The following is a 57,391-nucleotide window of genomic DNA, read 5'->3' on the forward strand; positions in this document are numbered from 1 at the left end:
TGAGTGACTCGTTCTGGCGTTAGGCTTGCGGCTGATCCGCACAGCGGACAATCTATTGGAGCCTTGCAATCGTGAATGGCCGGGACTGCCAACGCGTTTTCAAAGAGAGCCACGAGGCGGCGCGTTTCCTCCGCGATCGCATCGCGCTCCTTTTGAAAAGTTTCGATCTGCTCCGTGAGCTGCCCATCAAGACGATCGATCGTTGGGAACGGCTTGCGTGTGAACAGGTCAAGTGGGAATGCGAGCTTGCGACGGCTCTCCAAAGCTTGCGCAAGCTGGTCGACGCGTTCGACCCGAGAAGAGGCCGCAGTAACCCCTATTGAGGTAAGCAGTGTTTCGACTGCCGTGGCAAGCGCTTGCTCAAATTCGGCCTGTGTCGCCGCGCCCCGCATCGCCCTTACGTCGTTCGCAAGGCCCCCAATATTGCCGAGAGTATCGAGCTCGGCGATCAGGCTGATATCCGGCGGGTCAAGTTCGGAGGAAAGGCTGGCGACTGCCGAACGGAAGTCCTCCAGATCTTGCGTATCGAGAACGGCCCGAAAATAAGCAGCGCGGTCCGTCGGCGATGCGGTAAAGACGTAGCCAAGCGTATGTTGCGCAAGTACGGGCGCCCGCAACGGCGGATGCTGAAGCCGGATGCCTATCTGATCCTCGATGTCGGCTTCCGGGCAGGGCTTAGCATCAAGCTCAAGCCTGCTGGTAGATGCCGCGTTGCCATCATAGTCACTCGTCAACGTGCGCCGGAGCTTCCGAATTTTGCCATCGGCACACGTGAGCTCCGCTCCGACGTAGACAGGTACACTCGGGGATATGTGAGCGTTGCGCAGCGATTGTGAAAATTCGTCCTTTGCGCTGGCAAGGAGGTCGCGCCGCGCGATCTGGCCTGTCAGAAGGAACTCTATGGCCTCGGCAAGGCTCGTTTTGCCTTGGCTGTTGCCGCCCCATATCGCCGCCACGGTATCGGGCAACGTGATCGACTGAGGACTGGTGCCGAAACCCCGAAAGCCCTGAATTTCTATTCTTCTAATCCGCTGCGTCATTGCCAGATTTCTTAATTTTAAAGCGCTCGTCGACGATATGCCGCAACCGGGCCTTGGCGGATTGTTGATCGCCTATCGCCCAAGCATCAAGCAGAGCTCGCGCTAGTCCATCCGACTTTAGATGAGTGCGCAAACGTTCCAAGTTGGACTGCGCGGACTCTTCCTCTGATGCGGCTTGATCATCCAAAATGTCTTCAGACATAATTCCAAAATGATTTGAAGGATTGGTCCGTGCTGCCGGACGCACCCGGAAGCTCTTGCAGCTTACCAGGAACAACTGGAACGGGAAAAGCGGAGCGGGAGAATCGGTACTTTAGCCATAAGCGTACATTACCCAAGCGCGATAGATGTGGCAATCACAACCGTGCGCAGGCGTCGGAGCCGAGGCGCTGAACCGCACCCCGGCTCCCTTACGAAAAAAGGCCCCGCCAGTGGCGGGGCTGGAAAGAACAGAGAACTAATCAGCTACTGACGAGGTACGTGAAGCCGGCGCAAATCTCGGAGCAACACAACATGCCATGCTTTGAGACCCACGCCACTCCCCCGCTGCTCTGTTCGTCAAATTCAACGTTGCAGAAAGGACAAGACCAAGTGGGGTAGCGTTCACCATTGAGGATATCCCACAGTGGCCCTTCGGGATCGAAGGTTACCCTTTTGGACGGCATCAGTACTCCCCGGCAAGCATGAGCGTGAGCACACGCGTCGTGCGTTCAGGGTCGCTAGGATCTTCCGAACCGTTCAGCAGATCCTTGTCGTAGTAGTCGATCTTCCAAAAGAACTTGCGTCCCACCAGGTCGAAGCTCCCGAAGTCGTGTTCGTCATGCGCATCATTGTCCGCTGTAAATTCCGAGAACTTCGCCACTTGAACGAGCGCCTCGGCCTTCACACAGTCGGGCAGTTCGTAAACGCCTGATGTCATCATGACCCTGCCGCCGCGGAATGTGCGGCGGAAGGTGTCGTTGAGTTCGCGAATGCGGTTCTTACTCATGGCCGCACCTCAAATGAGACCGGCGAGTACAAGCGCCGATGTGACGGTGTTGCCGCCACACGCCTCGCAGAACCCCTCGTCTTGGTCGGGTTCCATGTCCGCCGTGTAGTCGCATCCCTCCGTCATGCAGATGGCGGGACACACACTGTCCGTGAGAGCTGCTAATAAAAGAAGATCGTCGAGGCTTTCAAAGCCTTTGAGATCGCAGAGCTTCATTAGCTTTACTGCCTTATTGGAAAGAACAAATGTTGACATATCGTTCTCCTCGCTGTGGGCATCCGAACCATTCGGGTGCTCGGTTGCGAGGAGATGTCGAAAGATCAAACTCTTGAATCATGTTCGCCGGTAACAAGAAATTCGTGGAGACACGGGATTGTGCCGGCGCGGCACATAGCGATCTCGGGATACTTTAGCACCGTCTCCCACCTAGCGTGCTCTCAAGCTATGCGCGACGATGCTGCAACCTATGTCGACAGATAATGTTACGCATTTTGCACGTATTGATTTTCGTCGTGATCAACGCCTTGTTGGGATCAAGAACGAAGATCGCCTTTCGCACATCTACGTCATCGGAAAAACCGGGACTGGGAAATCGACGCTCCTGGAGACGATGGCGCTGCAGGACCTTGAACACGGCCGTGGTCTTGCCCTCATTGATCCACACGGCGATCTCGTGGAGCGCATTAACGCGCATGTGCCAGCGAATCGCCGAGACGATGTTATCTATCTGAATGTGCCCGATCCCACACAGCCCTACGGCTACAACCCGCTTCGCCACGTTAGAGAGGGCTATATTGCGCTTGCCTCGTCGGGGATGTTGGAAGTGTTCAAGAAGATGTGGCCCGATGCCTGGGGCGTGCGCATGGAGCACATCCTCCGCAATGTCCTCATGGCTCTCTTAGAGCAGCCCAACGCCACAATGAATGATGTCCTTCGCGTCCTGTCCGAGCGATCGTTCAGACAAGAGATCGCCCACGCGCTAAAAAATGAGACCGTCCGCACCTTCTTACTGAAAGAATTCGATCGCTTTTCATTTGGCTACCGGGCAGACGGAACTGCCCCTATTCAGAACAAGGTGGGGGCCTTCCTCTCGGATCCGCTGCTCAACCGGCTGCTGACCGCGCCCGAGCACGACCTCCACATTCGCCAAATCATGGACAAGGGCAACGTGCTTTTGGTCAATCTGGCCAAAGGGCAGATCGGCGAAGATAGCGCATCACTTTTGGGAGGATTGCTGGTTACGACCATAGGGCTCGCAGCACTCACGAGAGCCGAACTCCGGCCTTCCGACCGGCACGATTTCTTCGTATACGTGGATGAGTTCCAGACCTTCACGACACTGGCCTTGGCAAACATGTTCGCGGAGTTACGCAAATATCGCGTCGGCTTCACGGTCGCCCACCAATACCTGCACCAGCTCGATCCGGACGTGCGCCACGCGATCTTGGGAAATGCCGGCTCCATCATATCCTTCCGAGTCGGTGCCGAGGACACTCCGTACCTAGTCCGAGAATTCCATCAGAGATTCGAGGAGATGGATCTCTTGCAGCTGCCGAACTACCACATCTACCTCAAGCTCATGATCGACGGCATGCCGTCAAAACCCTTCAGTGCCGTCACGCTTGCGGCGACAGCTTGTTAAGCCAATCGCTCTTCGAGAGCGGCGGTCGCAGATCAAAGAGACAGTCGGAAGTACGACGACATGACATCATCGATATTCTTCCCAGCACCATCCCTTCTGACCGTCTGAATTTCGGGTACAGGGGCGAGCAGAATTGTTCGGTGGATTTGACGAGCACCACATCAGACGTTGACTCACGTCGCACAGGTAATGGTAGTGGCTGTTGGGCGATGGTGGTGGAAGCCTCCATTGACCACCCCGCCATGAGAAGAGTTGCCAACCATTCGTCGGTTCTCTGCCGAGAGGAATCGGAGCCGGACTCGCAACTGGATAGATTCGTGCACCCAGTGGGTAAAACATTGCCGTCTTCTGTTTCGGTGCGGTAGTGGGAGGCCATCCAGAAGGTGGCGGAGAGGGTCTCGACTGTTTGGGAGCATTTATGGGCGGGTTTTGCTGGTGATCCGTGCGGTAGATTGATAAACCAATATCCGAAAATTCCAGAGGCAACCGAGGCGAGAATGAGTACACGTGTTACTGAAACAGGTGGGCCAGTCACCGCTCTGCGGATGGGGACGGGAGAGACATAAGCCGTCTGGCCCGGCTGCGGTGCGCGCCCCACGTTCGGAGTTGCGAACGTGGCCGAAAGCTTTTGCCAGTCCTTGTGCTCGAAAGCTTGCTCTGGAATGTCGACCGGTTTAAGCGCCTCTAACGACTTGCGTGCAATATATGAACTTAGCTTGTTCCGGGTTCCTCTCCCCGACGCAATATCGCGAATTCTCGCTTCGACGTCGCCTATCTTTGCAACGCGGAGTCTTTGATCCGCGACAACATCTGACATTTGCCAATTCAAGTCCCCTTCTTGATGTGTGAAAACGATCATGGAGTTGACCAGACAGTTTCACCTGTTCGTCTTTCGATTAGGTCCTTTACTGGAAAGACATTGTCGTCGGCTTGATCAAAGAGATTCTCTTCGAGACCAGTCCATACGTGGTTCGTCATAGGTGTCACCGAGCCACGAAAGTTCTTGAAATCGAGAATAAATATTCCCAAAGGGCTTACAACGACGCTGTCAATCTCGGGCTTTCTTCGTCCTGAAAAATTACGTTCCTTGATGTTCGTAGTGATGATCCAAGATTCAGGTAAGTGCTGGGCCAGGAAAATTTGAGCCGCACGTTCCGACTCACTTCGCGCTGCATTTATCTCAACTAAATGAGCCAACTTACCCTCCGACGCACCCCGACCACAGAGCAAGGATTGCTGACAAGAAGTGTTGCCCTGCGTGTTATACTACAACTGCGTTATGGAAAAAACAGGATGGGAAGGTCACGCAGACAGCATTAGACAGCGGAACGTTGCTGAACTTGTCGATTGCATTGTCTTTCGCAAAGACCCTGAATTGTCCTACTACTTCATGCTCTTGCACTGAGACGAGCTGGGCATACGTTCCAAAGCTAAGCTTGTAAGGGTGATAGTTGATGACGCGAGCAACAGCGGTACGGAAATGGCATTCCGTCTATTGCGCGATATGCCCGCTCTTGACCAGGAAGATCGTGATGCGCTCCTAGGTCGCATAGTGAGCTCAGGTGATAAATCGGCATGTAGCCTAACGCTGGGTCGCATCCGCCAACTGGGGAGTTGGGAAAGAAGCTTGCAAGATGTTCTTGCAAGCTGATGCGGCTGCGAACTCGTGGGCGTGCAGCCTCTCACGATTGCGGTGATTCGGTTGATGGATGACTCGGTTGCGAGCGGCTTTGCTCATGACCACCGTTGTTGAGTAGGACTGAGCAATGTTGCCGCGCCCAAAGCGGATGATGAGGTGCAAGCAGCTAAAGGCGCTGGCCGGGCCGCGTCATGATCATGTGTCCATAGATAGTCGCCCGTTAAGAAGCTTCCAGGCGACTGATCTGGAACCGTAATTTGGCTGGAATGACGTTCTGAGATTGCAAGGTTTTGGTGTTTTGGGCATCGGAAGCTTGCAATTTCGTTTTCGAGATTCCCTCGACGGGCGAAGCATGATTCCCTGTCCGCATCGGAGGGCACGATGCGGCCGAAGAAGCACAAAACGACGGGAGCGAACGATCTTTTCCGGGCGCGGCTCGACCAGATCATCAATCTGAAGCACGAGCTGGTCCGGCTCACCGGCAAGATCGATTGGGACTGGATCGACGGCGAGATCCCGCCGCTCTACAGCGAGAACGGCCGGCCGGGGATTGAGACCCGCTTCGTGATCGGGCTGTTGTTGCTCAAGCACATTTACGCTCTGTCCGATGAGGGGGTATGCGAACGCTGGGTCCACGACCCGTATTTCCAGTACTTCACTGGCGAAGAGTTCTTCCAGCACGCATTCCCGCACGAGCGCTCGGACCTGAGCCATTGGCGCAAGCGGCTCGGCGACAGACTGGAACTGCTATTGGCCGAGAGCCTGCGGGTGGCGCACGACGTCGGCGCGTTGCGCGGCAAGGACCTTGAGCGGGTCACGGTCGACACCACGGTGCAGCCGAAGGCCATCACCTTTCCGACCGATGCCAAGCTGCTGCATGCGGCGATCCAGGGGCTCAACCGCCTAGCGAGGAAGCACGGAGTGCGGCTGCGGCAATCCTATTCTCGGATCGCCAAGGCCACCGCGATGATGGCGGGACGCTACGCCCATGCCTGGGCCGGATCATCCGCGACATCCGTCGCAAGATCGAAGGTCAGGCCGTGCTGGAGAACGCCTTCGCCCTCCCGCTTGGCCGGGCCTCCCAGATCCGCTCGCAGCAGCAGCGCCAGCGCGGCTGGAAGCTGTATTCCTTCCATGCTCCGGAGGTGGAGTGCATCGGCAAGGGCAAAGCAGCCGCGCCTTACGAGTTCGGTGTCAAAGCCTCCATCGTCACCAACAACCGCCGGGCTCCCGGCGGCCAGTTCGTACTGCACGCCAAGGCGCTGCCCGATAACCCTTACGACGGTCACACCCTGCGGGACGTCATCGACCGAACCGAGACACTTACCGGCTGCGCGATCGAGCGCGCCTTTGTCGACAAGGGATACCGCGGCCATGACGCAAGAACCCGCGCCGCGTCTTCATCTGCCGGCCAAAAGCGCGGCGTCTTCGGCACTATCAAGCGCCAGCTGCGGCGCCGCTCCGCTATCGAGCCCGTGATCGGCCATTTGAAGGCTGACGGACACCTCGGCCGCTGCTACCTCAAAGGCCGCGCCGGCGATGCCGCCAACGTCATCCTCTCCGCGGCCGGCTACAACTTCCGCCGCATCCTCGCCTGGCTAAGGGCTCTTTAGTACCTCTTCCTGGCTGCCCTCTTCTCAGTCACCAGCCACCGCACACCACTCAAATCGGCTTCTTAAGCGACGACTAGATAGCGAAATTGTTCTGCAACTTCCACGACGTCGATAGGGCATCTTTGCTCAGCTCTCGTCGTGAATGAGCGGCCTGGACCACATTTCAGTCGATCGTTCAAATCGGCTTATAACCTGCGAAAAGATCCGTGCTCCACTAATTGTTGGTAGATAGCACTTTCGATTCCATCCGAGGCCCGCAAGAGTTCTGCGAGCCATCGCAGGAGCAGGCCGAAGTTGTAGCCGGCCGCGGCGAGGACGGCGTTGATGCGGTCGCCGACGCGGCGTTTGAGATAGTTGCGGTCCATGCGGTGCTCGGCCTTGACGTTGCCGATGACGGGCTCGACAGCCGCACGACGCCAGGCCACTGACTGGAATCGAAAGGGGCCGCTCCACGCGCGGCCCCTTGCCGGTTTAATCTGAGAAATTTGTACGGAATGAAATCTAGCCCCGGCAAGAGTTAGACTAGAGTTTTCAACGACATTGTTGGATTCCGGGAAACTACGGTGTTTCACCATCGGAATCGGCCACTAAGGCAGGCCCGGTGAGGCCGGTACAGGTCGCACCTTATGCCCGTCAACGCCCCGAAAGGGCCACGCGTCATGAGTGAAAGGCACCAATCTGAAAACGGTATCAAGGTGGGGCAACTTAACGATGCATTAACTATACCTGCGCGATTCTCGCGAATCAGACTTGATTCGGGGGATTTGAGCATGGCGGAGCGGCATCGCGAAGAAGTGCTTAATACGGTTCTCGCGACCTGTCTTGGCAGGCGAGGAGTTGAAGCTGACCCCGAAACAATTATCCGCAAAGGGCGTGCCCGCCCCGACGTCATCGCGGTCTTCAGAGGACTCCGTTGCGCGATTGAAGGTAAAATAGCTGACACTCCCCGCGCAAACGACCTTGTTCTGGCAGACGCTCGCAGCCGCGTTGAGCAAGGGATCGCGCATCTCGCTATCGCCGTCGTTTATCCTGCGAGGCTTCGAACGGTTGCATTTAGCGCTCTGCCGGATGAGTTGAGTGCGGCCGGGCTAGAATTTGCGGTCCTTACCGAAGCTGGAGCGGCCGCTTGGCACAAGGGCGGTATCAACGACATATTGGCTGAACTTCGGCGGGCCTATGATGTCATCGTCCGCGACGATGTTCTCCAGCAAGCAGTAGACACGCTGAATCTCGGCTTGTCGGAAGTCGCAAGCGCACTTTCCAATAACAAGGCTGCGTGCGATCGCCTCATCAAGGTCCTCGGAATCGGGAGCAAGAGCAATGTCGAAGCTTCCGTTTGAGCAGCGTCGCCGCGACACAACGGCAAGGTTGGCCGCGTTGATGCTTGCGAACGCATTCATCTTCCAGGAGCAGCTTTCTGGTTTAGAAGAAAAAGTGCGGCCGATCAGATCCCTTCTAACGAAGAAGGATTTCATTGAGACAACTGCCACCCATTGGCAGATGATCATCGATGAGATCAACTACGTTCCGATTTTCAAGGTGGCGCGTGACATTCTGCTATCACTGCCGTCTCAACGCGAAACGGACTCGTCAATCCGCCACCTTGCTCAAAAGGCCCTAGAAATCGTTTCCAAGAAGGCCGCTCTTCGACACGACTTGATGGGGCGAATCTATCACCTGCTACTTCTTGAAGCCAAGTATCTGGGGACGTATTACACTTCGGTTCCCTCCGCGACACTCTTGCTCAAGTTAACGCTTGATTTGGATCGATGGCCGGAGGTCGATTGGTCCGCTAACAATACATTGAGCAACTTCAAAATTGCGGACTTGGCGTGTGGCACCGGCACGCTTTTGATGGCTGCAAGCCAAGCGCTGACAGACAACTCAATAAAATTTCGCGCAAGTCGCAGTGAGGCAATTGATGAAGCGTCTCTGACTGATTTGCATAAGCTAATAATTGAGGAAATGCTCTACGGGTACGATGTTCTGCCGTCGGCAGTCCACTTGACGGCATCGACCCTTGCATTGCTCGCCCCAGAGACATCCTTTCATAAAATGCACCTTTATTCACTCCCCATGGGAAGGATGAAATCAGGGCAAACGCATTTGGGAAGTATAGATTACGTTTCATCCGATACTATTCAGACACAGCTTGATCTGATGAGTCCTGGAATCGGGGGGGGCGACACAGGTAGGCAGCGAAGATACCTATTCAGTGGCGCCGCTTCCCGAGCTTGACGTCTGTGTAATGAATCCGCCGTTTGTTCGCAGCGTCGGAGGAAACCTTCTATTTGGGTCTGTGCCGGATCAGCGCGGCCGAATGCAGACAGAATTAGCGCGCCGACTCAAAAGCACCAACTTGTCTGCCTCGTCAACCGCGGGTTTGGGCAGCGTTTTTGCGGCCGTTGGTGATAGGCACCTCAAAGAGGGTGGCAGACTTTCCCTCGTGCTGCCGGCGGCGCTCACTGCCGGTATAGCTTGGGGGAAGACGCGCGACCTGATTAATCGAAACTATATTCTTGAAACGGTGATCGTGAGCCACGATCCGGAACGATGGAATTTTTCTGAAAACACGGACTTAAGCGAGGTAATGCTCATCGCACGCAAACGAAAACCAAAGACCGAAACGGACGCGGTGATTGCGGCTCAACCCACTCAATTTATTAACTTGTGGCGTAATCCCAGAACTAGCGCGCACGCGCTGGCCGCCGGGGAGCAAATTTCTCGCGGAGCAGCGGCACCCATTGGCACTCCTGAACACCCTCAGCACGGCGTCTCGGAAATCGTGGTTGGCTCGGAAAAGTACGGGGAAACGATAGAAATCCCGTGGGGTGAGGTGAGGGAGGCGCCTTGGATTGGCGGTGCTTTTGCCCAAACAAACTTAATCCGCACCGCATGGATGATGCGCCAAGGTCGGCTGTACTTCGCTGATCGCAACGACACTGTGCCATTCCCTGTGAGCAAGATTAGCGACATCGGGTTGCTAGGTCCAGATCGGCGCGACATTGCAGACGGATTCACGGTGTCAACCTCGCGCTCGCGCTATCCTGCCCTAATGGGACATGCCGCCGACGAAATTCGTTCGATAAATGTTGACCCCAACAAGTGGCTGTCGCCGAGAGCTACCGCGGCGGCTGGGCGACCATTAAGGGATGTTGCCACGCTTTGGCAACGGGCAGGAACGATCATGATTGCCGAGCGGTCGTGGCTCAATACACAGCGAACGCTAGCGGTGCGAACCTCTCGTCCGGCATTATCCAATGTTTGGTGGCCGCTGAGACTTCGTAAGGAGAATGAGGCTGGTGAAAAAGCGCTGGCACTTTGGCTTAACTCAACACTGGGGCTGCTCGCGTCGCTCGCTCATAGAGTTCCAACAAGGGGAGCGTGGATTCAATTTAAAAAGCCGACCATTGAGAATATGGCCGTCTTAGATGTTTTGGCCTTAGCCCCAAAACAGTTGCGCCAAGTCGCCAGCGCTTACGATTCGATCGCTGCACGTGAGCTAGACACAATTGTTAAAATGGCAACCGATCCAGTCCGCGCCGACATCGATGATTTGTTTTCGAAGATCCTTGGTATTCCATCCGTAGCGTCGCTGCGGAATGAATTAGCCGAAGAGCCGATCATAAAACTGCGGTCTTGCAATGAAGAAGAACCGACCATCGAGTCAGACGACCAGTTCCAATTCGAATTAATGTAATGGTTAGTCTTTCCCACCGGGCGAGCCGCTGGCAAATCCGGCCATGTCCACTATGCCGCTGGAAGCGGAAGTGAGTTCAGAGCATTAGCGGCTTCGCGACTGCCATTGCGGAGGCGCCACCTCTGCGTAAGCGCTTAGCCGGACTTTCAATTACCCATAATCTTTGGCTCGATCGCGGCTCAGTTCGATATCAGTCAGCCGTGATAGTCCGTGCCAGATCGGTATTTCCTGGAGGCGGATCGTTGGCTCGGGCCAAGTATCCTCCGAGCCGCACGATCTTGACGACATAGTGCGAGAGCGTGCCTCGTCGAGAGCGATCGCCACCCCTGTCTTTCAACAAATGATCAAGCAGCCTGATTTCAGGATCTGTCAGCGAACGCGTACCATTCGATCTTCTTTCGCCGCTTCGGCGTTCCCCGCTCTTGAGCATGGATCACGGTCAGAGTGAGTGCGGGATATTTCTTCTGCTTACCGATCGGCGGCAGAATTCGAAGCTTGCGGAAACGAATTTCGAGAAGCGCTTATCCGGATCGCCTTTGTCGTCCTTGACCTTGATCCGATGTAGGCCTTCGACCGTAACCTCGTCCATTTCGTCGGCAATTGTATGATTGCCGTCCCCGGCAAGCCGATCAACACAGGTTCGCACCAAAAAGTGTGTTCCAACCTCCTCGGCCAGGCAAAACAGCTCATAGATATCGCTCTCGCGATCACCAATATGAACGCATCGTCCAGCCTCGGCAGAATGGCTTTTGCACGGGCCAGCCTACGGCTCCGAAATTGCATGATCGTCGGTGCGAGCCGACCTTACTGGTGAGGGCTCCTCCCGAGGTGCAGCAAGATGGATGGTTGGATGGTGACGGTCGCCATCTTCAAGGAAGACAGCGACGACGACGAAGAATTCAGGCACATAACTTACGCGGTTGCGGTCACCGACCCGGCGGAAGCCGTGAAGCTGACCCTGAAAGACTGCGACGCCAAGGCCGCAATGCTAAACTGCCCTCTCGAAGAGGAGCAGTTGCAAAGGCTCGGCGTGGAACCCGGTAAGCTGATCGTTATACACGATGACGAGATCGATCCAATCATCTCGCACCCCCGGCGTCACTAAGCGCTTGCACGTCCGATCTCGTTCTGCCGCGTCCGGTTGATGACATTTATGTCCGGAAGCCGCCATCGAAGTGCGAGTAGTTATTCGAGCCTTGGCTGAAAGTGGCGTTTTGCCTCTCTTTAAGCGGAGCTGCATTACGACTATTTGGCACGCTGGTTGCTGAGACTTACGTGGCTTGGCTGCTATTTTGTGACCCTCATGAAAACAGCCAAGCCGTCCTTCGTACCACAAACTCGCGCGCGTGCGGCTCCCCCGCCGTCCGCGCGCCTTTCTGTGACATCGGGCTAGCGGCGCGCTGTGGAGATCATCTCGTGACCCATCAAGAGGCTTTCGAGAACGCCATAGCGGCGCTCAGACAACGGCCTGAGGGGAAACTCGAAACCGGGCGCCATACTTGCCGCGATTGCGGAGCTTGTAGCGACTAGACCGCCGCCTAGACCGCCTCCGAAACAGAAGTTCTCTTCATAGGCTAGCTCTCACGATTTCGCAAAAGAAGCGTGCAATGGACAAGCTCAAATTCATACCGCTTTCGAGGTCGCAATTCGCTCTGGCGATTCCCAAAAGCTTGTCGCGCTTCGAGAGCCCATTCGCGAGCGCGGAGACCCGACGAGTTCGCGATCACGAGCACAGACGCCATACACATCCGCCTACCTTGCGTGGCCGGGCTTCGAGTTTATCAAGCGCCTATCAGACCAGCGTCCTATGCTGTGTCGATGGGAGGACTGGTGCCCAATGAGCAGCAGAAAGCTTGAAGATCGGTATGACCGTGAGGAAGCCGAGGCGATTGCCGCGGCACTCGGCCTCACGCCTGATGAGCTAGATGAGGTTGAGTATAGCATACACGACATCGCCAACGATGATGGGCTGGTCTTCGACTACGGCGTCGAGATCAAAGAAGGGGCGCCGCAGTACATCCTCGACAAGCTCGCCAGGCTGCCTAGGTACGGTAACTTGATATCTGTCGGCCTAGGGTGGTGCGCTGACGCCCCGGATCAAGAGTAAATGTGGCTAGCCTTGGACATGTGGTTTCTTGGTTCTGGTCCTTCAGCTTGCAGCGGCCCGCACCCGTGGCGAACTTAAAGGAAGAGAGTGGCCGTCCTCGGGGTGGGCGAGAGATGAGTGGAATGGATAGACAATAAGTGGTGAGCGCAGCGTGCGCGGCAGATCTGCGTCACTGATCACCGAGGACTAACGTTTCGGACGACCGGGACGGTCAACTCTTACTGCTCAGCTCTCGCGTCGTTGCTCTCCTTCCCCCTCCCACGAGGTTGTGAGCCTAGCGCAACTCCCGGCTCCTGTGGAAGAGGTTCCCGGTATGCTACGGATTAGTCCAGACTGGCCGCTTCGACAAAGAGGAATGGCTTAGTACTGCGGTTTCGCCTGCGCCTTTGTCGTCTTCCTGCGGTGCCAACCACTCTCGGGCTAGCCTTCATTTTTCCGACGTTCCTCGACGGTGATTGGGCCGGCGAGATCGTCAATTCTTTTACAGAGCAAAACTACGTTGGCTTTGCGATAGGAGCAGCTGGTGTCCGAGCGACGCCTAAGATGAAGGAGCGAAAGGCGTCACGGTCACGACGGATCGGAATGATGATCCCTTGAACCAGTCCGATATCGCGGCATGGCTCGTGACGCGCTCGACGCTTTTTGACTTGTCGTTTCGCATGCTCAAGATTGCAAAATCCCATGCGGTTTGATCTAAGTGTCGGAGCGCACGGACTAACGTACCAGGGTGGGCCGTGCCAAAAGCGTGCCACGCTGAGCGGGTGCGATCAAAAAAAGTAAAGCAAATCAATCGGTTGCGGGCGTAGTTCAATGGTAGAACGGCAGCTTCCCAAGCTGCATACGAGGGTTCGATTCCCTTCGCCCGCTCCAACACTTAGCTGAAGTTCGTAGGACGGTTTTGTCGGTGGTTTTGCAAGTTTTGTTCATTCTTTGGCTTCCAGCTTCTTGATTCTCGCCTTAATCGCCGCGGTACGACCGACGTAGCGGCGGATGATTTTCTCGACTGACTCCTCTTCCCAAGCAAGCGTCTCTGCGATCTCGCGCATGGTGAAGCCGGCGATGTAGAATTTAGTCGCAGCTGTTCCTCGGAGGTCGTTGAAGTGTAAACGGTGCGAGAGGGCCACGACTTGGCGCGGACGGCCTACGCACCGCGCTTGAAGCGTATAGGCATCCAGAACTGCCGCAGGGCCTCAACGGCTACGGGAATGTCGCGCCGGACGTTTTGAGCGACGGGCAGCGTTCCCAGCGTGTGCCGGGCCGGGGGTAGCAAGGGCCGACCGGCGTCGTCGATGCAATGGACCAAGATCGGCCGCAGCATAAGGTGTTCGGTTCCGTTCGGGGAGAGAAGCCGCGACCAGACGAGAAGCCGAAGCTTCATGACGGCGTAGAAGCCCATGCACCAGGGCTGCGGGTCGACTTCGCCGTCCGGTGATCGCACGAACAGCGGCTCGAAGCTCTCCGGTCCCGTCGACAGCGTCTCGCTGATTGCGTTGTGGCGCATCAGCGTGGCGGCGATCGCCGAGAACTCCTCGGTGTCGTGATTGAAGGCGTCGGGATCTACGCCGAGGAGCGGGCACACCCATTCCTCGGACGCCATCGAGACCGGCCCGGCAACGACCGCGGCCACCGCGCCGTCGAGCATGGAGAGCGACGTCGCCCGCGGATGCCGAAGCGTCGGCGACCTGGCGCGCTCGCTGATCCATTGCCCGAGCCGTTCGAACGACATGGCATAGTCCGCCATCGTCGTCTTGGCCCGTTTTCCTCGCCGTTGCTTCGGCTTCGTCATGCCACGGCCCGCTTTTCGGCTTCGCGTGCGGCCTTCCAGTTCCAGGCCAGAAGTTCGTGCAGCTGGTTGGTCTTCGTGGCGCCGCTCACCATGCGATCGAGAACGTCGATGAGATACGCCTCGGGGTCGAGACCATTCAATTTCGCTGTGTTAAGAAGCGAAGCGAGTATCGCCCAAGTCTCGCCCCCGCCTTCGTCACCACTGAACAACGAGTTCTTTTTTCCGATCGCAATGGGCCTGATCGATCGCTCGACCGTGTTGGTGTCCGGCTCGAGCCGCCCGTCATCCAGGAACGCCGTCAGGCCCTGCCAGCGTTCGAGCATGTAGTCGATCGCCTTGATGAGCGTCGAGCGGCGGGAGATCCCGTCCTTCACCGCGATCAGACGGATCCTCAACGCTTCCATCAGCGGCTTCGTCTCGGCCTGTCGCGTCGCGCGGCGTTCCCCGGCGTCGAGACCGCGGATCCTCTCCTCGATCGCGTAGACGGCCGCAATGCGCTCGATGACCTCCGCGGCGAAGGGTGAGTTCGTCGTCTTGTGCACCCTCACGAAGTTGCGGCGCGCGTGAACGAGACAATACGCCAGCTGGATCTGGCCCGACATCTTCGCATCGCCCGCCAGCGAGGCGTAGGCGGCATAGCCGTCGACTTGCAGCACGCCTTCGAAGCCGGCCAACTGCGCCACGATCTCCTTCTTGCCGCGACCACCTGCGAACACGTAGGCGACCGCCGGCGGCGCCGGCCCCTTCCACGCCCGATCGTCCGTCGCGTGCGCCCAGAACTGGCAGATCCTCGTGCGGCCGCGTCCCGGATCGAGCACTGGCATCGGCGTCTCGTCGCAGAACAGCCGCTCGAAGCCGTGCATAGTCTTCAGTTGCAGATCGTAGAGGCCCCTGACCAGCCACGCCGCGCTCCCCATCCAGCGCGCCAGCGTCTGACGGTCGACGACGACACCCTGACCCGCCAGGATCTGCGTCTGGCGGTAGAGCGTCGATTGCCAGGCATATTTGGCCGCGGCGATATGCGCGATCAGCGCCGTCGTCGCCATGCCGCCCTCGACGAGCCGCGCCGGTGCCGGGGCCTGGACAATCGCGCCCTCACAGGAGCGGCAGGCGTATTTTGGACGGATCGTGCGGAGCACACGCAGCCACGCGGGAACCCGATCGAGCGCTTCGCTGCTCTCCTCGCCGATCCGATGCATCTGACCCGTGCAGCACGGGCACCGCGTGGACGCCGGCTCGATCACCCGCTCGATCCGGGGCAGATGCGCCGGCAGTGCGCCGATGTTGCGCCTCGCTTTGCGCCGCTTCGGTCTCGGCGCGTCCGGTTTGTCGTCATTGGCCGGGAGCTGTGAGCCGGCGGTCGGTTCCAGATCAAACGCGATCTGTTCGGCGCAGACGATCGCCGAGCGCTCCGATCGTGCGCCGAAGATCAGGCTCTTCAACGTGGCGATCTCTGCGCGCAGATCATCGTTCTCGCCTTCGAAAGCCAACACCATCTCGGCAAGAGCTGCAGGGTCACAGGGGAGATCTTCGGGGCGAAGCGCCATATCGCAGAGCTACACGAACACACTCACAATCGCCAGCAAAACAAGACGCTTCAGGCAACCTTCGTCGGCCGCTTCGTCACCTTGGGGACCACACGCGACCACTCCGCAAGACCTTCAATCAGCATCGCCAGTTGCGCCCCCGTTACCGGCATCGTACCCTCGTGAACAGGTGGCCAGGCGAAGCCCCCATTCTCCAGCCACTTCGTCGCTAGAACCATTCCCGAGCCGTCAAAAACCAGTAACTTCAAACGATCCGATCGCTTCGATCGGAAGACATAAACGTCACCGCTGTAGGGCTTGCCGCCCAATCCCTCCGCTACCAGCGCGACAAGGCCATGAACGCCTTTACGAAAGTCAATCGGCTGCGTCGCGACGAACACACGGACCATTGGACCGAAAGAGATCATCGCGTCGATCTCACCGCCGCCAGCACGCGCTCCAGCGTCGCAGTGTCGACGCGGACAGGCACGCGCACCGTCGCGCCCGCGATCATCACCTCGATCCGCTCGGCCGGCCCCGTCAGAACATGCGCCTTATCGATCGCGTTCGGCTGCGCCTCGACGGCGGCGTCGAGCCTGACTTGCACGAACTGCGGCGCTTCGCTCGACGCGAGCCGCGCCTGGCGCCGCCACACACTGAGCAGTCCCCGGTTCACCCCGTTGCGTCGAGCCACCTCGGAAATGCTCGTCTCCGGATCGGCGCTCTCGGCCACGATCCGCGCCTTCTCCGCATCGCTCCAACTGCGCCGTCGCCTTTCCCCTGTGATCACCTCGATCCGTTGATAGGAGGCGGCATCATGCCTGTCTTGATGTCTGTCTTGATGCATGGAACGAGCGTCCCTCGCGTTGTCAAATCCACGCGCGAGTCTCGCTCATCCCGTCCACTTAAACGAGGTGGGGTTGTCGTACCGCTATCGTTGAAGTGCAGATCTTGTTGCGACATCCCGGCGTCGATCTTCGCTTTGTTAAACGAGCTCCCGAAACCATCGGCCGTCCAGGGCCGGCGTCGGCTGTTGGTCAAAATTGTTGTTGATCGCTTTGGAATCCGAGCAAGGATTTCTCGGAGCGCGCCGTAAAGAGGAATGATCGCTTCGCGACGGTGGCGGCTTTTGCCTGTGGTCAGAATAATGGCATCGTCGCTGATATGTGACCAAGACAGGCGCAAAAGATCACTCAAGCGCAAACCCGTGTGGCCGGCTAGATCAACGGCAGTCGCGATTTCGTTCGAACACGTAATTTTCAAGCGAGCGATTTCCGCATCAGTCCAGATGATTTCTGATCGATCGTTCTTATAGAGGTGTTCAACGCCTTCGCACGGATTGCCGGCAATCTTGCCCGTTTGTACGGCATGTGCAGCGACACGGGAAAGCACCTGCATGCCGTAGTCGGCCGTTCGTGGCGTATCGGCCCATTTGTTACGCCAGCGGCGAATTACCGGCCTGATCTTTTCAGGCCTATCGAACTGTGAGATCCGCAGTTCGCCGAAGTATTCGGCTATGCGATCAAGCCAGGTGCCCCACTGGTCTCGCGTGGATTGTGCGAGCTTCCTATAATCGTTGCTTCGCTTGTAATCGCTAACAACAAACCGAAAGCGGCTCTTATCGGGCGCGCGATGGTCCTGAACAGCTTCGTTATAGGACGCGATAAACTGGGGAGTACCAGGCTCGCCCTTCAGTCGCGGTCCACCGCGCCAAGCGTACCAATAGGTACGCCCCTTTGCCATAACCTTCGCAATTCCCTTGAGCTCAATTCTCGCCATGCTTCGCCTCGAACTCAGCCAACTCTCGATCAAGCTCATCCACTTCCTCGCGAGGCGAGGTTGAAGAATTAGTAACGAGAACGATCCGGCCATTTTTGTCGATTTCGACTCGGTGAACACCCACACCAGCCGCAATCGTCGCCCGCAGCAAGCGAGTGACGTCTTGTTGCTTGAAGGTGCAGGGGCCACGGCGAGGCATCGATCAGAGCCCCTCTTGCCTATACTTCAATGGAGGCGCGAAGCCGCGACCGCTCTCGAGCGCGGCTGGAGCGCCAGCTGATGCACGTCCTGACGCACAATCAGCGGGTCCGTTGCTTGCCTTGGACCGCGACCCGTCAGCTTTTCGGTTTGCAGTCAGCAAGCGCGACGGCACGAGGGTTGGATGAACGATGTGCTGGCGCGTCATCGTTCCGTGCCCATTCTTGAGTATGCGAAGGTCGAAAGTCATGATGCGCCATTGATCTTTAGAAGCTTGCGCAGTGCTACGCGCAACGTGAGACTGGCGTTGACTGAAAATATCGAAGTTGGACTATCGACAACGCGCTTTATGGCGTCTCTCTCAAATTCGCTGGCGGTCCTTGACTTGAATATGCGCGATTTGCCGGCAAGTGCGGATTTTGGATGAAACTCGCCAGCCGCCCAATCTGGTACGGTTCCAGAACGATCAATCAGTTCGTCCCAAACGGCACCTCGAAAGACAATGATGTCGCTGCCGTCGTCGGTAAGATGACCGTAAACCTGCTGGCTCGCAGCAAAGCCCGAAGCGATAAAATGTCGGTTGATCAATGAGACGTAGAAATCGCCCGGCTCCTTACCGGGATCCTCAGTCGTTGAAAACCAGTTCCATTCTCGTTCGCCATGAGGCGCCTTGTCGACCATGCGCTGGTGTGCGTGCCAAGGATCAATGGAGTCATACAGGAGAGATTCCAGCAGGGTGTTTGCATAGATTAGCTTCCCCGAAACCTGGAGATTGAGGCCACCATGCTCGTGCATTGGGTAGATGAGGGCCGCGCGCTTCAGCATGCGACTGTCGAAAAGGCGCGTGGCAGTCCGCGATTGTGGGACAGCCTGCAGAATACCGAGCTTAAGAAGCTCGCGCTGCGACCGCTCTGAGAGGCCTGTTGCGCGCTGCATATCAGCCGCATTGAAGCGACTGTTGCCGTACCAAACGATTGCCGACTCGGCTCCTTCCATAAGCTTTAGACAAACACATTGACGCTTGCCCGTCAATGACTTTGACGCAATCGCGTCAAAGGAGAGGTAATTAATGACGGCTAGGACTAAAGTCTCGTCCGGGTGAGGTCGGCGCACCCGTGAAATTTCTAAGCCGTCTAGTACCAACGGTTCGAATCTTCCTTGCTCCGCCACTTTGCCCCGAAATTTCGTACCTCGAAACGGAGACAGGCTCGAAAACTCGGCCGTTTTCGTGAATTTTTTTGCCCTGGAGAATGCCGGCCGTACTAAAAACGAGCGTCGAATGGGGCTGGAGAACGCGTTTTTCTCCGAATCCTAGAACGTCGGGAATCGGTACAGTACGGCATTTCGGCGAAAAACCAGGCCCTCATGGGCGGCCGGTTTTGAATCTCTCTCGCTTAACGGATGAGAGCGAAGGACATCCAATTCCATGCCAATCGATTTCGGAATTCGCGGGTTCGATTAGTCTTTGCATTCCGACGGAGGCGGTGCGCCTAGGCACTGATACACGATGACCCGCGAGCCTGCGAAGGCAAGCCGCCGCATCACCGTTGTAATGTCGACGGCCTCCGGCCTAATGAAGCCAAGAACCTTCAGCTACGCGATATCACGATCGTGGAGGAGAGGCGTAAGGGTAATAGAATCCTTGAGATGGAGGTACGCGGCAACCGTGGCGTCGGATATTGCAAGAGCACGCCAAGCGCCGTGTTGCGCTGTGAGCGGCTATTCAGTCGACCGAAGTGCGTACCGCAGGGGAAGGCTCGCGCGAGGAAGAAATGCATTGCCTCCCCAGTATCCGCAGCCGACCGATCCGGTCTTTCCGGGCAACCACATCAAGTTGTTCAATCGGTTGCTCGACCGGAGCAACCTCAAGCTAGACGGGACGGCAAGCCTGGTACCGCGTATAGCCTGCGTCATACCTATATCTGTATGAGGCTTATGGAGGGCGTGGATATCTATCAGATCGCCAAGAACTGCAGCACCAGCGTGGAGATGATCGAGAAGTTCTACGCGGCCCACATCAAGAACACCCTCGATGCTGCAGCTATCAACGTCCGTCGCCCGAAACCCACACGCCAGGTGAAGCCCGTACTCTCAAGCGAACCGGGAATTCTATCAATCCCTCTGCTATAGAAGCCTTAGAGACTAGGGATGCTGAGTTTTAGCGGGCCAAGCTGGGCCCGCACTTAAGAACCCGAAGGGGCTCCTTTTATTACGAGCCGGTAGCGGCTCGCCTTTTGCGTGTAGGCGCTTTTGATGATCTTAGAACTTCGGCTGAAGGCTTCGCCTTCTTACGCGTAGGCGTCATTGTACCTTTGCTTCGATGAGCGTTCCCCGTCGTCGTGATCGGCAGCTCTTTCAAGTGGAAAATGCCTAAAACCTAAGCGACGTCTGTTGCGGGGATTGTGGCTGCTCGTATACGTTGAGCGGCCCATCTGCATGAATCCGACTGGTTGCAGGTCTTAACAACTGACTCGGCCCTTTAGCTGCCGAGCAGCGTTCACGTATACGTTGGAACGCCATGAGAGCCCAAAACGAAATTCAATTCGAGCTGCCAAGAATGAGCGAGCCGACTATTACCTGCCCGAACTGTAGGACCGAATTCAAACTCAACGAGTCTTTGGCGGCTCCTTTGATCGCTGCGACCCGTCGGCAGTACGAGCAGCGCATGGCGCAGAAGGACGCCGAGGTTGCGAAGCGTGAAGAGACGATAAGAGAGCAGCGTGAGGCCCTGCAGCGAGAGAAAGAGGCTATCGATGAGCAGGTCTTCGCTAAGCTAAATGCTGAACGGGAGAGGGTTGTCGCGGAAGAGGCCAAGAAGGCAAAGCTCTTGGTAGCCGCTGACATTGAGCAGAAATCTAGGGAATTGGCTGATCTGCAGCAGGTCCTAAAGGATAGAGAAGCCAAGCTTACCGAAGCGCAGCAGGCCCAGGCCGATCTTATTCGCAAACAGCGCGAACTCGATGATGCCATGCGCGAAGTCCAACTCACCGTGGAGAAGAAGGTCCAAGAATCGCTCCATGCCGTGCGCGACAAGGCTAAACTGGAGGCCGAGGAGGGGCTGAAGCTGAGAGTCTTGGAGAAGGAGGAGCAAATCTCTTCCATGCAGCGTCAGATCGAAGAGCTGAAACGCAAAGCCGAGCAGGGATCGCAACAGCTTCAGGGCGAAGCTCAGGAGCTCGAGTTGGAAGCGCTTCTCCGTTCAAAATTTCCACAGGATCTGATCGAGCCAGTCCCCAAGGGCGAATACGGTGGCGACGTGTTGCATCGCGTCGTGAGCCCAGGCGGCCAGCAATGTGGGACCATACTTTGGGAATCCAAGCGCACTAAGAACTGGACCGATACGTGGCTTTCCAAGCTCCGAGATGACCAGCGCGCCGCGAAAGCCGAGTTGGCGCTGATTGTTTCTAATGCGCTTCCGCGAGGGGTAGAGACGTTTGATTTTGTGGAAGGTGTTTGGGTTTCCGATTTTCGATGCGCAATTCCGGTCGCAATTGCCTTGAGGCAGTCGCTGGTTAGCCTCGCGATGGCGCGCCAGGCTGGCGAGGGTCAGCAAACGAAGATGGAACTCACTTACCAGTACCTCACCGGTCCGCGCTTCAGGCATCGAATTGAAGCCATCGTGGAGAAATTCTCAGACATGCAGTCGGATCTGGAGCGAGAGCGCAAAACGACAGTCCGCCTTTGGGCGAAGCGTGAAGCCCAGATCCGGGGCGTAATAGAATCAACGGTCGGCATGTATGGCGATCTTCAAGGGATCGCCGGCAAGTCCCTTCAAGAGATAGATGGATTGGATGTTTTGCTGATTGAGGCTCCCCAAGATGCGGAGCGAGATGATGATTTATCAAATTTGAGAAGAGAAGATTGAGCTAACAATTGAAGGGTTGAGGAATGACGACCACTTTTGATCCTGTTCGTGAGGCCGAAGAGCTTCGCGAGCAGCTGGGATCTGATCGCCGCAGGCTGCTGGTGTTCTTCGGAGCGGGAACCTCTCAAGCAGTCGGGATCGATGGCGTTTTTCAACTTACGAAGAACGTTGCCAGCGACCTTAAGGGAGCTGATCGTACGCATTACGACCGTATCCTTGCACAGGCCGGAGCTGGTGCGCACGTCGAGCACGTATTGAACAGAGTTCGATTGTGCCGGGAGATGATCGGTAACAGCAAGACGGCCGAAGCCGACGGAGTAAAGGGCGATGAGGCTGTAAGCCTTGACCGAGCTATTTGTGCCGCTATTTACAATCGCGTTAGGGTTGATCCTCCTAACGGCTATCAGCTTCATGCTGAATTCGCCGCCTGGATCAGCTCGGTCAATCGTGCCAAGTCAGTTGAGATTTTCACCACAAACTACGACCTGTTGGTCGAGCGTGGCCTCGAAATCGCTATGGTCCCTTATTTCGACGGTTTTGTGGGGACCGTTCACCCTTACTTTTCGGACGCGGCTGTCGACTATAAGGACGACAACGACAATCAGCTGAACATTCCGAGATCGTGGACGCGATTATGGAAGATACATGGCTCGATCGGATGGCGGTCTTCTGAAGAGGCCATCACGAAGACAAAGAAGATACTTCGTCTTCCACTCGTGCCGCCCGCTGCTGGAGATGATCTCATGATCTTTCCATCGCGGGAAAAATACTCGGATTCTCGGAGACTTCCATTCGTCGCCTTGCAAGATCGGTTGCGGCGGTTGACCGCATCCGGCGAATGCCTCTTGCTGATTGCTGGTTACTCCTTCGGGGATCAGCACATTAATGACGTCATCTTTGGTAATTTGCGGAGCAACAACAGATTCTCGGTAACCGTGTTGTCCTTTGATGCGCTCGCCTCGCCTAGCGTGGAAGAGAACCTCATAAAGCCAGCCCAGGGCATTCGGAATCTAACCGTTTACGGGCCGGACAAGGCCCTCGTAGGCGGAGTATTGGGCTCGTGGTCGACGCCAGCAAAACCGCCTGCGAGCATGACTGGCTGGCCATTCTGGGACGAAGCCAAGAGTGAATTCACGCTCGGGAATTTTGCGAACCTTCCTAGGTTTCTTCGTGAGTTCATCGGCGCCCGGCAATTGGTACTTGCACCCACTTCAGCGGGTGGTCTTGGACCAAGTGTTACTCCCACGGTTGTTGCCACGGCCGGGGCCGCCCCATGAAAGACGAGGCGACCTATCTCGGGAATGTCCGTCGTGTAGTTGGAGCTACCGTCTACGCTACGCTATCTTCCGATCTGCCATCGACCAGCCCTATTGTAAATGGTCGCGTATATCGCGTTGGGCAAATTGGCAGCTTTGTGAGAATCCCGCTCGGCTTCCTAAATGTCTACGGGATTGTATCCATGGTTGGCGCGGCTGAAGTTCGCGGAGATGCCACCTTGGGATCACTCTCCACGAGCGCGGAATGCACTCTAGAGATCAAACTTATCGGCGAAGCTTATCGCGGCTCGGCCTTCCAGCGCGGCCTTAGCATCTATCCGACGGTGGATGACGAAGTCCATGTCGTTACCGAAGACGATCTTGCGAAAATCTACGCGCCGTCAGGTTCATCCTCGGTTTGTATCGGTAGCCACTCAGCTTCTGAAAGTCTGGCCGCGACGCTCGAACTGGACAAGTTGGTCACGCGCCATGGAGCCATTCTTGGGTCAACTGGCAGTGGCAAGTCCAATACCGTTGCAGCGATCTTGAAAGCAATTACGAATGGCGATCTTCCCAAGGCGCAGGTCATAGTTATCGATCCGCATGGCGAGTATGGTGCTGCATTCCAAGGAAAAAGTCGCGTCTTTAGCATAGGCAGTAAGAGCTATCCGTTTACTTTGCCATATTGGTGTTTGTCTTTTGACGAACTGGGTTGGTTCCTCGTAGACCGCCGATCAGCATCAGAATCGGTTCAAGACGGAGCGCTTCGCGACAAGGTCTTTGAGATGCGTCAGCAGGCCGCGACGCAGGCAAAGGTCGGTAAGTCTCAGACTGCGTTGAGCGTTGACGAAATCACGGCGGATTCGCCCCTGCCCTTTGATGTACGGAAGCTTTGGTATCACTTCGATCGCTTAGAGCGCGTCACCTTTGGTGACATGGGGCGAACGCTGGAGGAGCTAATTGCTGAAGGAGATCCTGCGACTCTTTCTTCGGCACGCTTCAAGCCCCCGGGTGCTGGCTCGACGCCGCCGCACAAGCCGCAGCCTCCGCCGGTTATGGCGTCATATACTAATAAGATTTTGCAGCGGCTTAAAGATCGCCGCTATGACTTCCTTCTCAATCCAGGCGACTACGATGGCCTGAAGAAGGACCTCGGCCAGTTGGTCGATTCGTGGATCAACCACGATCAACCGATTACGGTCTTCGACTTGGCGGGCGTTCCTCCAGAGGTAATCGACTTAGTGGTCGGGTTACTGTCACGCGTTCTGTTCGAAGTAATGTTCTGGGGCCGCGACATTCCAGATCTTGGCAAGCAGCGTCCGGTACTTTTAGTGTTTGAAGAAGCTCATCGCTACCTTCCGAGCGGCGAAGGTTTCTTTATTCAGGGATATGCGAGGCGGTCGGTCCAACGCATTCTGAAGGAGGGACGAAAGTACGGTTTAGGTGCGCTACTGGTCAGCCAGCGTCCGTCCGAACTCGACGAAACTATCCTCTCCCAATGCGGGACGTTTGTCGCTCTCCGCCTGACGAACGGGCAAGATCAAGGACGGGTGAAGAGTGCGGTTCCAGATGAGTTGGCTGGCCTAGTGGAGCTGTTGCCCGCGCTGAGAACTGGCGAGGCCATCATTACAGGCGAGGCTATGCAGATTCCGAGTCGAGTGAGGATTCAGCTTATCGAACCAAGGCCGAACAGTGGTGATCCAGAGATCACCAAGCTTTGGAGTGATAAGGCGGCCAAGTCGCCAGACTTTGTCTCTGCTGTAACAAACTGGCGTCGGCAGAGATCAACATAGAAGGGAGAGAAGCGCTATGGAATATCAACCGGTTTCTTCGTCCAATATCGCAGCCATAGGATTTGATGACGCAACAAACACCCTTGGGGTCCAATTTCTGAACGGTACAGAGTACCACTATTTTGGTGTACCGCGCGAAGTGTATGAGGGTCTGCTCAACGCGTCATCTAAGGGCGGATACCTCAACGAACTGGTCAAGAAGTCTGGGTACGCTTATTCCCGCGTGGGCTAGCGCTACCGATTACTTTCACCAGCAACGCAAGTCTCTGGCTCGGCAAAAAGCGCCTCTATCCCGTGGATCGGACACGCCCAATTAACCTGGTACGCGGTGCCGGTCCCGTTCCACGGTGTTTCAGATTGCATAATCGATGGAAGGCAGGTGCATCCGCACGCCGCTGCTTCGCGTGATCCTGGAGTCATGGCTGGCGCAAGCCTATTCAGCTTTAAGATCGGCTTCATGCTCGGCTAACCCTCTTGCCTCTGCATAGTTCCCGCTGCAGATGGTGATCACCAGCGATGCGCACACCTACCCTGGCAGTTGGCGCTTCAGCCCCTTCGTTGCTGCAAGCCCATCTCTCGTGGCGCGTCTAAGCCCAATGCACGGCCAGTAGGACCGGGAAACTGGGCCCGGGGCGCGTCCGCGCAAGGCATCCAACCGTATCCCTGAAGGGAACCCTCGGCGGGACCCTCCGTTGCAACGCCGCTATCTCCCCGTTCCTTGAGAATTCCCGTCGGGCCGCGATTAGCGCAGCCGGCAAGACCAAAACGGGAGATCGCCGAATGAGACGCAACGAAAAGACCCAGCGACCACACGGTGTCTTTGTGGTCGAAGAAGGTGACAAGGCCTTCTGGACCAAGATCGGCGATGAGTTCAAAGCCTTGAGCGAGCAGGCCCCCAGGGGATGCCTGACTTGAAAAGCCTCTAGTCGGACTGGTCCGGCGTGTTGTTGCTTTCATCCGGATCATTGGGATAGGTAAAGCCGCACATCTCCATGAATTGCCAGGCGCGCAGCCAGTTCGTTATCTCGTTGATCTTGAGAATTGAGATGTCCTCCGCGGAGCCGCTACGCGCTTCCCTTGCATAGAGCGCGTTGAGCTGGCTGACATACGCTTCACGCAACATCCCCGTCGGTCGAAAAGCAAAATTGTGCGTTGTGACCACTTCGAGCAAGGATACAACCATTGCTCTCCAAAGCGGCAGTTCAAGCTCCGATTTAGTGTCGTGCTCCAAACAATCCTTTATCACGCGCTTGGCAAGCGTGGTCAGTCGGCCGTCGAAGCCAAACTCTGGAAATTCGAAGAAAGCCGAACGATGCTCGGGCGCAAGTTGCTCAGTGATCGCGTTCGATCGTTCGATACCCGCCGCGCGGAAAGGATTGAGAGCGCAGATAACCAAACTGTTTCGATAGTAGCGCGGGATTTCCGCCCAAGGCTTCCGCACATAACAGAAGCCGTGAAGGTGCTCCGCTTCCATTAGTTGGGCTGCGTAGTTGCTGACCGCCGTCAAGTGCTCTTTTGTATACTCGTTGAGGCTACCCCCGTCCTCCTTGCTGTCGATCCAGTCCGGCAGGTCTTGAAACGAGCACACGACGCAGGACACTGCGTCATGTGCGAGCAGTTGATTAGCAAAATGTTGAAAATCCTCATCGGTCGGCACATGCAGCATGAGATGCAGGCCTTCAATCGTGTCGTCCGTAAAATGCGGAGTGTAAACAATGATGTTGCGGTCGCTAATCATCAAATCATAGAGAAAGGCATGCCGGGTGATCTTGTTGTCGAGGTTCGCAACCAGCACGTTGCCGATGTCTTTGTGCCCCGACAGCGCGAACATGCTCGCAATGTAATTGCTGTAGCCAAACAATTCAGAGAACGCATTGCGCTCGGCCGATCGTTCGACCTTCAACTCCAGTATGAAGAGGCCATCCTCATGCTGCCCAAGAATATCGAGTTCCATTGGGTCGTGTTATCGACCGGCAGCTTAATTTTGCTGCCGATGAACTCGCCATACCGGATCGTGCGGTGCATCGTCAGGAGCTTCGTCAACACCCTCGCCTTAATGATCCGCCAAAGCTCAAACGAGATCGCGTCCTCGTCATCGGGCGTATCAAGCGGCTCAGTCGGGTGAACTTGGCGTTCAAGTTCTGGTGCATCATCCACCAGGTGTTCCAAGCCACCCTTCGTCACAAGGTATTGGTGGACCTCTTCCTCGGAGAATTTAACAGCCACTGATATTACTTTCTTGATCAGGTTGTGAGCCAGCACGCTCATTCTATCCCGATCGCGAACGTTTATAGAATCTGATTGGCTAATACCCAAAGTAAGAACACCCCCACGCTCGTGCGGGGGGCTGTCGCATCAGGCCGTCCTTCCAAATCGGTAGACTTCGCCGCCAACTTTGACTTCTTGTGGAATCGTTCTGTTGGCCGTACCGCTAAGATCGAGATCGCCGCCGACGCTTAGGCTCTCTGGAAAGGACATAATGGCGGTACCGCCGAGATCAAGATCGTCGCCGAAATTCGAATCTTGTCGGCGCCTCTAGCTTCTGCCGATCAAGCTAAATCAGAATGGAGTCGGTTGGCAGGCTGATAGGGCTTGGTCCTAAGGCTTATCAGTCGGCAAAATTCCATAACATTCGATGGGCGAATCCGGGCCGATGCAGCCCTGTGCCACCATGCAACATACGGCCTCAATGGCCGGCGGTCGTAGCGAAGCCGTAAACATGAAGGAGGCCGCAGATTGCTGCGGCCTCTTTTTTCGATCGGGACGTCACCACCAGTGACGGTGATGATGGCGCCAACCGTAGTGATGGCCTCGGTACCAGCCATAGTGACGGCCGCGGCCCCAACCGTAGTGATGACCGCGACCGCCGTGATGGCCCCACCCGTGTCCATGTCCGTGGCCACCTCTGACCTGGATCACTCCATCGTCAGTGTTACCCAGTGTCTGTGGCGGTGCCATCGGCATGGCAGATGCCGACAGCATTGGCATAAGCGAGAAAGCACAACCGATAACTGCGGATGCCAATAGCTTTTTCATCTTGAGATACTCCTCCCTTGTTGAGCGATAACCCAGCAGACTATCAGTCGCGCATTCCAATGCTCACTGAACGGTGCGTTCACCTGCGGTTCATCCACGCCGCGCTTCGGCGCTTACGAGAACCTTCCAGTGCCGATCGGAATCTGATGAGCAGATTCATGGAACGTCGTTTGGATCGCGCAGTTGGTTGCTGGGGTGAACTCTGGAGGACAAAATGAAGCGCACAATTATCGCACTTTCTGCCGCCTGCCTTATGGCTTCGAGCACCGCCGTGTTCGCGCAAGGCGTCTCTAACAAATCTCCTGGTCATGAGATGCAGGACCGAGGTTCCAAGAAGGGGAGCCCTGGCGCCTCAGGCTATGCGCCCGGACAGGAAATGCAGGCAAAGGGCTCGAAGCGTGGTAGCCCCGGCGCATCTGGATATGCTCCTGGTCAGACGACAGGGTCCAGCACCGGCATGAAATCGGGTGGCTCGACCAGCTCCAAGTAGCCGGCGTACGGATCGTCCCAGCATCGGCTGGGGCGATCCCACGGGATCGGACCCAGCGTTATCTTGGCCTCCGGCCGCGCGGCGCGGCGGCAAAGGTCAGACCAAGAACCTTGGCCCTGAGCCGCACCGCGGCTTCGCTTCGGTTCATTTCAACGGCAATGTCGACGGCATAACGGCCTTCAGCGATGAGCTTCTGCAGAGTGCCGTCTTCAGCGGGATCCCAGGGGCGGTTCTTCGGCATTGTGATGCAAATCAGTCTTTGAGGCCAATTCGTATTGGTGAGCCTTCTCCAGCAGTGCGTCTTTGATCGGGCCGGGCGGAAGAAGAGCGGCCTGCCTTCGTGCTTCGCGTGCACACTCAGAGCTGACTTCTTGCTCTCTCGTCATGGCTCGCCTCCAGCTCCTTGCGGACAGCCGCAGCAGAATTGCCGACTTTATCGACCGCCTTACGAAGCTCTTCCTTTGAGACACCGAGCGCATGAGCCCAGCATTTCATTTGATCAGGCGCATGCACATTGATCTTTGACCGCTCGAACTGATCTTTCTTCGTAAGGCTGTCCATTCTCAAACAACTCGGGCTCGAAGGCTCCGTTCCTAAGTAGGAACTGGCGGGCCGATTCATGGGTTCATCCGAGCAGGAGGTGCCGACATGGCAAAGGCAGCATGGAAACGACCGGGTTCACCAATCGGCAAAAAGGGCGCGCGAAAGGCCAACCCTAAGTACAAACGCCGTTCGCGTCGGCCTTGGACCGATAAGGAAGTCAGCCAGCTTCGATCGCTCGCAAAGGCGAACACTCCTACGGGTGTGATCAGCCTCAAGATGGAGAGACCGAAGGGCTCGATTGTCAATCGGCTTGCAAATTTGACCCCTCGTATTGCCTCAGGAAGTAATGTTACCCGGGATGAAGGTCTACGAGCTGCCCCAGACCGGTCTCGAGCCTCGGGCCGTATTTCATCCACGGGCATGGATACGATGGCTGTCTCCGCCACCTTCCGCCGGAGGGACCGAAGCAGGCGCTGAACGATCGAATGCTGCTTGTCGCTGAACATCGAAGGATCGATCGTGGCGAGCCTGCCCACGATGGCCAGTGCAGTGAGCTGTGGCTCGACGGCGAGCCAGTTCTCGATGATCGCGAGATGGGGGTCGAGCTTCGAGGGCATGCGAATACGCTTTTTGTATCGCCGTTTCGGCCGGCGGTGCGTGCCCCGCACTTCGGCGGTTTTTGCCGCCGTGCCGAGCGATCGGGCAAACGAGAGCGGATCAGCCGGCGATACGGTGGGAACCTTCGCAAGACCGCGCTTGCCGATCCGTTCGCCGAGCTCTTCCTGCGCCGTGCGGATCGTGGCAAGCAATTGTATGGGATCGAGAGTCCGATACGTCTGGCGCAGACGGCGCTTGACCGCTGATGGGAGTTTCGGGTGCCCCAGTGCGCGTTCGTATGGTGTGGCAGGCGGATGATAGCGTTTGATGATCTTGGCACCCTCGCGGCGCTTCTCTTTGAGCTTGAATGACGGCTGGAAGAAGTTCACCAGCAGGCGCGTCGCCGCGTAGAGACGTGCCATCACGCGGGCCGTCTCGACCCCGTCGAAGCGCCCGTATCCGACGAGCCGCCGGACCACCGCACCGTTCTTCTGCTCCACGAAAGCCTGATCGTTCTTTTTGTAGGCACGTGACCGCGTTACCTCGATCTTCTGTGCTCGGCACCATGGAACGACGACGTCGTTCATGAACGCGCTGTCGTTATCGAAGTCGGCGCCACAGATCACCCACGGGAACAGGCCCTGTGCTCGCGTCATCGCTTCCACGACGAGGCTGCCATCGCGTGTCACCAGGGGCAGGCATTCCGTCCATCCTGTTGCGATGTCCACCATGGTCAAAGTCTGGATAAACGAGCCGGCGACGCTGGTCCCACCGTGCGCGACCATGTCGATCTCGCAAAAGCCTGGCGGCGGGTTTGCCCAGTCATTGAAAGTGCGGATCGGCACCTCGCGTCGAATCGCCGAGTAGAATCCGACTCGCCGCCGGCGCCCCCCAGCAGCCGCAATTTTAACGTCGATCAACATCCGATCGATCGTCGCCGCGCTCAGAGTTGTCAGCAGCGCACGCTCTGCGCTCGTTGGCTTCAGCCGGCCATGCCGCTCGAGTGCGGGCAACAGCACTGGGATCATCGATACGAGGCGCTTACCGCAGACGCGATCGGAGGCTTCCCACAGCGCGATCAGCGCGTCGCGCACGCTGGCATATTTGCGTCGCCGACTTGTCGCTGGTTCGGTTGGGCTCGTTGCCCCTTCGTCCAGTGGTGGTCTGGGCCTGTCCCTTCCGGCAACCGACAGTGCTCGCACCGCGTGCTTGCGGTGCCAACCCGTCGTTGCTGTCAACTCGTCAAGGATCCGTCCCTTCTCCACTCGTCCAGCCGCACGGTAGCGCCTCGCCACCGCGGCCAACACCTCGCGCCTTGCGCCCATGCTGATCCCGCTCGCCATTGGCGCCACCGACCTGATTCGGTAACGCCGCCCCAGTCATCGGCGAGAAGTTGTCCAGTAACATTCTGGATGAGGCAATGCGGGGGGCAATATTGCAAACGATGACGTAATTGCGGTCGGCGCCCGCGGCTCAAGAAGGTCCGCTATCTTCAGGCCTTCCCGCAATCTCACGAATCGGAGGGGCCATGAAGCAATATGTTGGGCTGGATGTCTCGCAAAAGGAAACTTCAGTATGTGTGGTCGACGAAGTGGGGCAGGTCTTGTTCGAAGGAAAGGCAAAGTCCGATCCAGGGGCACTCGCAGCATTGCTTCGTAAGCGGGCGCCACAAGCGGAGCGCATCGGATTTGAGACTGGGGCGATGGCGAGCTGGCTATGGCACGAACTTCGTAGGGTCAATCTGCCGGTGGTTTGCATCGACGCGCGGCATGCCCACGCGGCTTTATCCGTACGCATGAACAAGAGCGATCAGAATGATGCGCGGGGGCTTGCTGAACTGGTGCGGGTTGGCTGGTATCGGGAGGTCAAGGTCAAGAGCGAGGAAAGTCAAAAGATCCGCGCGATACTCGTCGCGAGATCCCGGCTCGTGTCGATGCGCCGAGACATCGAGAACCAGGTCCGGAGTATGATCAAAGAATATGGCTTGCTGTTCCCACGCGCAATCGGCCAGCCGTTCCGCAACCAGGTCAGCGAGCTATTGGGCAATAATCATCCACTCTTCGGCGTGATATCGCCGCTGCTCTCGATCCATGAGAATGTCTGTCAACAACAGGGTAAGTTCGACAACGAGGTCCGCCGGTTGGCAAAGCTGGACGAGACGACGCGTCGCCTGATGACGGTCCCAGGTGTCGGCGTCGTGACGGCCCTAACGTTCCGCCACACGATCGATGACCCCTCGCGCTTCCGATCGGCGTTGACAGTCGGTGCCTACCTCGGCCTTACACCTCGGCGCAACCAATCCGGCGAAACTGACATCAATGGCAAGATATCTCGATGGGGCGACCGGCTCCTCCGAACCTACTTGTTTGAGGCCGCTACCGTACTTCTTTATCGGACTAAGAAATGGTCGTCCCTCAAGGCCTGGGGCATGAAGCTCGCCAAGCGGATCGGCATGAGGAAAGCAAAGGTCGCTATCGCCCGAAAGATCGCAGTCATCCTTCACTGCATCTGGGTCGATGGCACTTCCTTCGACTGGGGGCAGCCGCAGCCAGTCTGATATTTGCTCGCAAGTTCCTGGTCCGGTCTGCCGGACTGGCGATGTCCCGCTGGGACGGTGTTGAGGCGACCTCGTTCATTCGGCTGGTGACGGCTCGACCGTACTCCGCTGCAAACGTTGAGGCGTCCGACCCGGACATCATCATGAGGCGCTGCGCGACCTCGGAAAGGACCATGACCCCAGCGAAGACATCAGTCCGGGCGATCAAATACTGGCCGGCAAAGTACTTATCAGCCGCGCTCGCGCCGTCTCCGCAACCCTGACCAGCTGCGACGGCGCGAGCGCTACCACCGAGAGGCGAGTTCAGAAATGTAAGCTTGACAACAAACCGCAATTAAAGGGCCGAATGACAGTTTATGGCCGATCGGGCAGTTGAGCATGCGCGATTGCCGCCTCACGAGGCGTTGGCCGCGTCGAGCCAGAAGCTCGCTCAAATCGGCAGGATGGCAACTTTGGCAACGAGCCGTGGATGCTTTCGTGACTCCTTAGTCGGCTATTTTAGCGGGCCAAGACGCACTGCGCGGAAGAGTTTTTCGACCTGGCTATTGGAACTCGTCTTCGCCGATCGCAGCGTAGGACAACAGAGGGTGATTTGTTGCGATGCTTGCCAGCAGCGATTGATCAAGCGTCACGGACAGCTGGCCTTTGTCAGGAAAGTACTGAGTGAGTAACAGGCGCACGCATAATACTTCGCTGTCCCGGTCGTGGTCATGCGGGTCTTGTATGCGTTGGTCCGGGATCGAAGGGTACGCAGAACTAGCGAGCATCCAGCTGACATTTGTCAGCCATTGACCGAATTCTTCCATAACATCTCATTTGCGAATGGCGTGCTATGGCCTCGTGCCGGTTTAACTGGGCGACCAGGCCCCAGTGGATAAGTTCCACTTCCTGAGTTCGAGGCGCCCTTTCAGATCGTTTATCCACGCAAGACCATCTTCATGAACGAAGATTAGCTCGTCTCGACCTGGAAGGTCAGGCGGCACCTCTGGGAGCCTAACAACAGTGGGCGGAGCTAGGGGATTAATCGCGAGCGATCGGAGTACCGCCTCAGCCATAGGCCTGTAGACAGCAAAGTAGCCAGGAGCCCAGCAAGGCGCATATGGGTGTCTGCTAAATAAAAATCGATCGTCCGTCGTAGACGTCATAAATAACTGAGCTTGTGGTGAGCCTTCTCGAGGGATAGCTCCAGCGAGACTGCCGCGGATCGCTTGCGCTGCGTCGGTCGCACCGCAAAGGTGGAATATTGCTTCGTAGTTCGCAAAGGCAATCCTACCGTTGGGGCCTGGTTCGCGTCCGTGCCCGCTACCGTGACCATGTCTTCCTCCGCCATCTCCTCCAGGATCGGGATGCCATATTTGTTCACGGCGTCTCTGTTGGACTTGGGGTTGAGGCATTGGCTGCATAGGGCTGGCCGCGGCAGAGAGAGATCTTGCGATACCGGCCAAGGGTCCCCCCCCAGCTGCTGACTCACGAGTTCTTTGCGCAGATTTTGAGTCACCCACGGTGACATCCGACGAGCAAATGACTAGTCGCGAGAAGGTTTGTCCGGGTGGCGCGCCAAACGCGGCTGCGCAGCCGCCGCTTATAATGATCCCGCTCGCCGTTCCGCCGACGAACGCGCTAACTTGCTCTTCGTAGGCTTTCTTTGCTCGCGCAATCAGACGTCCCTTTGTGGCAAGGAACTTGGACAGGCTTCCTTTAGCCTCGACAACGATAGCCTGCGGTTGGCTTGAGTGTTTTGCGTCATCGTAAACAAAGTCCGGTACTTTGCGGGATGCAGATTTTGCAGTCTTGCTGAAGTCTAACTCGCGCGCATTCGCGCGGAAACGATATCCAGATCTCTCCATTAAAAGGTCGGCGACGGCCGCGCCTGCTTTACTCGCTAGAGAAGTGCGCTCTTCGTCGGCTACCTCGTCCAGCGCGTAGCTGAACGAAAGTCTCTTCGAAGATGTGTCAATGAATATGTCTAGATGGGTCAATATTGCGATGCTTACGTCACGCACCAGTTTAGAGCGTTCTTCGGCCGTCAGGCTTGATCGAGCAGTGCTAAGCATCTGCGTGCGTCCGACGCAAAGAACCAAATCTTCCCATTTGAAAGAGAGGATGTCTGGCGCTGAAATTGAAAAACCAGACGCGGTACGCGCATCAGGGACGTTCTCCCCTGAGATGTCGTCAATAACCTTGGTAGGCGGAGACCATCCCATCGCGGCGGCTTCCTCAATTGTTAAAACAAATACGGACCGAGACGACTACTCAGCCTAAAGTAGCATCATGAAAGTGCTTTTGCCAAGAAGAAGCTTGCAAGATGCGAACGGCAACGTGACGCGATTCGCCCGGAGCCGCTTTTGTGTGGGGCGCCTTGTTGGTTTACTTCACTCAAAGGAAAGTCCACTACCCTCGCGCGATCAAGATCGATCATGGGGAGGATTTGTCTGTAGCCAAAGGGCCCAAAATTAGAAGCAGGAATTGCTTGGTGAGATAAGGGTTTCAATAAACCTCGCCAACTGTTTGGCGGCACAATCAGGGCGTGTTATAATTCCATCGGACAGCCTTACTTGCAATGCATTCCTCACACAGTTGATTTGGTCATGAAGAAGTTAAGCCGCGCTCAGGATGGTGCCTCGCTGGGTAAGAGCCAGCTAAAGAAAAAGGTGGCGCAGATCGTTCTCGCGCAAGGAAATATCTTCATCAAAGACCTTCTTCGGTCAAACAACGTCTCGATCGGCAACACCAAGGCGGAATTTGCCAAAAATCTGACCGATGCGATTGACGCAGGTGTACTTACGCAAGCAGTGATCGAGGCTTGGTTGGACGAGATCGAGGGTTGGGGCAATCAGCACGTCTACCTCTTCGAACCGCCGTCGATCGCTCGAGCTAGAGTTCGTCCTGCCCTTGAAGCGTCAAAGCATGTGGGAATGTTGGACCGCAAAGTTAGCTATGAATTTCCCGACACTCTGACGCTGAGTACGATTGCGTTTTCAGGAGATCATCTCTCAGTCGCTTGGCATCGCAGCCGCGGTGGCTGGGAGCGCGCGAAATCAAAGGACTATCGCCGCGATGAGGGAGCAGACACTTTCGAATACAGGGCTTATCGAGAGCGGTTTGACCGCAGCCTCGTACGCTTTGAATGGCGTCCGGGCGATCCGTATTGCGCGGTGATGGTCCAATTGCCGAATGAAGGCGAAGAGCATGCGCAAGCGCTAAGTCGCGTATGGCAGGATTTAGGAGAGCTCGGCCTCGCGCGGAGCCCGCTTACCAAGATTCGACTTGGTTCTGCATTTAAGCGGCTCAGCCGTAAGACTGACGCTACGGTGCAATCAGCCCGGCTGCTGACGCAAGGTGGTCATGTCGAACTCGTGTCGACCCTTAGCGAAGGTGGAATTGATGCGGTCGAGGCGGTGCGCAACGTTCGTCGCGGTGTTGAGGATGCAAGCTTTGCCACAGCAGACGGCATGTTCAGTTTTACGACGGAAAAATACAGGCAACTTAGCCGAACTATCAAGATGGAGGGGTACGGGCTAGAAAGCCGCTTGCGGATCTGGGTTCAATGCAAGCGAGATGACGTCTATACGATATTATCGGTAATCTGGAGCAATAACGCACCATGACCGAAGATGACCTTCGCGCGCACTTCGGCAGACAGGCGGTCGACGCCCTTATAGCGCTGCTACGGTCCGGTCAAACGCTTGAGATTGATCCGAGAATTTTTGAAGCCACCTTAGCCGAATCCGGGATCGAAACCGAATCAGTCCGTCTACTAGACGCTGCGACTGAAGCGCATCTTGTTGAGCGGATACGAGCCTGGCGATGCCCCCAGTCCATTTGCCACAGAATCATCGACGCGGAGGCTGTCGCCAACCATCACTGTCCTTACTGTGCCAGCGACTTTCGCGAGACCGGCGAAAATCCCCTTGAAACCTTTGTTTACCGGAGTTCAAAAGCGATCAGCCGCAGTGTTCCTTGGCTCATCGCGATCCACGGGTTCAATACACGCGGACCTTGGCAGGAAGATTTCAGCTGGCGAATTGCGCATCGATTTAAGTATCACGCGCCAGTGCTGATTTACAAATACGGACTTGTGCGCGTCGGCGTACTGTTTCGTTGGCGGCACGCGATGTTGGCGCGAGGCCTCGGCGAACGTATTCGAAAGGCTGTCGCCGATGCGCGGGAGAACCAAATTGAGGAGCCGCCTGATATTGTCATCCACAGTTTCGGTAGCCAACTCTTTCGGTTGGTGCTGGAGATGCCGGAGTTCTCCGATCTCAAGTTTGGACGTATTATTGCCGTGGGTAGCGTTATTCGACCGGACTTTTATTGGTCCCCGTACTTGCGCAATGGTCGAATCGAGGCTGTGCTCTGCCAATGCGGCGGACAGGATGGGGCGGTTCCCTTCGCTCAGTTTTTTATACCCGACACCGGTCCCGCTGGCCGGTGTGGGTTCATTGATCCATGCGTCATCAATGTCCGAGATGATAAGTATGGCCACTCTACGGCGTTTGCCGCGAGAGAACTTTCCCGCAACCTCGCTCGCGGTGGTCGATGGGATAGATTCTTGAGAGAGCCCATTGCGTCGTTCTCCGATTCGTCTCGGTTTGAACTGACCGCGTGGTCACCCGCATTTGCGCTGATCCGTCTTTTCACTCGCGCGTTCACAATCTTGTTGTTCGGCGCAATAACGTTCGGTCTGGTGCGCTTTGCGTGTCGCTGCCTAGCTTGATGCTAATTCCAGATATATGGTCAGTGTCCGATTTCTTTCGTAACAATTAGCTTACGAAGATGTCCCAGATTCCGATCACAAATTGAGTGGATCACTGCGCGTCTAAACTCGCGAGCCAGAGTTCCCATTCATTGCTTGTGATCGATTGAAGCGTCTTCGAGTCAACGATTTTGCGTCCCACTATCAAGGAGGCAACCTTTGGCGCGTTCGTCTTGAAAGCTAAATATTGGGGATGGTTTGCGTGATCCCAAGCCAATGCTTTTTTGTCGCGAATAGATTGACGCAACTGCTGATAAAGTTGGCGGAATTGTCCGAGAATCGCGACCTGTGAGCGGTCAAGCTTGTCGTTGCACGCTAGGCGCACCAACATGGATTCCAACTTGCCTTCGGCGGTGCAGGCGCGGTCCAGCAAGCCAGAACGTGACACGTCGGACAATTGTTCTTCACCGACATCCCGAACGTAGTAATTCCAGAGCTTCCAGATAGCGAAGAACTCGCCGTATAAGGCATGGAAGTCATGAGCAATTTGTAGTTCATTTTCTTTCTGCTTCTGTCGCAAGTTCCAGTTCATCGAAATTCGTTGTCCCACGAACCAGGCGAACCCTAAAAGAATTAGCGCCGAGATCAGTTTAGGGATTTCTTTCAGCCCAGCATCAATAAGTGTCGTAGCGACATCCATTGCCGGCTCCTGCGTTTGAACCGCTGATAAGAGCGATGATCATCAATCCAAAGGGGCTAGAGTTTCATAGCATCAGCTTTATTGCAACTGCTGGATGTAGAGCGGTGGGTATCTTATAGAGGGTACCAGACCGACCTTTGACGCGATTTGTTTGGAGGCCAAGATGCAGTTTTTGGATGAAGTTGGGGCGCTACTCAAGATTCGCGAGATCTTGGGTTCGGCCGCGACAGCTAAAATTGCTGTCGCATTTTGGGGCCAAGGAGCTATCGAAGCGCTCGGACTGGCCAGATCCGAGCTCGATATTGATGTCGTTTGCAACCTGGACTCGGGAGCGTGTAACCCCTCAGAGATCGAGAGGCTGCGGAGGATACGGCCTCATGTGCCGGTGAGGTCGGACCCGCGACTGCACGGAAAACTCTATTGGACATCCAATGGACTTGTTCTCGGATCGTCAAACGCCTCGACCAATGGGTTAGCAATAGTGGACGGGCTAGGAGGGTGGGCGGAAGCGAACATCTTTAGCGACGATCCGAAGGTGATCGCGGCTGCACTGAACTGGTTCGAATCCCGAAAGAACAATGCCTATGAAGTAACTGATGCCCACCTGGCTCTCGCAGAACAAATCTGGCTGGATAGGAGACGAATTTCTCCCACCGGACTTGAACTTACGACTGATCTGGGCGCCGCTGTGCGAGGCAGCCCAGAGCACGTGGCGTGGACTAAGGTGAAGCTGGCCATCTATAGCGAGGGTCTCAGCGTAGCGGCAGAGAGGGAATTGAACGCAAATCTGAAGGCCAACCCAGCGCTGCGAGAGTTCGATATATATGAAGGCTGGCAAAGCGAAATACGGGCGGGAGATTGGTTGCTGGATTTCGAGCTGGATGGAAACGACTGCTCGTTCGGCGGCTACTGGAGCGTCCCGAACCCCAAAATTGAAACCAAGCTTTTAACATACGTTCATGAGGAAACTGCTGTTTCGCTGTCGGGTTTTGGAACGCTAACGCTTTCGACGAAGGACTTAAACTCCTGCAGGCGAGCTGCCCGCGATCTTGTCCTGAAGAAAGGGGTGGGAAGCACGTTCGCAGCAATGGTACCGATTAAAGACGCAATCGAATTCATAGACACCCATCAGAACGAGTCTGTCGCACCAAAGTCCATTGCGAAGGTGTTTGAGAGCGCCATGCGAGGGGTCTTCGTAGCCTCGAGTAAGATTGGTTATCGTCCCACTGAATTTCTTCGAATGATTGAGCGCGACGGAGCCCTGCCTACAGCGAAGCATCTGATCTTGAGCAGCACGCCCTCGAGTGGCTTTACAAAGCTCTGGGAATTGAAGCGCCTTGATCTCACGGTGGAGGCACTTGCCTTGCGCGAACCCTGGCGTGGTCTTTTTTCCATTGTTGAGTTGGAGCGCGCCGAGCGTCGACTGAAACAGTACGGCTTTCGGGAGCGGACGTAGCCGTGTCGAATGCCGTAGAGAAACATCCTTTCAACGCAAGGTACCCCGTACCCTTGAGCACGCGCGTCCTCATCGTTGGAACGGCTCCGCCAGAACGATTTTCTCGAGAGTTGGATCCAGGCCGAGAGCCTCTGGGCGACGTTCATTTTTTCTACGGATCGGGAGACAACGAGTTGTGGCTGAAGATCCTGCCGGCGATAACTGGCCTTCGATTTGATGGACTGACTTCCGACGTCAAGCGTCAGAAGATGATTGATTTTCTGATGGTCCGCCGGATCTGGATGCACGATATCTTCGAGAATTATTTTCGGACCCGAGCAGGTTCGGCACTGGATAGTGACTTACGGCTTGTCGAGTCTTCGGATTTTAGGACCGTGCTTAGTGAGCACCAAACAATCGAACACGTCATCTTTACGGGCGGGCGAGCAGAGCGCGAGACGTGCGGATACATGGCTCGTGAGCGGGTAATTAAGGTTTCGGGTATCTCGGGTCGGATGCCCAGGTCACGAACACTCGAGCTGCAAGGTAGGTCGATCAGATTGCATGCGGTGCCGTCTCCATCCGCCATGACGAGACGCTCGGGTATGACAAGCGAACAGAAGATTTCGATCTACCGTCAGGTCCTGAATGAGGCGTGTCCAGATCTGACTGCGGAGATCGCCCTCTAACGCAACGCGATGTTCCATAACAGCGGATACGCGGGGGGGGGCTCCTTCCGACACTTCCGGTACGCTACGACTTTCGACGGAGTGGAGCTTGGGCGCGATCGATTCGCGCTTTGCGTGTCTCACCTAGCTCTTTCGCGCTCATGCGAAGGCGGGTATCGTTGCCGCTTGCCGCGTCCCTGAGGCCCGGCAGCAGTCTCGGGGGATGGATGCAAAAGAACGGCGCGGCGATCGTCTTCAGTGCTGGCGACCTGGTTGGGCATCTGAATTGCCGTTACCTCACCAACCTCGATCTCAAGGTCGCTGCGGGCGAACTGGCCAAGCCAAAGCTCAGAGATGACCCGGCCCTCGATGCCCTGGTGGAGCGCGGCAAGACCCATGAGCAGGGATTTGTCGACCATCTCGCCAAGCAGGGCGAGACTGTCACCGCCATTGCTGGCGTTGGTGTCGATCAGGGCTCGGTTACCCAAACGCGACAGGCGATGGCGCGCGGCGACGCGGTGATCGTTCAGGCGGCGTTGCGGGATGGGCATTGGAGTGGTCGCGCCGACGTGCTGCGTCGGGTCGAGACACCAAGCGGTTTGGGCGCCTGGTCATACGAGGTCACCGACACCAAGTTGGCCCGCGAGACCAAGGGCAATACGGTTCTGCAGCTCAGCCTCTACTCGGATCTATTGGCGACCATGCAGCAGAAGGTGCCGGAGACGGCCCATGTTGTGATACCTGGGACGGAGTACCGGCCGGAGGCCTACCGCGTGGCGGATTTTGCGGCCTTCTACCGACGCGTCAGGCGAAGCCTGGAGACCTTTGCGGCGGCGCCGCCGCATAACGGTCTCTATCCCGACCCGATCGAGCACTGTGAGGTCTGCCGATGGCGCGAGCCCTGTGCTTTGCGGCGGCGGGCGGACGATCACCTGTCGCTTGTCGCAGGAATAGCCAAGACCCAGATTGAGGAGCTGGGCCGGCGAGGTGTGGGCACCATGGCCGCCCTCGCCACGCTGCCCATCCCGCTGCAATGGCGGCCTGATCGGGGCACTGCGCCAAGCTACGAGAGGGTGCGCGAGCAGGCGAGACTCCAGGTCGAAGCTCGTGGAGCAGGCCAGCTGCTACACGAGGTGCTGCCGCTGGTGGCGGAATTCGGCTTGTTCAGGCTGCCTGAGCCGTCGCCTGGCGACATCTTTTTCGATTTCGAGGGCGATCCGTTTGTGGACGGAGGTGGGCTCGAATTCCTATTCGGCTACCTCTATGCCAACGAGGACGGCACCGACGCCTATGTCGGGGACTGGGTAACGACACGGCAGCACGAACGGGCGGCATTCGAACGCTTCATCGACTTCGTCACGAAGCGGCTCACCGAGCACCCCGGCCTGCACATCTATCACTACGCGCCCTATGAGCCCGCCGCCTTGAAGCGGCTGATGGGGCGGTACGCCACGCGAGAGGACGAGGTCGACAACCTACTTCGGGCGGGCGTGTTCGTGGACTTGTACGCCATCGTCCGGCAGAGCATCCGCGCCAGCGTCGAAAGTTATTCGATCAAGAAGCTTGAGCCACTGTACCGGTTTGATCGTATCGTTCCGCTGATTGATGTCGGCGGCGCCATGGCGCGGGTGCAGGCTTGCCTCGAATTGGCTGATGACGATGGAATTGACCCAGGCGATCAGGCTGCCATCATCGGATACAACCGCGACGACTGCGCATCGACGCGCGCCTTGCGGAACTGGCTTGAGGGGGTGCGCGGCGGGCTAATCGCGCAGGGGAATACGATCGATCGGCCCCAGCCGAAGGCCGCCGAGGTTGGCGAGGATCTCAGTGCCTGGAAGCGCCGGGTCGCTGGCCTTGTGGCTCGGTTGATCAGCGACGTTCCGGACGACGTCACCGAACGCAGCGCAGAGCAGCAGGCGCGCTGGCTACTGGCTCACCTGATCGATTTCTTCGGCCGTGAGAACAAAGCGGTCTGGTGGGAGTATTTCCGGCTAAGCGATCTGTCGGCCGAGGAGCTCTTGCACGAGCGCGCGGGGTTGGGAGGGCTAACCTTTCTTAGCCACGTTGGTGGAACGGCGAGGGCGCCGATTCATCGCTACAGGTTCACGGTCCAGGAGACCGATCTCCGCAGCAACGATGATCTAAAAAGCGTTGGCGGGGACAAGTTTGGCAGCGTTGTTGGGATTTCCAATGACGATAGAACAATCGATATTAAGAAGCGCCAAGACACCGCAAATCTTCATCCCGAGGCCGTATTCGCGCACAAGTTCGTCGACAATCAGGTTCTCGCGGAATCGGTGTTCCGGATCGGGGCGTACGTAGCGGACCACGGAATCATTGGACCGGGCGCCTATCGTGCCGCTCGGGATTTGCTGCTCAAGGTCGCGCCACGCCTTCACGGGCAGGCGTTGGAGCAAGCTGGCGAGCCGTCGCTGTCAACTGCGATCCGCGCGGCGCTCTCGCTTGATCAGAGCGTTTTTCCGGTGCAGGGGCCGCCGGGAGCTGGCAAAACCCACGCAGGTGCGCGCATGATCTGTGCACTTGTGCGCGACAAGCGGACAGTTGGTATAACGGCCAACAGCCACAAGGTCATTCGCCACCTGCTTGACAAATCGCTGGAGGCGGCCACCGAACAGCAGTTGGCCATTCAATGCATACAAAAGGTCTCGGACGACGCGGCCTCTCTGCCGCGGCTTCAACTGACGATCAAGAATCCGGAATTCATTGACGCGCTCGGGAATAGCAGCCAAGTGGGCGGTGCCACCGGCTGGTTTTGGGCACGTCCGGATGCCGCAGACACCGTGGATGTTTTGTTCGTGGACGAAGCGGCTCAATTGTCGCTTGCGAATGTGCTGGCCGTGTCGCAGGCGGCCGAAAGCATTGTCCTTCTGGGGGATCCGAGGCAGCTTGAGCAACCGATACAGGGGAGTCATCCGGATGACGTAGCAGTATCGGCGCTTGAACACGTCCTGGGCGAACACCCAACGATCGAGGCCGGCCGCGGACTTTTCCTTGAGGAGACATGGCGCCTTCATCCAGATATCTGCGCCCTTACGTCTGAACTCTTCTACGAAAGCCGACTTCATTCGCGCGCGAGACTGGAGCGACAGAAAGTCAGGTCATCGAGCCGCGTGAGCGGGGCCGGCCTTCGCTATCTCGCCGTGCATCACGAGGGTAACCAGAATTCCTCTCCCGAGGAAGCGGACGAGATCAAAATGCTCGTCGATGAAATCCTTGGCAGCAACGCAAGCTGGGTTGACGGTACAGGCAAAGAAGCTGCCATCAGGCTCGAGGATATCCTGATCATAGCTCCCTACAATGCGCAGGTCTTTGAACTTCAGGAGCGGTTACCGGGCGCGCGCGTTGGCACTGTAGACAAGTTTCAGGGACAGGAGGCGCCGATCGCCATCTACTCGATGACGACATCGAGCCACGCCGACGCTCCGCGAGGCATGGAGTTTCTGTACAGTCTCAACAGGCTCAATGTCGCGACTTCAAGGGCAAAGTGCCTTTGCATCCTTGTAGCATCACCGCGCGTATTTCAGGCCGAATGCCGGACGCCACGGCACATGCAGCTTGTAAACGCATTTTGCAGATATTTGGAGTTAGCTTCCACGTTGTAGTGAAGTACGCGAACTTCATTAAACGAGCCAGCCTGGAGCCTTATGACTATGACAGATAGAGAGTCGGAGAGCGCTAGGCGACACGTAAGCTGGTTCGTTGGCGCGTTCTACAACGGCACCGATGACCAGACACAGCGCTTCCTAGCGGAAGGCATTTGGGAAAATGGATACACGGATAGATATTTGGACTTGGTGAGATCCATGCGTCCCGGCGATCAAGTTGCTATCAAGTCATCCTACGTTCGAAAGAACGATCTACCATTTGATAGTCGTGGGTTGTCTGTATCGGTGATGGCAGTGAAGGCCGTTGGCGTAATTGCCGAGAACATTGGCGATGGAAGGCGCATAAAGGTCGACTGGAAGACGCCGGCGCCTCTACGTGAGTGGTATTTCTACACTAACCGAGGAACGGTGTGGCGCGTCACTCCCGAGGATTGGATGAGTGAAGGATTGATTGCGTTTGCCTTCGACGGAAAGCCTCAAGATATCAATCGCTTTCGAAATGCGCCAAGCTGGCGAGAGCGTTTCGGCACAGCGATGTTAGACGAGCGCCGATTTGGCTGGACCAAGTTCTATGAAGCTGTAGCCGATAAACTGCTTGTTTTTCGCGACAAGAGGTCGGAATTAATCGCCGGCATTCATGAGATATCGAAGCGCGTCGAGGGGCTGGGCCACTTAGGGGACGACCAGTATATCGATGGCGGTGCCGGCTTCGTCAGAGATATTTGCCCATTCACGACAATGGGGTTGTTTAATCGAGGAACGACGGAGTCTAATCGCAAAATCATTGCTACCAATCTTGCAAGATTGTTGGGTGTGGATCAGCCCATTCCCAATAGCTTCGAAGGGATTCCAATTCTGAACAATCAGAACTCCTGGTATTTTGGCTTTGAGAAAGATCGTCAATCAGATCACATCGATGCCTTATGGGAAGTGTTCGCGGCTGGAATCAAGTTTGCTGATACTGAGGACGAATACGTTCGCAGGGAGTTCATTAAGGCGTTTGACAACGCAAACGGTCGGCGTGGTGTTGGGTGGAACTTGACTGTTGGCTTGTATTGGATCCGTCCTTGGTCATTTCTAAGTCTAGATCACGTTTCACAAGCCTACATAACCGGAAAGTTAGGAATTGCGATTGGTTTGAACGGCCCGAGGAGGCGATGCAACGCGATTGATTACCTTGCCGTGATGGATATTCTAGGGGCCCGCTTCAAAGAGACCTCATACCCAGTTCATTCCTATCCAGATCTTTCCGTTGAAGCGTTTGCGTACAGAGGCCCGGCGGCGTCTTCGCTAACGGATGATCGAAGCGCCGATCCGAACTCCGATGACGTCGTTCCCGAGGCCACGACAGAGTCAGCGCTTGCTGCTCCATATGCGGTGGACGATATCCTAGAGGAGGGATGCTTTCTCGATTCTGCCGAGATTCTCGAAGTCCTTGATAGGCTGCGGGAGAAGAAGAATCTCATTCTTCAGGGGCCGCCGGGTACTGGTAAGACATGGCTTGCAAAGCGGCTTGCATTCGCGCTGGTTGGACAGAGGGACGAGAGTAAGGTGCGCGTGGTGCAATTCCACCCTAATTTGTCGTATGAGGATTTTGTGCGCGGCTGGCGGCCAGCAGGCGAAGGCAAGCTAGCGCTGGTCGACGGTGTATTTATGGAGGTGATCAAAGCTGCGTCGAAGGATCCATCTGCCCATGTGGTGGTGATCGAGGAAATTAACCGAGGAAATCCTGCACAAATTTTCGGCGAGCTTCTAACCCTTTTGGAGGCAGGAAAAAGGTCGCCCCGTGACGCATTGGAGCTTTGTTATCCGGATGCCGATGGTGTGCATCGCGCTGTTCACATTCCAAAGAATGTCTATGTCGTAGGTACAATGAACATTGCGGATCGATCATTGGCGCTGGTCGATCTTGCATTTCGTCGGCGCTTTGCCTTCTACGACCTCAAGCCAAACCTTGCCGCTTCTTGGCGCAGTTGGATCGTCCGGCGGTGCAACGTGGATCCAGATTTTGTGACAGAGATTGAGCGTCGAATTATCGCTCTCAACGACTACATCGCGGGCGATGCGCGTTTGGGTGAACAATTCTGCATCGGTCACAGCTATGTAACGCCGTCAGATCCTCTAGAGGAGGGAGGTACTCAGAAGTGGTTTCGTCAGGTGGTTGCCACTGAGATTGGTCCCTTGCTTCGAGAGTATTGGTTCGACGCACCAGAGGAGTCACGAAAGGCGTGTGAACGCCTTCTGCAAGGCTGGTGAGCAGAATGATGGCTCAGTCAACCGACGCTATAGTGGCGGACAGATATATCGGGCGAATCCCGGTCCGGAACCTCTGGCTCCTGATTCTCTACGCATCCGATCTCTTCCGCGTCCGCGGAACAGGAAGGGTGGGCCTCGAGGAAAGCCCAGATGATTTGCCGGATCTTGTCGCTGAGATCCTAGCTCATGCGGTCGAGACGCGGCAACGCCGCCGTCTCAGTTTGGGTTACCAGTCGCGCGCAGCGGTTCAAACTCGCGTGCGGGGACGAATTGACGTTATTGCGACTGAAAGACATCAGCTGCTGCTACGCGGTCGAATAGCTTGCCGTTTCGACGATTTGACGATCAATACACCTCTTAATCGATTCGTTCGCGCGGCTTTGGAATCTGTCTCGAGAATAGTCCGACGACAAGATATAGCGCATCGGTGCCGATCTCTTGCAAGCAGCATGAAGAGCATGGGAGTGTCGGGTCACGCGCCACCTCCCGCCGAGATTAGTGCGCTTCGATTTGGTCGATGTGATGCGAGCGACCGGTCGATGGTTGCTGCTGCAAGACTCGCGTTTGACCTTTCGTTGCCGACGGAAACGGCAGGAGCCAACCTACTTTCTTCGCCGGATCGAGAAATCGCTTGGGTGCGTCGACTATTTGAGAAGGCGGTGGGTGGGTTTTATGCTGTGGCGCTAAGCTCCGTTGGATGGCAAGTCCGGTGCGGAACGGCGTTGGGATGGCAAATTGAAGAGCAGACAAGGGGTATCGAAAAGATCCTACCCACAATGCGAACTGATGTCGTGCTCAATCACGCAGCATCAAACCGTAGAATTATTATCGACACCAAATTCACGTCCATTGTGACAACCGGCTGGTATCGAGACGAAACCTTGCGGAGCTCTTACGTCTACCAGATCTACGCGTATCTACGATCTCAGGTGGGGCTCGGGGATCACGGGGCTGATCGCGCAAGTGGCCTACTTCTGCACCCATCTATTGGCACGATGATTGACGAAACGGTAGTTATCCAGGGTCACAAAATTAGGTTTGCCACTGTTGATCTAGGTGGATCGGCATCCGAAATTCGAGCTCAGCTTCTTTATTGTGTTACCCAGAAAGCGCCCCTGAGCTGACGGGCCAAATCTTTCTAGCATACCACATCGTGGGATGGGGAGCCGCTCGATGAATGGCTTAGTCAAGTTCAGGTCCAAATGACGCGCGAGCACCTATGTGAAATTCGTTCGTTTGTGGAGCGGGATATTGACGTGTGGCTGGCAGAAGAGCTGCGCGTTAACTCGGCATTTGCAGAATGGTTTTGCGGTAAGGCCAGTACCGCCGATATAGTTTTTCCAGCCCGGACCAGAATCTCAGTAATGTCTGAGAATGGCGAAACGGACGTAGAGGCAGTCTTTGAAACCAAGTCCGGCGATAAGTTTGCTCTGCTTGTCGAGAACAAGGTCAGGCATTCGCTGAGTGCAGACCAGCTTGGGCGATATTTCCGGCGAGGCGATCGCGGAGTCGACCGAGGGCTTTGGAAAAAGTATGCGGTGCTCGTCTTTGCTCCATCGGCGAAGCTTGCGCGATATGAGGCTATTCTTGGTGGGACGGCTGCGGTCTCATTTGAAAATGCTGCGAAGTTTCTCATATCGCTTGGCGATGACGCGCGAGCTGCGTACAGGGCCGACTTCATTGCGAGAGCAGCCCTGGAAGAGCGGGTGGAAGTCGAAGGGGCGGACGCCTTCAGGGTTGAATTCTGGAGCAGCCTGTACGATATGGTCGATCGCGAATTCCCGGGCTACTTTGCCTTAGACCGGCGTCGACTGCCCAAGACTACCTTTATCGCCGCGAACTGTGTTGATTCGCCAAAGTACCTACGTGTAGATCTTAAAGGGCATATGGGTGAAGTTGACTTAGCCTTGAAGAACGGTGGCGTTGCTGGCGCGCTCGTTACGTTCCTTGAAGCGCAAAAGCCTGAGGGCAGTAGGGTCGCTTTCAACAAAGGCTCGATCGTGCTCCGAATCTCGCAGCTTCCGAAATTTGAGGTCGCGGACGGTTTCGCTAGAGAGCCGCGCAGTTCGGGCGTTTGAGGCCGCGAAAAGCTTGTTGGAGTTTTGGAAGGCAAACCAGGAATTCTTCGACGCACATTATCGCGTGACTTGATCGTTGCAAGGTCGCACCGAAGTGAGTGGTGCGAGCCTGCGTTCTATTTGAGCCGGCGCATTCCATAACCGCTCAATACGCGAACGATGTCGTCTAAGGTGTAACCGCCGGGAGCGGTGGCAGCCGAGGGCACTATTTTGCGTCGACTTCATCGCACGCGCTTTCATCAATTGCCAGGATCGTCGGTATTAGATTCCAGCCGGAAATTGCGAGCCTTGACGTATCCGTCCGAGGGCGGCCGTCTTGCGAGTTTTTCCGATCTGTAGCTGACTGTCCTTATGGACGGACATAAGGACAGTGCGGTGCTGAGCCGCATGGATTTGGTGGAGACCGGTCGGCGGCGACGCTGGACGCGTGCGGAGAAGCTCAGAATCGTAGAGGAGAGCTTCTCGGGGCCACGACTGGTGTCGGCGACGGCTCGCCGGTATGGGATATCACGTCAGCTTCTGCTGAGCTGGCGCAAGGCTTGGACCTGTCATGATCCGGCCGAAGAGGATTCGATCGGCGCGACATTCGTCCCTGCGATAGTTGCGGCAAGTACGCCGCCAACGACGGAAGCTGTCGAGACAGGTCAGATCGAAATCGTGAGCCCTCAGGGGCTGCGCGTGGTCTTCGGCCCCGGTGCGGATATCGAGGCGGTCGTTCGAATTGCTCGGGGCCTGGCGCGCCGATGATCCCGATCCCGACGGGCGTGCGGGTGTGGCTGGCGACGGGCCATACCGACATGCGGTGCGGCTTTCCGAGTCTGGCTCTGCGCGTGCAGGAAGTGCTCAAGCGCGACGCCATGGGCGGCGGTCTTTTCTGCTTCCGGGGCAAACGCGGTGATCTATTGAAGGTCATTTGGCACGGTGTGCTGCAGAGCATGAAGGAGGTGAATAACCGAATTTAATGCGTACAGCTTTATGAGAGATGGAGGATGGCCCTCCTGCATCGGCGTTTCAGGCGCAGATGCAAAACCACGACACTGTGGCTTCGCTTAAAAGGCGCGGTCATGAGCAAGTGTTGCAAAAGTCCCGGGTGTACGGGGCAGGTAAGTATCCAGAAGGCGAGCGAAAGCGAATCTTCCGATGACGCGTCGAAAATTACTAAGGCGTCGCCAAAATCAGGGGCGCGTGCCATCCCTGAGATCAATCCGTGAGGCGCCTGGATTACTGCGCGGATGGCGACCGGCGTTTAGGGGACGCGATCTGGATACAGGCTCTTGTAGAGAACTGCAGGAACCAGTCGTTGTGATGCCAAGGGAGAAGTTCAAGCGGCGCACACCGCGAGACGAGAGTACCGAAGCACAACACTGGGGCGGATCGGCTCGTAGTAGTGATGAAGGTGCTGTAATGGGACTGGAGCGAAGGGGCCGAAACAAGTGGGTTGCTCCCATATGCAACTGTGATGAGCAGGAGGACATGTGAGTGTAACCGGACGTAAGCAGTACGATATCGACAAGCAGACAGTGATGAAGGCCTACCGATTGGTCAAAGCCAATGCGGGCTCGGCCGGCGTGGATAAGGTGTCGCTCGAAGCTTTTGAGAAGGACTTGAAGGGCAACCTTTACAAGGTCTGGAATCGAATGTCTTCTGGCAGCTACTTTCCACCTGCCGTTCGGGCTGTCTCCATTCCCAAGAAGAACGGCGGGCAACGCATTCTAGGTGTGCCGACAGTAGCAGATCGCGTGGCGCAAACGGTCGTCAAGCTGCAGATTGAACAAGCACTCGAGGAAATCTTCCTTCCCGATTCCTACGGCTACCGGCCCGGAAAATCCGCGCTGGACGCCGTCGGCGTCACCCGGCAACGGTGCTGGAGGATGGACTGGGTGCTGGAGTTCGACATCAAAGGCCTGTTCGACAATATCAGCCACAAGTTGCTCATGAAGGCCGTCAGGAAGCATGTGCAAGACGAATGGGCTCTGCTCTACATCGAACGCTGGCTAACAGCGCCGATGCAAGACAGAGACGGAGCGATCACCGCTCGCGACCGGGGCACACCCCAAGGCGGCGTGATCAGTCCCGTCCTTGCCAATTTGTTCTTGCATTATGCGTTCGATACATGGATGGCGCGGAACTTCCCGCAGTCGCCGTGGTGTCGATACGCGGACGACGGGCTCGTTCATTGCCGAACCAAGGCTGAGGCGGAAGCCATCAAGGCGGCGCTGCAAGCAAGGTTTAAGGAATGCGAACTCGAAATGCATCCCGACAAGACCAAGATCGTCTACTGCAAAGACAGCAATCGCCCGGGTAGCCATGCCAGTCAGTCATTTGACTTTCTGGGATTTACCTTTCGACCGCGCAGGGCAAGAAACCATCAGAAGAAAGAAAACTTCTGTACGTTCTCGCCAGCGGTCAGCAGGGCGGCGATGACGTCTATGCGTATGACGATCCGGCAGCTCCGCCTCAGGCTTCGCTCGCAGACGGAAGTCGACGCAATTGCCTTGGAACTGAACCCCGTCCTTCGTGGATGGAGGCAGTACTACGGCAGATATGGGCGGTCAGAAATGCACAACCTGTATCGATATGTCGACGAATCTCTTAACCGCTGGGCGCGACGCAAATACAAAGGGCTGAAGAATGGAAAAGTCAGAGCCTCCACCTGGCTCAGATTGATCCGCTGCCGCAGGCCGAAGCTGTTCGCTCATTGGGCGATGTTGAGTTCTGCCTCGTTACTTGTTGAGAGCCGTATGACGTGAGAGCGTCACGTACGGTTCGGAGAGCGGCTCCGGGTGCAACCCCCGGGGCCGACTCACCATGGCCAGGGCGCCTGCTTGTTCACCAAAAGACTCGAGAGAGGCAGGTTCATCTGGCCATCGGTTGCTGGTGAATCGGTAACGATCTCTCCGGCGCAGTTGAGCTATCTGTTGTCCGGGATCGATTGGCGCAACCCTCAAGAAACCCAGCGTCCGACGCGGGTCGGATAGTCGTTTTACGGTTTGAATCTGCTGCTCGATCTGATTCAATGGCTCCATGATATCGAAGCCGGATGATCTTCCATCGGACCTTGTCAGTGCCCTGGCGGCGCTGCAGGCCGAGCGTGAGGCGCGACAGAAAGCCGAGGCGAAGGCCGCCAACTGGCAGGCGCAAGCCGCGAATGCGCAGGCGAAACTGTCGGATACCGAGGCGCTGATCGCTCATCTCGAGTTGCGCATCGAGAAGCTGAAACGCGAACTGCACGGGCAGCGATCCGAGCGCTCGGCACGGCTGCTCGAGCAGTTGGAGTTGGAGCTCGAAGAACTCGTCACCACGGCGAGCGAGGATGAGCTTGCCGCACAGGCCGCAGCGGCGAAGACGCAGAACGTCCGCCCCTTCATGCGCAAGCGGCCGGTGCGCAAGCCATGGCCTGACGATATCGAACGCGAGCGCGTCGTCATTGAGACTCCAACGACCTGCGCCTGCTGCGGTGGATCGCGGCTGGCGAAGATCGGTGAGGATGTGACCAAGACGCTGGAGGAGATCCCGCGCCGCTTCAAGCTGATCGAGACGGTACGCGAGAAGTTCACCTGCCGCGATTGCGAGAAGATCAGCCAGCCGCCCGCGCCGTTCCATGCCACGCCGCGCGGCTTCATCGGCCCACAATTGCTGGCGACGATCCTGTTCGACAAGTTCGGCATGCATATCCCGCTCAACCGCCAGAGTGCGCGCTTTAAGGCCGAGGGGATCGACCTGCCGTTGTCGACGCTGGCCGACCAGGTCGGCCACGGGACCTTCGCCGTCATGCCGCTCTTCCACTTGATCGAACGCCACGTGCTCGCTGCCGAGCGCCTTCATGGCGACGACACCACCATCCGTATTCTGGCGAAGGGCAAGTGCACGACCGGGCGGATCTGGACTTATGTGCGGGATGACCGGCCGTTCGCCGGGCCTGCGCCGCCGGCAGCGGTCTATTACGCCTCGAGCGACCGACGAGGCGAGCATCCACAGAGACATCTGGCCGCCTTCGCCGGCATCTTGCAGGCGGATTGCTACAGCGGCTTCGAGCCGCTGTTCGACCCGCAGAAGAAGGCGCTGCCGATTACGCCGGCGTTTTGCGTGGCCCATGCGCGGCGGGGCTTCTTCGAGCTGGCTGATATCGAGAAAAATGCTCGGGAAGGCAAGAAAGGCAAACCGGTCTCCCCGATCGCGCTGGAGGCTGTCAGACGCCTCGATACGTTGTTCGAGATCGAGCGCGCCATCAACGGCCGCGGTGCCGGCGAGCGGCGTGCCGCTCGCCAGGAACAGAGTAAGTCACTTCTCGAGGACATGCATGCCTGGCTGCTCCGCGAGCGCGAAACCCTCTCGCGTTCCTCCGAGGTCCTGAAGCCGATTAACTACATGCTCAGGCGCTGGGACGGCTTCGCCCGCTTCCTCGACGACGGCAGGATCTGCTTGACCAACAATTGCGCTGAGCGCGCATTGAGAGGCATCGCCTTGGGAAGGCGCAACTGGACCTTCGCCGGCAGCCAGCGCGGCGCCGACCGTGCCGCCATCATGCTGACGATGATCACGACCTGTCGCCTCAACGACGTCGATCCCAAGGCCTGGCTCGCCGACGTCCTGGCCCGTATCGCCGATCATCCCGCATCGCGTCTGCACGAGCTCTTGCCCTGGGAATGGAAGCTCCTGCGCCAGGCCGACAAGCCAGCCAATCAGCAGGCCGCCTGACCTTCACCCTTCACCCAATGCCATCATAGACCTCGCCGTGCCCGCGCGCATGCGTCAATCAGGCGGCCTCCGTCGTATGCGTACGCCTTGACTGAGGGCCAATCGATTAATTGCCGAGGAACCGAGCACCGATAGTTCGCTCCTCTCCGGGCAACATCGAGATGTAATTATCGTCCCAGAATGCCGGAAGTATCTCTTCGGTCAGCTTCCCATCTTCCACCGCAAGGTGCACGTGGAATGCCAACGCTGCTGATGCGTTCTTCAGGCGAACCTGGACAAAATCTCCGTCTTTCTGTCGACGAAGTTGTGCGGTCGCTGTCAGTTGAACCTTCGGCAGGTTTTCTAAGTTCGTCATATCTTCGTAAGATATCCGCATCGTCCGCATGAGTTTGATCTCCACGCGAAGCTCAGCCCGGCCCTGCACCTTCTCTTGCTACGCTAATGACACCATCCACCCGTAGGTGTCGGCTCTGGGTTCGATTGTTGGTCGTCCAAAAATGTCTGAAGCGCACCCGAGAAGGTATCCCTCAGCAGATAGAGTTCGTGACTGGGTGAATAGCTTGCAGCAGCCGGTGAGTTCAGGATGTTTAGAGCCTCGTCGTCCCGTCCATACCTGCTAAGAGCAAGACCGTAACGAAACACCGCACCGGGATTCTGCTCAAATCCTGCCGCATCCTCCAACAGTCGTACGGCTTCCTCTACCTGGCCCTTTTGCAACAGAATATAACCGAGCGTGTCCGCTGTGTACGACTGGATTTTGTGCGTGTGGAAATTGCTCAGCCCCGTCAGTTTGGCGATACTGTCCCGTGACAACCTGGACGCAGCTTCAGCCGCATCGAGATCAAGACCGTGGATCGCGTAGGTCCAGGCAATGCCGTCCTGCGCTTTCACGTATTCCAGCGTCGCAGGGTCTTTGTTCGCATCCAGCAGTTTCTTGAAGCGGTCCAGTTCCCTTCTGAATATTGGGATATCGGGCGTGCTCCCTCCGAATTGCTTAGCAAGAGCGTCGACTTGCTGAAGCGTCCAGCCAGATGCGAGCCACCATGCGCTGTTTTTAAAATTGGGAAGGCTATCGTAACGAACTTCAGAAAATGAGGCTTCACTGACGTCTGCTTCGGAGAAATCAACACCACAAAGCCGCGCGAAATCGAACACCGTGCGACTGAGATTGCTTCTGGAGAACGACGTATCCGAGATCCTAGCTCGCGAGAACTCGGCATCTTCCAGCTTCGCCTCGTCAAAATGGCTGTTGTCAATTCCGCTCTCAGTAAACCGGGCAGCCGGCAGAACCGAATTTCGCAAGTCGACGTTTTCTAACTCCGCTCTGTTGAAGTTCCATTGCCGCGGCGCAATCAATCCTTTCAAGTCGATTGAGTTGGTAGCCTTCAGTGATCTGTCTGATAAATCGAGCTTGTCATAGCCCGTTCTTGCCAGCCATCGTATGGCGTCAATTCTACTTTCCATTGGTTTGTCCTGGGACCTGGCCACTCCAATTTTTACAGGTGCCCGCCAAGGGAGATACAATTCCCTATAAGCCAACAAGGTTGCAAGAGGCGAGGCAAGGATGATCAGAGCGGCGGCAATTTGGGTCACGCGCCGGCGAGTAGTGAGTGCAAGACTCTTACCAACAAATTCCTTTTCTAGATCGCTTAGGTCATCATATGCCTTAGCAGATTTCGCCAGTTGGGCGCTTAGTAGCGCGCCCTTATCGCGTCCCCTGTGACTCCAAAAGAGCGCCGCTTCGCGAACCTTGATACGTTCGTCAATCCAGTCGTGAAGTCTCGGCCAGTGGCGCACAAGCACTTCGTACCGCAGTTCGACGAGCCTGTCCTCCTTGATGGGGCGCATAACGATCGCGCCGACGGCAAAAAGGGCCTCAATAATCCGGTTTCCACACTTGGCTTCATTAGCCGAATATAGATTTGTCCTGATCCGCGGTAGCAACGAGACGGCACCTCCGTCTGAGACGCGAATAAGATGGAGTAACATCCCTTTCATAATGATTTGGTTCTTCCGGTCTTGCGACAGAAACAGCGCATCGCTGCCTTCGACTATTAAACGTATCGTGGCCGCGTCGAAGGGTTGCAAAAGGGTGTTCGCTCTGCCCAACTGCGGCGACATCGCGTCAATGTTGATCGATGAAGTGTAGGGTCTAGAGGCCCAGTAATTGATGAAGCCCTGTGCTATCTTGCGGTCGGACGGCATATCAAGCACAGCACCGGTTTCAACCACTCGCTTGATGAATTCAACGGCGCGCGCCTCGGCTGCCTCACGTTCGTTCCCCTCCCCGCTAAAGTCGTCGACGGGAAGAGTCGAAATTAGTTCGTCGTTCGCTCGCCGAATTGCGTCGAGCGAAGAAAAAAGCTCCGGAGTAGCGTACGCGGCTGTCATTATAACACCGTGAGCTATGTAATAACGGTCAAAACCGTAACGAGATTGCCAGCAACACTGGCTATCTGCACGGAGAGGTCCTTGAGATCCGTGTCGATTTGAACGAATCTTTCGAGGCAATCCTGATAAAATGCGTCAAACGCGTTCTCGCCCGCAATTGTCTCTGCGTAGCTTGGTTGCGCTGACGGAGTGGCCGCGATCCAATGTTCCATAAGCTGTTTGAGTTCATTCGCCCAACTTTCATTTGGATCTTGATCGCAGAGTCTTGTGAATCGTTCTTTGAACTCTTCCCAGTTTGACATTTTGTCCGATGGCTGGTGCTTCGAGGATAATCTAGCGTGGTCGAGTTCGTTGCTGAACCATTGCCATTCGTAGTGCTCGCTGACAAATTGCTCGAGATGGCCGTGCATCTCGTAAACTGCCTGCGATCCAGCATCGAGTTGCTGCAACGCTTTATCTCCGGGCTTTGCGATTGGTCGCAGTTTCTCCGCGATCATTCGCATACTTTCAGACAAAGGGGTTAGACGAAGGCTGCTCATACATCTGGTGAGCGTCCGGTTGATGCGGGAGGCGTGATTCAACAATTCGCCCAATCCAATGTCGGCGAGCCGATCGAAGTCGATTTGAGTAGCGAAGGGTCTTGCTGCGCGCTGCATAAAGTCGGCGTAAGTCTCCAGTTTACTTATCCATGTTTGCTCTAACCGCGCATTTGGGAGGTCGGTGATCTGCTTCCGAGCTTCCCTAGCAATTCCATGTAGGACAACGGCGTGTTTGCCCAACGTACCTGCGGCTGCGCTGTCAATTTTCGATCGATCCAGGGCGTCCTCAATCGTATCGAGCACGAGCTGCAATTTATGCAAGCTGTCGTGAAGCCCTTTATAGTGTTTTAGCGTCATGATCTGCGTGTTTGCGTTCTCGAAGGCATCTCGAAAACGACCTACGGTTTCGCGGATTACGGGTTCGTTCGCGTTCGCGATCAGCACGTTTAAGGCGTCGTTGGTGGTCCGGACCATCTGCGCCGGATCAGGCTGAGGCTTAGGGAGAGCCTTGACAAAATCGCGAAGCGCTTGATGTTGCAGCGCGACCGCATTTTCCGGCTTGGCGATCGACGAATGATCGGATCCGGCAATCTTGAGCTCATTTGGGAAATAGTGAGCTGCCGATATTCGGGCGACGACCTTCGGAGCGAAAAAAAATCCGCCCACGACGAACTTGTCTTCAACTAACTCGCGCCCATGTAGCTCCTCGCCCTTCAAGTGGATAAGACGACGGAAATCGCCGTCCAAACCGTTTAGCCAGTTGTTTTGCTCCGAAAATCGAAGGGCATCGGCTTGGCTGTGTCCAAGGAATTCAGCAATTGGCTGGAGCCAATTTGCCCATTCGGACCCAAGTGAAGGGGAAGCGACAAGGAAGAGGCCAAATGTCGTCCGCGATCGCGGGGCATCTCTATCCAAATGACGACGCACAAGATATCTTCGGGCAACGATACCACCCATACTATGGCACACGAATATGATGCGTGGCTCGCCTTCGACCCCAGCGCTTCGCATCCATTCCCGGAGATCGGCGACGACGTCCTCGAGGTTGTAATCTGCGCTGAAGATGCCGGTCTCGTAGGTGTATACGAAAACGCTCAGATCGCCGAGGGCGCTATCTTGGACGAGGAGGTTCGGCCAATACGTGCCGTTATCGTGGCTCCAACATTTGTCGCCAGCGGAAAGAACTCCATGAATGAATATAACGGCGCAATCGCCGGAGCCTTGCTTCAGGCTCTTTAATCCGAGCTCCATTTGAGCCCCACAGCCATTTGGCTAGTAAATGTGTTCGAACTGCTATTCAGAGGTAAGTAATAAATTCGTCCCATTGCAGTCGGCGGCGGCGCAACTCCACCGTCCGGTTCCTGCCCCTATACTGACGGGTGCCGCTGGACGGACTATAGTTGTCGTGGATCATATCTGAACGCAAAAATTGCGCAACCCCGGATTGCGGATGTACTGCAGGCCCCTTTGATCTGTCAAAAGGCGTCCGATCGCAGTGTCGAGGTGATGGACGCTCCCTGGTTCACGATCGACGAATAGCGGTACATCTGCATGAACAGCGTCGTTGATGACAGCGCGACTTGTCGGGATTTCGCCGCTGTATTCCGAACAGAGCTCGACGAACTTCGGCAGAGTCATGTCAACAGCGGGACATGCGTGAGCGTCACGAGAGGATCACGGGTGCCTGGGCTTGACTTGCGCGGAATGCTCTGGATAGCGCGGTCGGGATGATTGACGCCGCCGGCGCGCGGTGATGGGTTGATCCCGGTTCGGAGCGGGCAACGGGGATCAGAATGACCAGCGAGTCGCAGCTGCGCGAGAAGCTTCGGAAGATCGAGGCGTTGTTCGTGGGGGCCGGAACTGCTGGTGAGCGCCTTGCAGCGGAAGCCGCGCTGCAGCGGGTGCGGGCCCGGGTCGAGGAACTTGCTCGCCACGATCCACCGATCGAACAGCAATTCTCACTTCCCGACCAGTGGTCTCGGCACCTGTTTCTGGCGCTTTGCCGCCGATATGGGCTGCGGCCGTTTCGTTATCGCCGACAGCGACGTAACACGGTGATGGTCCGTGCGTCACGGGGCTTCGTTGATCGAGTCCTGCTGCCCGAGTTCACCGAGCTGGAGGGTGCGCTGCAAGTGTATCTGCACGA

General features: G+C 56.6%; 50 protein-coding genes, 1 tRNA gene and 3 pseudogenes (2 of these 54 running past the window's edge). 29 read left to right on the plus strand and 25 right to left on the minus strand.

Annotation, left to right across the window (positions count from 1 at the left end; genetic code table 11):
• From ACVIGA_RS25225 to ACVIGA_RS25240, 4 genes are all read right to left on the minus strand, one after another.
• Window positions 1-1,040 carry the 5' portion of an AAA family ATPase gene (locus ACVIGA_RS25225; RefSeq protein WP_456668404.1) on the minus strand. The gene continues 1,474 nt to the left of window position 1, outside the view, so 1,040 of the gene's 2,514 nt are visible here — the first part of the coding sequence; it begins with the start codon at window positions 1,038-1,040; its stop codon lies off the left edge, out of view.
• Window positions 1,024-1,287, minus strand: coding sequence for a hypothetical protein (locus ACVIGA_RS25230; RefSeq protein WP_456668405.1), 264 nt, complete (start codon window positions 1,285-1,287; stop codon window positions 1,024-1,026). Before ACVIGA_RS25230 ends, ACVIGA_RS25225 begins: the two co-directional genes overlap by 17 nt.
• Before the next feature lie 417 nt (window positions 1,288-1,704).
• Entirely contained in the window at window positions 1,705-2,028 is a 324-nt protein-coding gene (locus ACVIGA_RS25235) for a DUF3768 domain-containing protein (protein WP_456668406.1), read from the minus strand.
• 9 nt (window positions 2,029-2,037) lie between these two features.
• The gene (locus ACVIGA_RS25240) at window positions 2,038-2,283 is read right to left on the minus strand and encodes a hypothetical protein (RefSeq protein ID WP_456668407.1); all 246 of its coding nucleotides are present in this window, start codon (window positions 2,281-2,283) and stop codon (window positions 2,038-2,040) included.
• 211 nt (window positions 2,284-2,494) lie between these two features.
• On the opposite strand from ACVIGA_RS25240, the gene ACVIGA_RS25245 reads away from it, so the two are divergent.
• Window positions 2,495-3,670, plus strand: a complete 1,176-nt coding sequence (locus ACVIGA_RS25245) for a type IV secretory system conjugative DNA transfer family protein (RefSeq protein WP_456668408.1) — start codon at window positions 2,495-2,497, stop codon at window positions 3,668-3,670.
• Here ACVIGA_RS25245 and ACVIGA_RS25250 read toward each other — a convergent pair.
• Both ACVIGA_RS25250 and ACVIGA_RS25255 read right to left on the minus strand, forming a co-directional pair.
• A complete protein-coding gene (locus ACVIGA_RS25250) occupies window positions 3,645-4,529 on the minus strand; it encodes a hypothetical protein (protein ID WP_456668409.1) in 885 nt (294 codons plus the stop codon). The genes ACVIGA_RS25245 and ACVIGA_RS25250 overlap by 26 nt on opposite strands.
• On the minus strand, window positions 4,526-4,867 hold the full coding sequence (locus tag ACVIGA_RS25255; protein ID WP_456668410.1) for a nuclease-related domain-containing protein: 342 nt from the start codon (window positions 4,865-4,867) through the stop codon (window positions 4,526-4,528). Before ACVIGA_RS25255 ends, ACVIGA_RS25250 begins: the two co-directional genes overlap by 4 nt.
• Before the next feature lie 823 nt (window positions 4,868-5,690).
• Between ACVIGA_RS25255 and ACVIGA_RS25260 the strand changes: the two are divergent.
• A pseudogene (locus ACVIGA_RS25260) lies at window positions 5,691-6,988 on the plus strand (IS5 family transposase).
• A gap of 119 nt (window positions 6,989-7,107) precedes the next feature.
• Here ACVIGA_RS25260 and ACVIGA_RS25265 read toward each other — a convergent pair.
• Window positions 7,108-7,338: pseudogene (locus tag ACVIGA_RS25265) on the minus strand (hypothetical protein); the annotation flags it as partial.
• Window positions 7,339-7,581: 243 nt separating this feature from the next.
• On the opposite strand from ACVIGA_RS25265, the gene ACVIGA_RS25270 reads away from it, so the two are divergent.
• The 6 genes from ACVIGA_RS25270 to ACVIGA_RS25295 all read left to right on the plus strand — a co-directional run bounded on the left by ACVIGA_RS25270 (window position 7,582) and on the right by ACVIGA_RS25295 (window position 13,599).
• The gene (locus ACVIGA_RS25270) at window positions 7,582-8,262 is read left to right on the plus strand and encodes a hypothetical protein (protein WP_456668411.1); all 681 of its coding nucleotides are present in this window, start codon (window positions 7,582-7,584) and stop codon (window positions 8,260-8,262) included.
• Window positions 8,243-9,160: an N-6 DNA methylase gene (locus ACVIGA_RS25275; RefSeq protein WP_456668412.1), complete on the plus strand. Its 918-nt coding sequence runs from the start codon at window positions 8,243-8,245 to the stop codon at window positions 9,158-9,160. Before ACVIGA_RS25270 ends, ACVIGA_RS25275 begins: the two co-directional genes overlap by 20 nt.
• Before the next feature lie 82 nt (window positions 9,161-9,242).
• Complete coding sequence (locus tag ACVIGA_RS25280; protein ID WP_456668413.1) at window positions 9,243-10,622, plus strand: hypothetical protein; 1,380 nt, start codon at window positions 9,243-9,245, stop codon at window positions 10,620-10,622.
• 850 nt (window positions 10,623-11,472) lie between these two features.
• Window positions 11,473-11,727, plus strand: coding sequence for a hypothetical protein (locus ACVIGA_RS25285; RefSeq protein ID WP_456668414.1), 255 nt, complete (start codon window positions 11,473-11,475; stop codon window positions 11,725-11,727).
• 732 nt (window positions 11,728-12,459) lie between these two features.
• Window positions 12,460-12,729, plus strand: a complete 270-nt coding sequence (locus tag ACVIGA_RS25290; RefSeq protein WP_456668415.1) for a hypothetical protein — start codon at window positions 12,460-12,462, stop codon at window positions 12,727-12,729.
• Window positions 12,730-13,525: 796 nt separating this feature from the next.
• Window positions 13,526-13,599 (plus strand) — tRNA-Gly (locus ACVIGA_RS25295).
• Between the two features lie 53 nt (window positions 13,600-13,652).
• On the opposite strand, the pseudogene ACVIGA_RS25300 reads toward ACVIGA_RS25295, so the two are convergent.
• The 7 genes and pseudogenes from ACVIGA_RS25300 to ACVIGA_RS25330 all read right to left on the minus strand — a co-directional run.
• Window positions 13,653-13,835, minus strand: a pseudogene (locus ACVIGA_RS25300) (tyrosine-type recombinase/integrase); the annotation flags it as partial.
• 35 nt (window positions 13,836-13,870) lie between these two features.
• Entirely contained in the window at window positions 13,871-14,515 is a 645-nt protein-coding gene (locus ACVIGA_RS25305) for a UPF0149 family protein (RefSeq protein WP_224943706.1), read from the minus strand.
• Window positions 14,512-16,062 (minus strand): IS66 family transposase, encoded by a 1,551-nt coding sequence (tnpC, locus tag ACVIGA_RS25310; protein ID WP_208067377.1) that lies wholly within the window; start codon window positions 16,060-16,062, stop codon window positions 14,512-14,514. Before tnpC (ACVIGA_RS25310) ends, ACVIGA_RS25305 begins: the two co-directional genes overlap by 4 nt.
• A gap of 50 nt (window positions 16,063-16,112) precedes the next feature.
• Window positions 16,113-16,469, minus strand: coding sequence for an IS66 family insertion sequence element accessory protein TnpB (tnpB, locus tag ACVIGA_RS25315; protein ID WP_176528770.1), 357 nt, complete (start codon window positions 16,467-16,469; stop codon window positions 16,113-16,115).
• Window positions 16,466-16,888, minus strand: coding sequence for an IS66-like element accessory protein TnpA (gene tnpA, locus ACVIGA_RS25320; protein ID WP_176528769.1), 423 nt, complete (start codon window positions 16,886-16,888; stop codon window positions 16,466-16,468). The genes tnpB (ACVIGA_RS25315) and tnpA (ACVIGA_RS25320) overlap by 4 nt, the downstream gene beginning before the upstream one ends.
• Window positions 16,828-17,820, minus strand: a complete 993-nt coding sequence (locus ACVIGA_RS25325) for a tyrosine-type recombinase/integrase (protein ID WP_456668416.1) — start codon at window positions 17,818-17,820, stop codon at window positions 16,828-16,830. The genes tnpA (ACVIGA_RS25320) and ACVIGA_RS25325 overlap by 61 nt, the downstream gene beginning before the upstream one ends.
• Window positions 17,821-18,264: 444 nt before the next feature.
• Entirely contained in the window at window positions 18,265-18,843 is a 579-nt protein-coding gene (locus ACVIGA_RS25330) for a hypothetical protein (RefSeq protein ID WP_456668417.1), read from the minus strand.
• 1,119 nt (window positions 18,844-19,962) lie between these two features.
• Between ACVIGA_RS25330 and ACVIGA_RS25335 the strand changes: the two genes are divergently transcribed.
• From ACVIGA_RS25335 to ACVIGA_RS25360, 6 genes are all read left to right on the plus strand, one after another.
• Window positions 19,963-20,148: a hypothetical protein gene (locus ACVIGA_RS25335; RefSeq protein WP_456668418.1), complete on the plus strand. Its 186-nt coding sequence runs from the start codon at window positions 19,963-19,965 to the stop codon at window positions 20,146-20,148.
• A 427-nt stretch (window positions 20,149-20,575) separates the two neighbouring features.
• Complete coding sequence (locus ACVIGA_RS25340; protein ID WP_456668419.1) at window positions 20,576-21,883, plus strand: DUF2130 domain-containing protein; 1,308 nt, start codon at window positions 20,576-20,578, stop codon at window positions 21,881-21,883.
• A gap of 23 nt (window positions 21,884-21,906) precedes the next feature.
• A complete protein-coding gene (locus tag ACVIGA_RS25345) occupies window positions 21,907-23,160 on the plus strand; it encodes an SIR2 family NAD-dependent protein deacylase (protein WP_456668420.1) in 1,254 nt (417 codons plus the stop codon).
• Window positions 23,157-24,932 (plus strand): ATP-binding protein, encoded by a 1,776-nt coding sequence (locus ACVIGA_RS25350; RefSeq protein ID WP_456668421.1) that lies wholly within the window; start codon window positions 23,157-23,159, stop codon window positions 24,930-24,932. Before ACVIGA_RS25345 ends, ACVIGA_RS25350 begins: the two co-directional genes overlap by 4 nt.
• Window positions 24,933-24,948: 16 nt before the next feature.
• Complete coding sequence (locus ACVIGA_RS25355) at window positions 24,949-25,164, plus strand: KTSC domain-containing protein (RefSeq protein ID WP_212447871.1); 216 nt, start codon at window positions 24,949-24,951, stop codon at window positions 25,162-25,164.
• Window positions 25,165-25,712: 548 nt separating this feature from the next.
• Window positions 25,713-25,847 (plus strand): hypothetical protein, encoded by a 135-nt coding sequence (locus tag ACVIGA_RS25360; protein ID WP_456668422.1) that lies wholly within the window; start codon window positions 25,713-25,715, stop codon window positions 25,845-25,847.
• Between the two features lie 7 nt (window positions 25,848-25,854).
• Here the strand turns inward: ACVIGA_RS25360 and ACVIGA_RS25365 are convergent, their stop codons facing one another.
• The 5 genes from ACVIGA_RS25365 to ACVIGA_RS25385 all read right to left on the minus strand — a co-directional run bounded on the left by ACVIGA_RS25365 (window position 25,855) and on the right by ACVIGA_RS25385 (window position 30,941).
• Entirely contained in the window at window positions 25,855-26,886 is a 1,032-nt protein-coding gene (locus ACVIGA_RS25365) for a hypothetical protein (RefSeq protein ID WP_456668423.1), read from the minus strand.
• Window positions 26,832-27,200 carry a hypothetical protein gene (locus tag ACVIGA_RS25370; RefSeq protein ID WP_456668424.1) on the minus strand — a complete coding sequence of 123 codons (369 nt, stop codon included), beginning with the start codon at window positions 27,198-27,200 and terminating at the stop codon, window positions 26,832-26,834. Before ACVIGA_RS25370 ends, ACVIGA_RS25365 begins: the two co-directional genes overlap by 55 nt.
• A 1,316-nt stretch (window positions 27,201-28,516) precedes the next feature.
• Entirely contained in the window at window positions 28,517-28,699 is a 183-nt protein-coding gene (locus ACVIGA_RS25375; protein WP_456668425.1) for a hypothetical protein, read from the minus strand.
• Window positions 28,700-28,815: 116 nt separating this feature from the next.
• The gene (locus tag ACVIGA_RS25380) at window positions 28,816-29,019 is read right to left on the minus strand and encodes a DUF3606 domain-containing protein (protein WP_456668426.1); all 204 of its coding nucleotides are present in this window, start codon (window positions 29,017-29,019) and stop codon (window positions 28,816-28,818) included.
• A 56-nt stretch (window positions 29,020-29,075) separates the two neighbouring features.
• Window positions 29,076-30,941, minus strand: a complete 1,866-nt coding sequence (locus tag ACVIGA_RS25385; RefSeq protein WP_456668427.1) for an integrase catalytic domain-containing protein — start codon at window positions 30,939-30,941, stop codon at window positions 29,076-29,078.
• A 185-nt stretch (window positions 30,942-31,126) separates the two neighbouring features.
• On the opposite strand from ACVIGA_RS25385, the gene ACVIGA_RS25390 reads away from it, so the two are divergent.
• Window positions 31,127-32,155, plus strand: coding sequence for an IS110 family RNA-guided transposase (locus ACVIGA_RS25390; protein WP_456667040.1), 1,029 nt, complete (start codon window positions 31,127-31,129; stop codon window positions 32,153-32,155).
• Between the two features lie 542 nt (window positions 32,156-32,697).
• Here the strand turns inward: ACVIGA_RS25390 and ACVIGA_RS25395 are convergent.
• Both ACVIGA_RS25395 and ACVIGA_RS25400 read right to left on the minus strand, forming a co-directional pair.
• Complete coding sequence (locus ACVIGA_RS25395) at window positions 32,698-32,961, minus strand: hypothetical protein (RefSeq protein ID WP_456668428.1); 264 nt, start codon at window positions 32,959-32,961, stop codon at window positions 32,698-32,700.
• Window positions 32,962-33,296: 335 nt separating this feature from the next.
• Window positions 33,297-33,518, minus strand: coding sequence for a hypothetical protein (locus ACVIGA_RS25400; protein ID WP_456668429.1), 222 nt, complete (start codon window positions 33,516-33,518; stop codon window positions 33,297-33,299).
• A 1,225-nt stretch (window positions 33,519-34,743) separates the two neighbouring features.
• Between ACVIGA_RS25400 and ACVIGA_RS25405 the strand changes: the two genes are divergently transcribed.
• Together ACVIGA_RS25405 and ACVIGA_RS25410 are read left to right on the plus strand one after the other, a co-directional pair.
• Window positions 34,744-35,763 (plus strand): hypothetical protein, encoded by a 1,020-nt coding sequence (locus ACVIGA_RS25405; protein WP_456668430.1) that lies wholly within the window; start codon window positions 34,744-34,746, stop codon window positions 35,761-35,763.
• Window positions 35,760-36,872: a hypothetical protein gene (locus ACVIGA_RS25410; RefSeq protein WP_456668431.1), complete on the plus strand. Its 1,113-nt coding sequence runs from the start codon at window positions 35,760-35,762 to the stop codon at window positions 36,870-36,872. The genes ACVIGA_RS25405 and ACVIGA_RS25410 overlap by 4 nt, the downstream gene beginning before the upstream one ends.
• Before the next feature lie 91 nt (window positions 36,873-36,963).
• Here the strand turns inward: ACVIGA_RS25410 and ACVIGA_RS25415 are convergent, their stop codons facing one another.
• Window positions 36,964-37,551: a hypothetical protein gene (locus ACVIGA_RS25415; protein ID WP_456668432.1), complete on the minus strand. Its 588-nt coding sequence runs from the start codon at window positions 37,549-37,551 to the stop codon at window positions 36,964-36,966.
• Window positions 37,552-37,714: 163 nt separating this feature from the next.
• On the opposite strand from ACVIGA_RS25415, the gene ACVIGA_RS25420 reads away from it, so the two are divergent.
• The 11 genes from ACVIGA_RS25420 to tnpC (ACVIGA_RS25470) all read left to right on the plus strand — a co-directional run bounded on the left by ACVIGA_RS25420 (window position 37,715) and on the right by tnpC (ACVIGA_RS25470) (window position 52,315).
• Window positions 37,715-39,007, plus strand: a complete 1,293-nt coding sequence (locus ACVIGA_RS25420) for a phospholipase D family protein (RefSeq protein WP_456668433.1) — start codon at window positions 37,715-37,717, stop codon at window positions 39,005-39,007.
• Window positions 39,008-39,180: 173 nt separating this feature from the next.
• A complete protein-coding gene (locus ACVIGA_RS25425) occupies window positions 39,181-39,675 on the plus strand; it encodes a hypothetical protein (protein WP_456668434.1) in 495 nt (164 codons plus the stop codon).
• A 206-nt stretch (window positions 39,676-39,881) separates the two neighbouring features.
• Entirely contained in the window at window positions 39,882-43,280 is a 3,399-nt protein-coding gene (locus tag ACVIGA_RS25430; RefSeq protein ID WP_456668435.1) for a TM0106 family RecB-like putative nuclease, read from the plus strand.
• 201 nt (window positions 43,281-43,481) lie between these two features.
• A complete protein-coding gene (locus ACVIGA_RS25435; protein ID WP_456668436.1) occupies window positions 43,482-45,539 on the plus strand; it encodes an McrB family protein in 2,058 nt (685 codons plus the stop codon).
• 8 nt (window positions 45,540-45,547) lie between these two features.
• Window positions 45,548-46,663 (plus strand): 5-methylcytosine-specific restriction endonuclease system specificity protein McrC, encoded by a 1,116-nt coding sequence (gene mcrC / locus ACVIGA_RS25440; RefSeq protein ID WP_456668437.1) that lies wholly within the window; start codon window positions 45,548-45,550, stop codon window positions 46,661-46,663.
• Between the two features lie 78 nt (window positions 46,664-46,741).
• Window positions 46,742-47,617 carry a hypothetical protein gene (locus ACVIGA_RS25445; RefSeq protein WP_456668438.1) on the plus strand — a complete coding sequence of 292 codons (876 nt, stop codon included), beginning with the start codon at window positions 46,742-46,744 and terminating at the stop codon, window positions 47,615-47,617.
• 351 nt (window positions 47,618-47,968) lie between these two features.
• A complete protein-coding gene (gene tnpA, locus ACVIGA_RS25450) occupies window positions 47,969-48,364 on the plus strand; it encodes an IS66-like element accessory protein TnpA (protein ID WP_248594478.1) in 396 nt (131 codons plus the stop codon).
• Complete coding sequence (gene tnpB, locus ACVIGA_RS25455) at window positions 48,361-48,579, plus strand: IS66 family insertion sequence element accessory protein TnpB (RefSeq protein ID WP_166294299.1); 219 nt, start codon at window positions 48,361-48,363, stop codon at window positions 48,577-48,579. The genes tnpA (ACVIGA_RS25450) and tnpB (ACVIGA_RS25455) overlap by 4 nt, the downstream gene beginning before the upstream one ends.
• A gap of 561 nt (window positions 48,580-49,140) precedes the next feature.
• Window positions 49,141-50,367, plus strand: coding sequence for a group II intron reverse transcriptase/maturase (gene ltrA / locus ACVIGA_RS25460; protein WP_166306448.1), 1,227 nt, complete (start codon window positions 49,141-49,143; stop codon window positions 50,365-50,367).
• A gap of 33 nt (window positions 50,368-50,400) precedes the next feature.
• Window positions 50,401-50,595 (plus strand): IS66 family insertion sequence element accessory protein TnpB, encoded by a 195-nt coding sequence (tnpB, locus tag ACVIGA_RS25465; protein WP_166293650.1) that lies wholly within the window; start codon window positions 50,401-50,403, stop codon window positions 50,593-50,595.
• A 46-nt stretch (window positions 50,596-50,641) separates the two neighbouring features.
• A complete protein-coding gene (gene tnpC, locus ACVIGA_RS25470; protein ID WP_166205228.1) occupies window positions 50,642-52,315 on the plus strand; it encodes an IS66 family transposase in 1,674 nt (557 codons plus the stop codon).
• 106 nt (window positions 52,316-52,421) lie between these two features.
• Here tnpC (ACVIGA_RS25470) and ACVIGA_RS25475 read toward each other — a convergent pair whose 3' ends face one another.
• From ACVIGA_RS25475 to ACVIGA_RS25485, 3 genes are read right to left on the minus strand one after another with little or no spacing between them, the layout of a single operon-like run.
• A complete protein-coding gene (locus tag ACVIGA_RS25475) occupies window positions 52,422-52,715 on the minus strand; it encodes a glycoside hydrolase family 2 protein (RefSeq protein WP_456668439.1) in 294 nt (97 codons plus the stop codon).
• Between the two features lie 38 nt (window positions 52,716-52,753).
• Entirely contained in the window at window positions 52,754-54,706 is a 1,953-nt protein-coding gene (locus ACVIGA_RS25480; protein WP_456668440.1) for a pentapeptide repeat-containing protein, read from the minus strand.
• A 14-nt stretch (window positions 54,707-54,720) separates the two neighbouring features.
• Entirely contained in the window at window positions 54,721-56,496 is a 1,776-nt protein-coding gene (locus ACVIGA_RS25485; protein ID WP_456668441.1) for an esterase/lipase family protein, read from the minus strand.
• 542 nt (window positions 56,497-57,038) lie between these two features.
• Here ACVIGA_RS25485 and ACVIGA_RS25490 point away from each other — a divergent pair.
• Window positions 57,039-57,391, plus strand: partial view of a hypothetical protein gene (locus tag ACVIGA_RS25490; protein WP_166202962.1) — the 5' portion only. It continues 85 nt past the right edge of the window; the window shows 353 of its 438 coding nt (coding positions 1-353); it begins with the start codon at window positions 57,039-57,041; its stop codon lies beyond the right edge, outside the window.

This window comes from Bradyrhizobium sp. USDA 3240 (assembly GCF_054063295.1).

Coding starts and splice junctions, on each gene's coding strand:
- ACVIGA_RS25345 (WP_456668420.1), top strand. CDS start 21,907: ATGACGACCACTTTTGATCCTGTTCGTGAGGCCGAAGAGCTTCGCGAG.
- tnpC (WP_166205228.1), top strand. CDS start 50,642: ATGATATCGAAGCCGGATGATCTTCCATCGGACCTTGTCAGTGCCCTG.
- ACVIGA_RS25285 (WP_456668414.1), top strand. CDS start 11,473: ATGGTGACGGTCGCCATCTTCAAGGAAGACAGCGACGACGACGAAGAA.
- ACVIGA_RS25395 (WP_456668428.1), bottom strand. CDS start 32,961: ATGGAAGAATTCGGTCAATGGCTGACAAATGTCAGCTGGATGCTCGCT.
- ACVIGA_RS25435 (WP_456668436.1), top strand. CDS start 43,482: ATGCGTCCCGGCGATCAAGTTGCTATCAAGTCATCCTACGTTCGAAAG.
- ACVIGA_RS25365 (WP_456668423.1), bottom strand. CDS start 26,886: ATGGAACTCGATATTCTTGGGCAGCATGAGGATGGCCTCTTCATACTG.
- ACVIGA_RS25245 (WP_456668408.1), top strand. CDS start 2,495: ATGTCGACAGATAATGTTACGCATTTTGCACGTATTGATTTTCGTCGT.
- ACVIGA_RS25480 (WP_456668440.1), bottom strand. CDS start 54,706: ATGACAGCCGCGTACGCTACTCCGGAGCTTTTTTCTTCGCTCGACGCA.
- ACVIGA_RS25240 (WP_456668407.1), bottom strand. CDS start 2,283: ATGTCAACATTTGTTCTTTCCAATAAGGCAGTAAAGCTAATGAAGCTC.
- ACVIGA_RS25290 (WP_456668415.1), top strand. CDS start 12,460: ATGAGCAGCAGAAAGCTTGAAGATCGGTATGACCGTGAGGAAGCCGAG.
- ACVIGA_RS25275 (WP_456668412.1), top strand. CDS start 8,243: ATGTCGAAGCTTCCGTTTGAGCAGCGTCGCCGCGACACAACGGCAAGG.
- ACVIGA_RS25305 (WP_224943706.1), bottom strand. CDS start 14,515: ATGACGAAGCCGAAGCAACGGCGAGGAAAACGGGCCAAGACGACGATG.
- tnpB (WP_166294299.1), top strand. CDS start 48,361: ATGATCCCGATCCCGACGGGCGTGCGGGTGTGGCTGGCGACGGGCCAT.
- ACVIGA_RS25350 (WP_456668421.1), top strand. CDS start 23,157: ATGAAAGACGAGGCGACCTATCTCGGGAATGTCCGTCGTGTAGTTGGA.
- ACVIGA_RS25420 (WP_456668433.1), top strand. CDS start 37,715: ATGCAGTTTTTGGATGAAGTTGGGGCGCTACTCAAGATTCGCGAGATC.
- ACVIGA_RS25405 (WP_456668430.1), top strand. CDS start 34,744: ATGAAGAAGTTAAGCCGCGCTCAGGATGGTGCCTCGCTGGGTAAGAGC.
- ACVIGA_RS25330 (WP_456668417.1), bottom strand. CDS start 18,843: ATGCTGAAGCGCGCGGCCCTCATCTACCCAATGCACGAGCATGGTGGC.
- ACVIGA_RS25340 (WP_456668419.1), top strand. CDS start 20,576: ATGAGCGAGCCGACTATTACCTGCCCGAACTGTAGGACCGAATTCAAA.
- ACVIGA_RS25445 (WP_456668438.1), top strand. CDS start 46,742: ATGACGCGCGAGCACCTATGTGAAATTCGTTCGTTTGTGGAGCGGGAT.
- ACVIGA_RS25410 (WP_456668431.1), top strand. CDS start 35,760: ATGACCGAAGATGACCTTCGCGCGCACTTCGGCAGACAGGCGGTCGAC.
- ltrA (WP_166306448.1), top strand. CDS start 49,141: ATGAAGGCCTACCGATTGGTCAAAGCCAATGCGGGCTCGGCCGGCGTG.
- ACVIGA_RS25325 (WP_456668416.1), bottom strand. CDS start 17,820: ATGGCGAGAATTGAGCTCAAGGGAATTGCGAAGGTTATGGCAAAGGGG.
- ACVIGA_RS25485 (WP_456668441.1), bottom strand. CDS start 56,496: ATGGAGCTCGGATTAAAGAGCCTGAAGCAAGGCTCCGGCGATTGCGCC.
- tnpB (WP_176528770.1), bottom strand. CDS start 16,469: ATGATCTCTTTCGGTCCAATGGTCCGTGTGTTCGTCGCGACGCAGCCG.
- ACVIGA_RS25235 (WP_456668406.1), bottom strand. CDS start 2,028: ATGAGTAAGAACCGCATTCGCGAACTCAACGACACCTTCCGCCGCACA.
- ACVIGA_RS25385 (WP_456668427.1), bottom strand. CDS start 30,941: ATGGCGAGCGGGATCAGCATGGGCGCAAGGCGCGAGGTGTTGGCCGCG.
- ACVIGA_RS25430 (WP_456668435.1), top strand. CDS start 39,882: ATGCAAAAGAACGGCGCGGCGATCGTCTTCAGTGCTGGCGACCTGGTT.
- ACVIGA_RS25415 (WP_456668432.1), bottom strand. CDS start 37,551: ATGGATGTCGCTACGACACTTATTGATGCTGGGCTGAAAGAAATCCCT.
- ACVIGA_RS25370 (WP_456668424.1), bottom strand. CDS start 27,200: ATGAGCGTGCTGGCTCACAACCTGATCAAGAAAGTAATATCAGTGGCT.
- ACVIGA_RS25270 (WP_456668411.1), top strand. CDS start 7,582: ATGAGTGAAAGGCACCAATCTGAAAACGGTATCAAGGTGGGGCAACTT.
- ACVIGA_RS25380 (WP_456668426.1), bottom strand. CDS start 29,019: ATGGACAGCCTTACGAAGAAAGATCAGTTCGAGCGGTCAAAGATCAAT.
- ACVIGA_RS25355 (WP_212447871.1), top strand. CDS start 24,949: ATGGAATATCAACCGGTTTCTTCGTCCAATATCGCAGCCATAGGATTT.
- mcrC (WP_456668437.1), top strand. CDS start 45,548: ATGGCTCAGTCAACCGACGCTATAGTGGCGGACAGATATATCGGGCGA.
- ACVIGA_RS25280 (WP_456668413.1), top strand. CDS start 9,243: ATGCAGACAGAATTAGCGCGCCGACTCAAAAGCACCAACTTGTCTGCC.
- ACVIGA_RS25390 (WP_456667040.1), top strand. CDS start 31,127: ATGAAGCAATATGTTGGGCTGGATGTCTCGCAAAAGGAAACTTCAGTA.
- ACVIGA_RS25250 (WP_456668409.1), bottom strand. CDS start 4,529: ATGATCGTTTTCACACATCAAGAAGGGGACTTGAATTGGCAAATGTCA.
- tnpA (WP_176528769.1), bottom strand. CDS start 16,888: ATGCATCAAGACAGACATCAAGACAGGCATGATGCCGCCTCCTATCAA.
- ACVIGA_RS25375 (WP_456668425.1), bottom strand. CDS start 28,699: ATGCCGAAGAACCGCCCCTGGGATCCCGCTGAAGACGGCACTCTGCAG.
- tnpC (WP_208067377.1), bottom strand. CDS start 16,062: ATGGCGCTTCGCCCCGAAGATCTCCCCTGTGACCCTGCAGCTCTTGCC.
- tnpA (WP_248594478.1), top strand. CDS start 47,969: ATGGACGGACATAAGGACAGTGCGGTGCTGAGCCGCATGGATTTGGTG.
- ACVIGA_RS25360 (WP_456668422.1), top strand. CDS start 25,713: ATGAGACGCAACGAAAAGACCCAGCGACCACACGGTGTCTTTGTGGTC.